A 53,986-nucleotide genomic window follows, 5' to 3' on the forward strand; every position below is an offset into this window, starting at 1 on the left:
CAGGGAAGTTAAGTCCGTCTGCGCCGATGGTACTGCTACACCAAGTGGGAGAGTAGGCCGCCGCCTTCTTCGAACCCTGAAGTAAACTCGTTTTACTTCAGGGTTTTTTTTTGCCTGAAAGTCCCTGCACTTTAGTCGGGGTAGATGTTTTACCTATCTTTAGATGTAAATCATCCGCTATGTCCAGGTATTCATTCCTTATTTGTGTCTTAGGGTTGCTAACCATCAGCAGCTGCAAAAAACAGTCAGCAACAACCCGATCCAAACCCAATATTATATTCATTTTAGTAGATGACCTCGGAATCATGGATCTGGGTTTTTCAGGGAGCCAGTTTTATGAAACCCCCAACATAGATAAATTGGCCAGCCAGGGAATGGTATTTACACAGGGATATGCCGCCAGCAGGGTTTGTAGTCCGTCAAGAGCCAGTATCATGACCGGGAAATTTACAGCAAGGCATGGAATCACCGATTGGATAGGTGCCAAATCCGGAACGGAATGGCGAACACTTAACAGGCATGATAAGTTATTGCCCGCAAATTATGAGCACGAATTGTCTGCGCAGGATACAACGCTGGCAGAAGCGCTGCTGAATGCAGGGTATACTACCTTTTTTGCAGGGAAATGGCATCTGGGTAGTGAAGGTTCGTATCCCCAGCAACATGGTTTTGAAGTGAATAAAGGCGGGTGGGAAAAAGGTAGTCCTATCGGTGGATACTATTCACCCTGGGAAAACCCGAGTCTGCCAAATTTGGAAAAAGGGGAGAACCTCAGCATGCGATTGGCCAGAGAAACATCAAATTTTATAAGTAGTCAGAAGGATGCTCCATTTTTCGCCTTCTTATCTTTTTATGCCGTTCATGGGCCAATACAAACTACTCAGCATAAATGGCAAAAATACCGGGATAAAGCAAATGCGAAAACCCCGGCAAACAGTGGCTATATAATGGAAAGAGTGCTTCCTATCAGACAGGTACAGGACAATCCAATATATGCCGGTTTGGTAGAAAGCATGGATGATGCAGTTGGACATGTATTACAGAGCCTTGTAGAAAATGGATTGGAAGATAACACTATTGTTGTCTTTACATCAGACAATGGAGGAGTAGCCTCCGGGGATTCTTTTTCAACCTCAAACTTGCCATTTAGAGGCGGTAAAGGGTACCAATGGGAGGGCGGAATTCGCGAACCTTACGTAATAAAAGTACCCTGGCTTAGTGACGGAAGGAAAACCAGCAGTTACCCGGTAACCGGAACCGATTTCTACCCCACCTTATTAGATTTTGCCGGTTTGGAGCTCATGCCTAACCAACATCAGGACGGTCTGAGCCTGAGACCGCTGTTGGAAGGGAAGGAAATGGAGGTAGAACGTCCGTTATTCTGGCATTATCCACACTATGGTAATCAGGGAGGAAATCCTTCTTCCATAATCCTGGAAAAGGGTTGGAAATTGATTCATTACTGGGAAGATGGTCATGATGAACTCTACAATTTGATAGCAGACCCGGGGGAACGGGTTGATGTTGCATCGCAGCAGCCGGAAAGAACAGGTGAAATGGCAAATAAATTGTTGAATTGGCTTGCTTCAGTTGGGGCGAATATGCCAGAGAGTGATCCCGAATATGATTTGCTTCTGGCCAAAGAAAGACATGAGAAAATAGTTAAAGAGAAATTACCTTCATTGGAAAAGCAAAGGTTAGAAGTGCTGACTGAAGGGTTTGCTCCCAATGAAGATTGGTGGGGTAGCAAGGTCACAAAAGAATAACTATCAGGTTAAGATAAACCCATTAAAAAAGGCTGCTCTTTATGGGCAGCCTTATTCAATTAAAACAATAACTAGTTAAATTTTTGGAAGATCACCTTCTCCTTTTAGTGGTAGATTAGAACTACCCGTTAAAAAGACGTCAACATGGTGAGCTGCCTGTCTGCCTTCAGATATGGCCCAGACAATAAGAGACTGTCCCCTGCGCTGATCTCCTGCAACAAAAACCCCCGGAACATTAGTGGCATAATCTTTTTCGGTTGCTTTGATATTGGTTCTTGTATCTGCTTCCAATCCCAGTTGCTCTGCTACACTCATTTCAGAACCGGTAAATCCTAAGGCTAACAGGGCTAAATCACAATCCCACTGCTTTTCTGTTCCTTCAACTTCCTTAAGAACAGGGCGTTGTCCTGGAACTTTTTTCCATTCAACCTCAGTGGTAATCAATCCTTTTAAGTTGCCATTTTTGTCTCCAATGAACTCTTTTGTAGAGATGCTAAAAAATCTTTCAGCCCCTTCCTTATGGGAAGAACTTGTCCTTAACCTCATTGGCCAAAAAGGCCAGGGCTGATCTTCTGGCCGCTCTGTGGTTGCCATGGGCATAATTTCAAAATTAACAACAGATTTTGCACCATGCCTGAAGGAAGTGCCAATACAATCAGAACCTGTATCTCCTCCACCAATTACGATGACATTTTTATTTTTAGCCAGTATTTCCTCGCCAAGATCTTTAATCCCATCAACCCGCCTGTTATTTTGTGCAAGAAAATCCATGGCCTGGGTAACCCCTTTAAGGTCGGCCCCTTTTATGGGTAAATTTCTTCTTACTGTGGCGCCACCACAAAGGACTACGGCATCAAATTGGCTCTTTAGATCATCTGCTTTTTTATCAACTCCAATATGCACCCCACATTCAAATAAAATACCTTCTTCTTCTAAAATGGCCAAACGCCTGTCTATGATATGTTTTTCCATTTTAAAATCTGGAATACCATAGCGGAGCAACCCACCGGGTTTCTCATCACGCTCAAAAACGGTTACTGTATGTCCTGCCCGGTTTAATTGCTGAGCAGCAGCTAAACCTGCAGGTCCGGAGCCAATTACTGCAACTGTCTTACCAGTCCGCTCAGTTGGTGGGTTTGCAACCACCCATCCGTTTTTAAACGCGGTTTCAACAATATTTTTCTCAATATTTTCGATAGAAACTGGATCCTCATTTATCCCTAAAACACAGGCTTCTTCACAGGGCGCAGGACATAACCTCCCCGTAAATTCGGGAAAGTTGTTTGTAGCGTGTAAAATATTAGCTGCTTTCGCCCATTTACCTCTGTACACTGCATCGTTGAAATCCGGAATAAGGTTTCCAAGAGGACAACCGCTATGGCAAAACGGGATGCCACAATCCATACAGCGGGCACCTTGATCTTTTATTTCCTTTTCCTTCATTGGAAGGGTAAACTCCTTATAGTTTTTTACCCTGTCCTCCGCGGGGGCATAGGCTTCAACTTTTCTATCAAACTCCAAAAATCCGGTTGTCTTTCCCATCTTCTGATTATGTGGTCTGTAATTTTTCTTCTTCTAATCTAATTAAGGCCTGTCTGTATTCTTCAGGGAATACTTTTACAAACTTCGGCAGGCAGGTATCCCAATTTTCCAAAATTCTTTGTGCCAGAGGACTCATGGTATAATTGTAGTGGCTCTCAATTAATTCCTTTAACTCCTTAATGTCTTCCTCTTTTTCAACAGGCAATAGGTTTAATGCTTCCTTATTACATCTTTTTTCAAAGGTGTTATTCTTATCATATACATAGGCAATTCCTCCGCTCATTCCTGCACCAAAATTTCTGCCTACTTCTCCAAGGATCACTGCTACACCTCCTGTCATATATTCGCACCCATGATCACCAATGCCTTCTACAACAGTTTTGGCTCCTGAATTCCTTACGCAAAATCGTTCTCCGGCTTTTCCATTTATATACGCCCTGCCAGCTGTAGCTCCATAGAGTGAAACGTTACCCGTTATTACATTTTCTTCAGGGACAAATGTTGCTCCATCCGGAACTTTAATAACCAGTTTGGCGCCCGAAAGGCCTTTTCCGAGATAATCATTGGTGTTTCCATTTACCGTCAGTGTCAGCCCTCTGGTTGCAAAAGCGCCAAAACTTTGTCCGGCCGATCCTGTAAAGTTTATTCTCAAGGTATTTATGGGTAAACCTTCCGCGCCATAAGTTTTGGAAATTTCATTACTGATAATTGCCCCAACAGCCCTATCGGTATTATGAATAGGAAAATCTAACTTCAGTTTTTCTTTTCTAAATAAGGATGGGGTGGCTTTTTCTATGATTTCGAATTCTATAGATTTATCCACATCGTGCTTCTGAGCCTCGGTGTTGTAAAACTTAGTCCCCTGAGGTACATCTACCTGATGTAATATAGGGCTGAGATCTATACCAGATGCTTTATAATGGTTTATGGCCTTTTTTCTGTCTAATTTTTGAACCTGACCCACCATTTCATTTACGGTTCTAAAGCCCAATTGCGCCATAATTTCGCGCAATTCCTGTGCTACAAAATACATGTAGTTAACCACATGTTCCGGTTTGCCTTCAAACTTCTTTCTTAGTTCAGGATTTTGAGTTGCGATCCCTACAGGACAGGTATTCAGATGGCATACACGCATCATGATACAGCCTGAGGCAACTAATGGGGCCGTGGCAAAACCAAATTCTTCGGCTCCGAGTAAACAGGCAACAGCAACATCCCTACCAGTTTTTAACTGCCCGTCGCACTCCAGAACAATCCTGTTCCTTAAGTCGTTCATCACCAAAGTTTGTTGTGCTTCGGCTATCCCTAGCTCCCATGGTAAGCCTGCATGTTTTAATGAAGTAAGAGGTGATGCCCCTGTACCCCCGTCGAATCCTGAAACAAGGATAACATCGGCTTTGGCTTTGGCTACCCCGGCGGCAACTGTTCCAACCCCTACCTCTGAAACCAGTTTAACATTAATTCTTGCCTTTCGGTTTGCAGATTTTAAGTCGTAGATCAATTGCGACAGATCTTCAATAGAATATATATCGTGATGTGGTGGAGGCGATATTAAACCTACATAGGGTGTGGAATTCCTGGTTTTGGCAATTGCGGGATTAACTTTTGGCCCTGGCAATTGGCCGCCTTCTCCTGGTTTGGCACCCTGAGCCATTTTAATCTGGATTTCCTTGGCATTTGTCAGATAATTGGAGGTAACTCCGAATCTTCCGGATGCCACCTGTTTAATGGCACTATTACGCCAGTCACCCGTTTCATTTTTGTAAAATCTCTCGGCATCCTCTCCACCTTCACCGGAATTACTTTTACCGCCAATTCTGTTCATGGCAATAGCCAATGTTTCGTGGGCTTCCTTACTTATGGAGCCATAAGACATTGCACCTGTTTTAAAGCGCTTAACAATTTCTGTCCATGGTTCAACCTCTTCAAGTGGAATAGGGTCGTAATTAGAAAACTCGAATAAGCCTCTGATGGTGAGCAGATTTTTGGATTGTTCGTTAACCATTGCTGAGAATTCTTTATAAGTATCAGCTTCGTTTCCGCGAACAGCCTTTTGTAGTTTGGCAATAGACAATGGGTTGAACATATGTTTTTCGCCATCACGACGCCATCGGTATTCCCCGCCCACTTCCAGATCAAGGTTAGCAGCTATTTCTTTCTCTGAATATGCCTTCTTGTGTCTTTTAGCGATCTCTTTTTCAATCTCGTATAATCCTATACCCTGGATTCTGGTTGGCGTTCCGGGGAAATACTTCTCTACCGTTTTGGTATTTATCCCTATACATTCAAACAATTGGGAACCCCGGTAAGAATTAAGGGTAGAGATACCTATTTTATTCATCACTTTTAAAATTCCCTTACCTACAGCCTTGTTGTAATTCTTAATAGCATCTTCAAAGGAGTATTCCGTAATGTCGTTCTGTTCTATTTGCTCCCCAATGATTTCATTTACCAGATATGGGTTAATTGCGCTTGCCCCGAAACCGAAAAGTGTTGTAAAATGATGTACCTCTCTGGGTTCGGCAGACTCTATGATAATGCTCAACTTTGAGCGTTTCCCCAATTTCTGCAATCCACTGTTCACATAGGAACAGGCCAAAACGGCGGGTATAGGTGCCAGGTCCTTACTGACATTCCTGTCTGAAAGAATTATAATATTGGTGGTTTCGTCAATGGCCTTTGAGGCCTTATCCAGGATGGCTTCTAGAGCATCTTCCAGGCCATTGTGCCCCCGCTTAATTTCGTAGAGGATGGGGATAGATACTACTTTATAATCCGGACTGGCATCGTAATTTTTAATCTTATCCAGATCTTCCTTGGAAATTACCGGATTTTGAATTTTAAGTTTCCTGCAATGAAGTTCGGTATAGTCGAAAATGTTGTGGTCTTCCCCAAGGGTCAGGCTGATGTCTGTAATCAGCTCCTCCCTGATACCATCAAGTGGTGGGTTGGTTACCTGAGCGAATAATTGCTTAAAATAGTTGTATATCAGCTGAGGGCGTTCTGACAATACCGCAATTGGGGTATCTGAGCCCATAGATCCTATAGGTTCTTTGGCTGTCTTGCCCATTGGAAGGATGATGGTATTAATATCTTCCTGAGTATATCCAAAAACCGACTTTCTTTTTACGAGAGATTCCTCGTTTAGAAATAAAGGACAATCGTTATAAGGGATATCCTTAAGATAGACGATATTTTTATCCAGCCATTTTTTGTAAGGCCTTAGCTGGGCTATCTCTTCTTTTATTTCTTCATCATTAACAATACGCCCTTCCCCCATGTTTACCAAAAACATTTTTCCGGGTTCTAACCTTCCGTGAAATTCTATGTTCTCAGGTGCTATGTCTATTACCCCTACTTCTGAAGACATAATTACATAACCATCTTTAGTGACAGAATAGCGCGACGGCCGCAGCCCGTTTCTATCTAATACAGCTCCTATATAATTTCCATCAGTAAAAGGAATAGAAGCCGGCCCGTCCCAGGGTTCCATTAAACAGGAGTTGTATTCGTAAAAAGCGCGTTTCGCTTCAGACATATTGGTATTCTTCTCCCAGGCTTCAGGAACCAGCATCATCATCACTTCGGGTAAGGACCTTCCGGTCATAAGGAGCAGCTCAACAACCATATCCATGGTGGCCGAATCCGATTTCCCGGGGAGTATCACCGGGAGGATTTTCTTGATATCCTCTCCAAAAAGTTCACTTTTCAATAACTCCTCTCTTGAGGTCATTCTGGATACATTACCCCTTAATGTATTAATCTCACCATTGTGGCACATATACCTAAATGGTTGCGCAAGATCCCAGGTGGGGAAGGTATTGGTAGAAAAACGCTGGTGAACTAATGCCAATCTGGTCACCACTGCCGGATCCATCAGATCTTTGTAGTACAATTTTATATCATTGGGCATCAACAACCCTTTAAATATGATGATCTTTGTGGATAGACTCGGGACATAAAAGAATTTGTTCTCTGATAATTTGGATCCGCTAACAGTATGTTCCGTAATCTTTCTGGCGATATAAAGTTTTAGGTTGAAGTCGAAATAAGTTTGTTCTTTATTTTCTTTTCCAACGAATAATTGTTTTACAAATGGCTCTGTCTCCATTGCAATCCTTCCTGGGATTGATCTGTTTACCGGCACATCTCGCCAACCCAGTAATTGTAGCCCTTGCTTCTTTATATTTTCCTCGAAAATTTCGATACAGAAATTTCGTTGATTTTCTTTACGGGGAAGGAAGATATTGCCAACGGCATAGGATCCCGGTTCTGGCAATTCAAAATTACATTGTGTTATAAAATATTCATGGGGGATATCTATAAGTATACCCGCGCCATCTCCTGTTTTCCCGTCAGCGCTTACTGCACCGCGATGTTCTAATTTATCTAATATTTCCAGGGCCTTGTGGATGATATCATTAGACTTCCGTCCTTTCAGGCTACAGATAAATCCTGCACCGCAATTATCATGTTCAAATTCTGGAAAGTAAAGTCCTTGTTGCTCCAACTTCATACATTATCATATTTATTCAAAAATATCATTTTAGCTGAATAATATACAGCTTGAAGACGTTAATCAAACAAGAAATTAATTATTTTGAAATAAAGGTTGCATATTATTCAAAATACCTATTTATGGGGAGCTAAATTGTGATTTTGATAATGAAGAATACGCAAAACAGGGAAATTTATTGACCAAATTTCCGAACAACAAGAGAAGTCAATAAGAAGAAAAATCAAGTATTTAAGCCAATAGTGATATGTGGTTGTATTAATCTTTAAGAAGATCTCTGGAAATAACAATTTTTTGTATTTCCGTGGTGCCCTCATAAATCTGTGTAATCTTGGCGTCTCGCATCATTCTTTCCACATGGTATTCCTTTACAAAACCATTGCCGCCATGTATCTGAACTGCCTCTATAGCGGTATCCATTGCTACCTGAGAGGCGTACAACTTGGCCATTGCGCCAGTCACATCATAATTCTTATTATTGTCTTTATCCCAGGCCGCTTTGTAGACTAAATGACGGGCTGCTGCAATTTGAGTGTGCATATCGGCCAGTTTAAAAGCAATCGCCTGGTGTTTGCCTATTTCCTTGCCAAAGGCCTTTCTTTCTTTGGCGTACTTTTTAGAAAGTTCATAGGCTCCTGCGGCTATCCCCAAGGCTTGCGCTGCAATCCCTATACGACCACCGGCCAGGGTTTTCATGGCAAATTTAAAACCAAATCCGTCTTCCCCTATCCTGTTTTCTTTAGGAACTTTAACATCGTTAAAAAGCAGGGAATGGGTATCACTTCCGCGTATACCCAATTTGTTCTCTTTAGGACCAATTTCAAATCCTTCCATTCCTTTTTCAATAATCAGGGCGTTGATACCCTTGTGACCTTTCTCAACATCGGTTTGTGCCATTACAATATATACCTCGGCGGAATTTCCATTAGTGATCCAATTTTTGGTCCCGTTGAGAATATAGTGATCGCCTTTATCTATGGCAGTTGTTTTTTGAGAGGTGGCATCACTTCCAGCTTCCGGTTCGGACAGGCAAAATGCCCCAATGCAGTTTCCAGAGGCTAATTGAGTAAGGTATTTCATCTTCTGTTCTTCGGAACCATAGGTTTCAAGGCCCCAACAAACCAGCGAATTATTTACTGATACCACGACAGATGCAGAAGCATCAACTTTTGATAGTTCTTCCATGGTTAGCACATAAGAAAGGGTATCTAAACCACTTCCTCCGTATTTTGGGTCTACCATCATGCCCATAAACCCCAATTCTCCCATTCTTTTTACCTGCTGTTCAGGAAATTCCTGGGCATCATCTCTTTCAATAACTCCGGGTAATAATTCTGTTTGGGCAAAGTCTCTGGCTGCCTGTTGAATCATTAATTGTTCTTCGGTAAGTGTAAAATCCATTCCTATATGATATTGATAAAAAACCAATGCAAATATAGCTGTATGTTGGATAATATTCAATAAGCAAGACGATAAATTAAGAATTGTTTAAATATTACTTAAAGTGCACCAGCCGTATTTTTGTAGGAGATAAGCGAAGAAACAAGGTGTAACCTGAGCAATATTTTTATATTTGTCACTTATAGCACAGCCTATTTCATTTAATCCTAAAGTTATGAGACAGCACTAACCCCTTTTGGGGATACAAGAGGAAGTTTAAGAGAGAATTAGAAGTGTAATTAGTGCAACATAAAATTAGGAAGTCATGGAAATGAAAGAATTACTTAAGAAGTATGAAAATAAACCCGCTGAAATTGTATTTAATTGGAAAGACCCCGAGACAGAAGCCGAGGGTTGGACGGTTATAAATTCGCTAAGGGGAGGCGCAGCAGGCGGAGGAACCAGAATGCGAATAGGTTTGGATATGAATGAAGTAGTATCACTTGCCAAAACAATGGAAGTAAAATTTACTGTTTCGGGCCCTCCGATTGGAGGAGCTAAATCTGGTATAAATTTCGATCCCAGTGATCCAAGAAAGAAAGGCGTTCTTGAAAGGTGGTATCATGCCGTTTCTCCACTATTGAAAAGTTATTACGGAACGGGTGGAGATTTAAATGTGGATGAAATTCACGAGGTCATCCCGATTACCGAGAATGCTGGGGTTTGGCACCCTCAGGAAGGGGTGTTTAATGGCCATTTTAAACCTACAGAGGCCGATAAAATAAATAGAATTGGTCAGTTAAGGCTTGGGGTAAAAAAAGTGTTAGAGAGCGAAAAATATTCCCCCGATCTACGCAGGAAATATACGGTAGCCGATATGATCACTGGTTTTGGTGTAGCGGAGGCTGTAAAACATTTTTACGATATTTATGGCGATAGCGTTGTTGGCAAGCGGGTAGTTGTTCAGGGCTTTGGAAATGTAGGTTCTGCAGCTGCTTTTTATCTGGCAGGGATGGGCGCCAAAATAGTTGGAATAATAGACCGCGTAGGCGGGGTGGTGAATGAAGAAGGGTTTACTTTTGAGGAGATCAAGGATTTTTTCAGAAATAAAAAAGGCAATGCTTTAATGGCGGAAAATCTGATTCCTTTTGAGGAGATTAATCAAAGTATTTGGAAATTGCCAACAGAGGTATTTGTACCCTGCGCTGCATCCAGGCTGGTTACCAAAGATCAGATATCCACTATGATAGATACGGGTCTTGAGGTAATTTCGTGCGGGGCTAATGTACCTTTTGCAGATGAAGAGATTTTCTTTGGTCCTATTATGGAGTATACAGATGAACGAGTGAGCCTGATCCCGGATTTTATTTCGAACTGTGGAATGGCCCGCGTTTTCGCATATTTTATGGAAAGAAGGGTAGGAATGGACGATGAAAAAATATTTAATGATACTTCAAATACCATTCGAAAGGCAATTTTGAATATCTTTAAGCAGAAGACATATAAAACTAATATAAGTAGAACCGCTTTTGAGATTGCAATTAAGCAGCTCATTTAACTAAAACCAACCAACTATGGAGGCCATTATTATTATTGTATTCCTTGTGGGTTATTTAGCAATAACCCTCGAGCATAACCTTAAAATAGACAAACTAATTCCGGCACTGGCCATGATGGCCATTTTATGGGCAATTATTGCCCTGGCACATTTACCGGTTTTTGAGGTCAATGCAGAAATACAAGAGTTAGAACCTTCGCATCTGGATGAAATGTTATTGCATCATCTGGGGAAAACGGCGGAGATTCTGGTATTCTTATTGGGCGCAATGACCATAGTTGAAATTATTGATTATTTCGATGGTTTTGCAACCATAAAGGGATATATCAGAACCAGAAGCAAGCGCAAGTTGTTATGGCTATTTTCATTACTGGCATTTATCTTATCGGCCATTATAGATAATCTTACCGCAACTATAGTACTTGTTACTATTCTTCAAAAAGTTATAAGAGACAGAGAAACCAGACTTTGGTTTGCCGGTATTATTATAATTGCCGCAAATGCTGGAGGGGCCTGGTCGCCAATTGGAGATGTAACCACTACCATGTTATGGATTGCAGAGAAGGTGACCACCGTCCAATTGGTAATTCATGTACTGATTCCTTCTATAATTTGTATGGTAGTTCCCGGGCTAATAGCATCGAGAAAAAAGGCTTTTAGTGGGATGATAGATGGTGAATTTGAAAAGGAGCCTGCAAAGTCGCCCTTTGGGGCCACCATGCTCTACCTTGGGCTGGGAGCTATAATTTTTGTGCCGGTTTTTAAAACCATAACACATTTACCACCCTATGTTGGGATGATGCTTTCATTAGCTGTGGTAGCTACTTTTGCCGAAATTTACAGTGGTACAAAATTCAGCATTTCAGGGATCGATAGTGAAGAACACGATACGGTGGGTCATCACAGTCCTGTACACAGTTCTTTGTCTAAAATAGAGCTCCCAAGTATCTTATTCTTCCTTGGAATTTTATTAGCCGTTGCCGCTCTGGAATCTCTGGGTTATTTATTTCATTATGCAGCGAGCTTAAATGAGGCAATTCCAAATCTGGATATAGTTGTAATGTTATTTGGGGTAGGCTCTGCCGTAATTGACAATGTACCTTTAGTAGCTGCAAGTATGGGAATGTTCTCAGAACCTGCTGATAGTCCGTTATGGCACTTTATTGCATATTCTGCCGGAACGGGTGGAAGTATGCTTATTATCGGATCTGCCGCTGGGGTTGTTGCCATGGGGATGGAAAAGATAGATTTCTTCTGGTATCTTAAGAAAATTGCCTGGTTGGCCATGGTTGGATTTGTGGCCGGAGCCATTGCATTTATTTTATTGCGCGATTTTGTGCTTCATGCATAATTTTATCGATAAAATACCGTTATAAAGGCAACTTTAATAAGAGAGAATATATGATAATGTTTCAAGACCTTGTGGACGAGACCCAACTAGGTGAAATAGCTTCTGAGGAAAAAACACTTTCAGTAATAGATTTAATATTCAATGGCGGTACAGGTAGTATCGTTATAATTTCTGTGCTTTTCGCCATGCTGGCCGTTGCGCTTTACATTTACTTTGAGCGATTATTAGCTATTAAGGCCGCTTCGCAAATAGATAAGAATTTCATGAATCAGATTCGGGATCATGTAATGAACGGTAAATTGGAAGCCGCAAAAATATTATGTGCGCAGACAGATTCACCGGTAGCAAGATTAACAGAAAAAGGAGTTTCCAGAATAGGGAAACCACTGGATGATATAAATACTGCTATTGAAAACGCAGGTACCCTGGAGGTATATAAACTGGAAAAAAATGTCAATATTCTGGCCACTGTTGCAGGTGCTGCCCCGATGATTGGGTTTCTTGGAACCGTAATTGGTATGATTTTGGCATTCCATCAAATGGCAAGTAGTGGGGGGCAAGCAGAAATGGGCGCTTTGGCTTCAGGAATATATACTGCAATGACCACCACCGTCGCCGGTTTGGTAGTTGGTATTATAGCTTATATGGGGTATAACCACCTGGTAAACAGAACAGATAAGGTAGTACACAAGATGGAAGCTAATGCTGTGGAGTTTTTAGATTTATTGAACGAACCTGTTTAGGAGTCTATTATGAAATTGAAAGGAAGAAATAAAATCAGCCCGGATTTCAGTATGTCATCTATGACAGATATTGTTTTCCTGCTATTGATTTTCTTTATGTTGACGGCAAATTCTCCAAATGCATTGGATCTGTTGCTGCCAAAAGCAAAAGGGAAGTCTACCAATACCCAAAATGTTTCGGTAACCATTAACAAGGACCTGGAATATTTTGTAAATAATGAAAGAATCAACGGAGAATACATTGAAATTGAATTGAAAAAAGCATTGGAAGGCGAGGAGAAGCCTACCATTATCCTTAGAGCGGAAGAGAATGTGGCTATAAAAGAAGCTGTCAACGTCATGGATATTGCCAACAGGAATAGCTATAAGGTGATCTTAGCTGTACGTCCAAACTAGGATGTTATTTAGTTTCCATTCGAACTCAAGATTCCCGGATTTTCTTTTTAAAAACTAGTTGGGCACTATGTCATTTTTAGATACGAGACATAAGAAGAAGTCTTTTACGCTTACTACTTTTCTGCTAAGCGTACTGCTGCTATTGTTGTTCTACATTGGACTTACCTATATGGAACCGCCAATAGAGAATGGGATAACGGTGAATTTTGGCACCATGGAATTTGGCATGGGGAATGAACAGCCAAAAGAAAAGATAAAGGCCCAGCCTACGGAAAAGAAGGAAGTAGTAGAAGAACAGGTAGAAGAGGAGACCGAGGCTGCACCGCCCGAGGAAGTGGCCGAAGAGGATGTAACAGAAAAAGCTACCGAAAAGGTGCTGACCACAGAAGATCCTGAAGCTATTAGAATAAAGCAACAACAGGCGGCCAAACGCAAGGCCGAAGAAGCTGCTAAACTTGCAAAGGCCAAGGCCGAAAGAATTGAGGCCGAGAAAAAGGCTGCTGAGGAGAAGGCCAGGAAGGAAAAGGAGGCCAAAAAGAAAAAGCTCGATGAGCTTATGGGAGGCTTAAACAAGTCTGATGGTGAGGCAACGGGTAGTGAAGGTGACGATAACAGGGCAGGAGATAAAGGCCAACCGGGGGGAGACCCTTATGCTACCAGTTATTACGGTGCCCCGGGTTCGGGAAGTGGTACAGGAGGTTATGGCCTTAGTGGAAGATCTTTGGTGAGCAAGGGAAAAGTGCAACAAGAGTGCAACCAGGAAGGAAGGGTAGTAGTAAAAATTGTTGTAGACAGAAATGGAAAAGTTGTCAGTGCCACCCCTGGAGTAAAAGGCACTACAAATAGTCATCCATGTTTACTGGAACCGGCCAAGAAAACGGCTTTTATGCACAAATGGAATTTAGACTCCAAAGCCCCCAGTCAGCAAATAGGATTTGTAGTAGTGAACTTTAAACTTGGGGAATAGGAAATGACCTATCAGGAAACCGTGAATTGGATGTTTAAGCAACTTCCAATGTACCAGCAGATGGGTGAGACCGCCTTAAACGCTAAACTAGACAATATCCTTTCGCTTTCCAGTCACCTGGGAGACCCTCATAACAAATTTAAGAGCATTCATGTGGCCGGAACCAATGGCAAGGGTTCTAGCACTCATATGCTGGCTTCTGTGCTTCAGGAGGCAGGATATAAAGTAGGGTTGTATACTTCTCCACATTTAAAAGACTATCGTGAGCGTATTAAAATTAATGGGGAGACCATTGATAAGCAGGCTGTGATAAAATTTGTAGCGGACAATAAGCCCTTCTTTGAACAACGGGGTTTGTCATTTTTTGAAATGTCTGTGGGGTTGGCCTTTTATTATTTCGCGTTGAAGGAAGTAGATATCGCCGTTATTGAAGTTGGTCTGGGAGGCAGACTGGATGCCACCAATATAATTAGCCCTGAAGTCGCCCTGATCACTAATATTGGAATGGACCATACCGATATGCTTGGGGAGAGTCTGTTAGAGATAACCAGGGAAAAGGGTGGAATTATTAAGAAAGGAGTCCCTGTGGTGATTAGTGAATATCAGGAAGAACTGGCCGATGAATTTAGAAGTATCGCCAAAAGACAAGATGCCGAAATTGTTTTTGCAGAACACGAAATAGCAGAGGATTATGAGACTTCATTGTTAGGTAATTACCAGGCTAAAAATGTAAAAGGGGTAATTGCATGTTTGAGAATGCTAAAAGGTTTTGAGATCAATAAAGAAGATATAAAGGCGGGATTATTAAATGTGGTGCAGAACACGGGATTAATGGGCAGGTGGCAAATACTGCAAACCCAGCCCAAGGTGATTTGCGATACGGCACACAACAGTGAAGGATTAAGCCTTGTATTAGAGCAATTAAGCCAACAGCAATTTAAATCGCTGCATATAGTCCTGGGTTTGGTTAAGAACAAGGATTTAGATAAGATACTCCCTTTGTTTCCAAAAGGAGCACAGTATTATTTCTCATCCCCGGCGGTTCCCAGGGGCTTGAGTTCGGATACTTTAAAAAACGCAGCTAACAGCTATGGATTAGAAGGTGCGGTTTATGATTCCGTACCCCGGGCTTTAGAAATTGCCCTGAGTAATGCTGGGAAAGAAGACCTTGTATTTGTAGGCGGCAGTACTTTTACGGTTGCTGAGGTGGTATGATGAGATTGCTTCACTGTGTTCGTAATCACGGGTAATTTTTTGCCGGATTTTGTTTTAGGTAACAAAAAACTATTCTATATTTGCACTCCCTTTTGGGGCGCTTAGCTCAGTTGGTTTAGAGCACCTCGTTTACACCGAGGGGGTCGGGGGTTCGAATCCCTCAGCGCCCACATCAAGCAGATAATCCATTAGCTTTCAGCTAATGGATTTTTTTATTCCCGAAAGAAGTGAAAGTTTATTTTCATCTTCTTGAGGAATAAAAAAAATAGCCGCTATTGCGGCTATTGATTATCTATTTGCAGAAGTGGTCTCGCACCAGGGATGAACGAGCATGGCGAGTTAATCCTCCTAAATATGAGTGTTATTATAGTTTGCCAACGCACCACCTGGCTCCTCACTATAATAGGTCCTCAGGACCTATTATCTTCGTTCGGCCCGGTCTCGCACCAGGGATGAACGAGCATGGCGAGTTAATCCTCCTAAATATGAGTGTTATTATAGTTTGCCAACGCACCACCCCCTCGCCTCCGCATAGCCGCTACGGCAGGGCAAGGTGGCTCCTCACTATAAAAGTTCCACCGGAGCTTTTATTCTTGTTCGGCCCGGTTGCGCACCAGGGATGAACGACTGTAAGGAGTTAATCCTCCTTCCATCCATTCTGATAAAAATGGGAGGCCAACGCACCACCCCCTCGCCTTCGCGTAGCCGCTACGGCAGGGCAAGGTGGCTCCTCACTATTAAATTTTCACCGGAGCTTTTATTCTTGTTCGGCCCGGTTGCCCACCAGGGATGAAGGACAGGATGGAAATAATCCTTTTTTAACTCCAGTTCCTCCCATGATTAAAGTGTTTTCTGAATTCATGTTTATTGGTTTTGAAAAAAATATTAATTATGCGTCAAATGTTAGAAGCTTATTGATATTTTTTTTGATAAAACCTTTAATTATTTACCATTCAAATGGTCTTCAAAGAATTGAATTTTCTTGTTCAATTCTTCTTTTAATCCATTATCAGAAATTTCACCATCTGAAAAATTATCATAGAAATTTGGCAATGAAAAATCTGCAGTTACATTACCCCCTAAGTATGGGAAATAGGCCTTAGCAGCTTGTAAAACTGTTCTACCACCTCTGCCGCCCGGTGAAGTCGCCATTAAAAGCATTGGTTTATCTCTCCATATTTTCATATTTACACGAGACAACCAGTCTATAGTATTTTTAAATACCGCGGCATAAGATCCATTATGTTCGGCAAGAGATATAATAAAACCATCGGCCTTGTTAAATGACTCATCTAGCCTTTTAACCGCAGTAGGTATACCATTTTCGGCTTCAAAATCAACTCCATATATGGGTAAGACATAATCGTTTAAGTCGATTGAAATAATCTCTATGTTTTCTAATAAATTACTGGTGTGGGATATTAAACTTTTGTTGATAGATTTTTGACTATTGCTCCCTGATATTGTAATTATTTTTTTCATTGTTATTGTTTTTTAGAGATTAGATTATCTATTGACCATTTTCCACTACCATTTATTACTATGGTTAAGGCAAGACCGATAATTAAAAGAGAATATTCGTAACCTTCACCTGCTTGATTACCAAACCAATTCATAAAAAAGCCATGTTCTAACTGCGTAGTAAAAATGATACCCAGGAACATTCCTGCTAATGATAAGGCCCAAAACCTACTGAAGATTCCTAGAACCAATGAAATAGAGCCGAAAAACTCAATCATTATTACTGAGAAGGCTACAATACCTGGTAAACCCATATGTGTAGTAAATGTTTCCATAGTTGCTGAATAACCATAACCATCGAAGAGGCCTAGTAATTTTTGTGCACCATGCGGAAATAGTACTAGACCAAGTGTTAATCGCGCAATGCTAAATCCGATATTTGGATGAGTTGTTAAAAGTTTTTTGACTAAAATTTTCATGATATTTAAGATTTAAAATTGTTTATAAAGTTTTCCGGTAATACACGCCGAAAGATGATTTTTCTATAGGTTTTGGCCCATACTGGTCAAAGTCCATACCGATACCAAACTGATGTCTATTTAATGACACACCAATACGTAATTGCTGATAACTTCTTGAGTGCGTTTTGAATTCATCCCAAATGGTTAAAAACTGACCATTTAACCAAAGAGATACTTTATCACTTAAAGATTTGTTGAACTGGAACTGTACAAATGCTTCTGCATAGCTCGCATCAGTTTGCTCAGAATGGGCAACTGTAGGAATAATTACAAATAATACTCGTGAAATTTTTAGTGTGAACTTTGCCGACAAACGTTCCGAATACCCGGCAAAACTGTTGTAATATAAAGAGGGACCAATAGCAATATTCTTATTAATATTCCAGAATAGTGTTGGTTGAACACCTATTTCATCAAAGCCTTGGTTTTCTTCATCTTTAAATTTTTGAAAGAAAGCCAGGGTATTAATGCTGAGAGTCTTGCCCTCATTAATAGTATAACTTGAGAATAATGTAAAATCTGTTTTGTCAAAACCAGAAAACAGTTCCACTTGTGTAAATTGTGCTTGCAAATAGTTTGCAAATCCAATTGTTATTAAAAATGTAATGATTATGATTTTTTTCATGCTTCAAAATTCCGACAGGAGCACATGAAAAAAAATGAACTAGTTTAAGACTTTTACATTCTATTGACTTTAGAAATAATCTTACTCATAAATTCTGGCGTAATACCAATATAAGCTGCTAAGTCCTTTTGGGTAATTCTATTGGTAATTTTTGGGTATTTCTTTTTGAACGCGATATATCTTTCCTCCGCGTTTAAGGATATGCCATGATTAGAACGCCTTATGTAACTTACAAGCGACCTCTGATAAAGTATCCGATAAAATCTTTCGAATTTTGGTATTTCTTGAAATAGTAAATCATAATTGGCCCTGGAGATACCTAATAATTCCGAATGCTCCGTAGCCTTAATAAAATAATGTGTTGGTTCTTTGGTCATAAAACTAGCCATGTCTCCTGTCCAATAGTCCTCCACAGCGAACATGGATATGTGAGGTGCACCATCTTCATCTAAGGTATACACCTTTAAGCATCCTTTTGTTATAAAATACTCATATTTGGCAATATCACCTGCCTGCATTAAGAATGCCTTCTTTTTAACTTTTATTTCTGTAAGTAATGAGAGGTATTTTTGTTTTTCTAGCTCAGTTAAATCAATAAACCTTGCTATATTATTAAGTATTAGAGTATGTGATTCTTTGTAGTTCAATTCACGCTTAGTTTCAATGAATTTAATTTAAAGTATTAATATTAAATAACAAAGAGAGTTATATATCAATTGAAATGAGCCCTCTACCTTCTATTTTTGCAACCTTAAGCGCCGCGACTTATAGTTTGCTAACACTTGCTATTTTGAACTTGGAATGGTATTCCTTAAAATAAGCTTGCCTATTTTACGTAAATGATTATTCCAGGATTTAGTTTGAGTTAGTTGCCTTTTTTTATTAGCCATTTTCCAGGATTATTCCTAACATATGGTGCAAAAGAAGCACTAAGATTTATAGCCCATAGGTATTCCACTTTCTGTTATCCAAGGGTTTTATTGGTTTAAAATTTTAGTAACAAAATTTATCCATTCGTATTCAGGGACCTGCTCATCAATATAATAATCTGGTTGAATGCCAATACCATCTATCGCCATATTTGGAATTCTACCGCTTTTAGATAGGGTGTACCAGAGTCTGAAATTATTACATGGGGAGCTTACCCTGTTCATGTTAGAAAAGTCTAACGCCCCCATGGTAGTTCTTCCAAATAGTTTTACCTTCTTACTCTGCATAGCGTCTAACAAAAATTGTTCGTCTGTACTACCGTTCCTATGATTGTGAATAATTCCAACTTGCTTTGGGAAAGGATAAACCTGGTCATATGTTCTGACTGTAACTGCGGTTGTATCAAAACTTACAAATTCACCAATATGCCTGGATAAGGTATCATACTCTTTCCTAAGTCTTACTTTTTCTTCCTGCGAAAACCGCATATCAAATTCCTGAGCCATGCCGGTATATGCTATAAAATCTAACCACCTTTTATTGTTTAAAGGAGTAGAATAAAAATGAAAACTTGGAGTTCTTATCGGGTTGGTATAGATCAAGGGCAAAATTTCATAATAGCCTTCATCAGAACCACCGGTGCCATTTCTTATATCGATTATTAGATTCTCTGTACTTAGAATTTTCTCTTTATTATGTTCTATTACGCTGTCTATCGCCATTTTCTCGGGGGTTCCGGTAAAGGACGGAATTCTAAAATAGAGCGTCGTCTCATTAATTTGCTCCATAAATGGCAAGCGGGTATTTAACGCATTAAATGCAAGCCGATAGGGAGAATTATCCTGGAGTTTCGGATAAATCCTTGAAAGACGTATATCTCCAATTTCAAGATTATTTTTTCCATAAAGGGATACATTATCAGAAGTTACCTCAGAACGGTTCAGCATATAGAAAATAGAAGAAGTTTTACCATCTTGTTCAAATATTTTTAGCTTCACCTGTTCTTTTTTCCATAAGTTGGTTTTTGCATCGATGATGAAGCCGATATAAGTTGCCCCCTCTTTTTTAATCCCTATTTTGTAGCCTCCAAATTGCCATATGCCCTCATAATCATGAACAGATTTTTGTTCTAGATACTCTTTAAATTTGTTCTGATCAATAGAAAAAGTTTCCCAGGCATTTAAATCATCATCAGCCTCCCCAGAAGCAGTATTATTTAAGTTGTTAGCAGACAGGCCAATATATTCCAGACCTATATGCCCGCTTCTGAAGAACCTTAACCATTCATTCAATAATTGCCCGCATTCTTCGGTGTCTTTACTTTCTTTTACTTTATTAATAAAAGACTGGTTGTGCAAAGTATATGCGCGTTGTCCTTTGGTATCTATTATATACTGGTACCCGGCATCATTTTCTTCAAAGGTTTTTTTTGTCCAATTAAAAGTTGCTTCACAATCACATTCCTGACTATACAGCCCCAAAGGGATTAAGATCAAAATTAAAAGTATTTGTTTCATTGGTCTTTTTTAATGGTTACTATCGGTTTATTTTTTTCCCGGTGGTTATAGTTCAGCTTATTTATTTACCGGCCGTATGCCAAAAATTAATAAATAGCCTATCATCCAGAACTCTCCTATTGTAGCGGGTATGGTAAGGCTGCCTACCCATGAGCCTGAAACACCTGCATAGCTGATTGTGGTACTTGCCAAATAACCAATACCGCCAAGTATTAAAGTTCTGCCCAACCAAACAGGCATTCTCCCGGAGCTGGTAATGATGTATCCCAAAGGTATAAGCCAGAGCCCAAAGAAAAGACCGCCAACGCTCCAGGCATTTGATATCAGACTAGTCAATAGATCTATTAGCACTATTTTATCTTCCATTAGCTGGGAAGACTGGGCAATTTTAATGGCGCTCCCCATAGAGATGGCACTCACCATAATGGCAATGGCATTAACTGTCCCCCATATGGCGGTGGCCAGAGCGGCCCACTCATTAATATTCCTGAATAACCTGTAAAACCAGATAGCGGTAAGTGCCTGTGAGACAATTATCATAAATTCTAATAGTAAACGAAGGCGAGCCTTGGTTATACCCTCAACCAAATTGGTCACTGTTTGTTGGGGATCGGCATCGTAAACCTGAGAATGGTATACCATAAATCCTAAAATGCCGGAAACGGCCAAACATAAATACCAGATGCCGGAAGTTCTGGCTATAGTTACTAATCTACTTTGTTCGTCATTTACGGTCATAGTTTTTATTTGTTGGTTCTTTTATTAATCGTTGATAACAGACCTCCTAATACCCTTGCTTTCAATGGCAGGCTTAGCGGGGCCAGTAGCCGAACTTTCGAGCTAAAGATAAGTATTCCTGATGGGTTATTAATTTAGGTCTGTAGTGCGTAAATAATGGGGGCAGGCATTGTAAACGGCAGTTTTTTTGAATTGTTTATGCCCTTCTTACAAATGCAGATTTCAGACCCATTGATCCAAAACCATCCACTTTGCAATCAATGTTATGGTCGCCATCGGTGAGCCGAATATTTTTCACTTTTGTACCTGCCTTAATTGGTTTTGAAGCACCTTTTACCGGAAGGTCTTTGATAACAATTACCGAATCGCCATCATTTAACTGATTCCCGTTAGCATCTAAAATTTTTGGGGTTTCAACTTCTGTATTTTCATTCGGATTCCATTCATGGTAACATTCAGGACAGGCATATATTTCATTCCCTAATGCGTATCCATAAGGGGAGTCACAATTTGGGCAGGGTTTCATTTCGTCAGACATATTATTATTTTAATTGCTACCGCCGATTTGCAAAACTGCGTTTTAATGCAGTTTAGACTTAGTTAGGCGTAGTTTTATTTATTTTAATACCAAAGTAATACGCCCAGATAATAAACAACAGCTGTAGGGGTATTCTAAAATACAGATAGTTTACACCATTCTCCATTCCACCTAATTTTACTTCTCTTATGCTTCCTATGATGTTTGCAGGTAATATGGCAAGAAAGAATAGCACTAACATGATACTGGTTAGTTTTGAGCGCTGTTTGGTTAACAGCCCAATTGAAGCCGTAATTTCAATAATACCCGTTAGATATACAGTTTCTTTTTTAAAAGGAACAAACTCGGGAAGCATCTGAATCATCAGTTCGGCACTAGTGAAATGGGCTATACCTGTAAATAACAGCATGATGGCTAAAGATAATCTCCCAATAAAAGACAAATGCAATCGTCTATTAAGAAGCAATTTGTTTATTGCCAAGGTAATTCCAAAACTGGCTATTAGTAGTATAAGTGGCGCCATTAGATTATTGTTTTTTAATTACACCCAACGGATAGGCCATAATTTGCGTGTGCTGTTCGCTAGACTCGGATTTGAAATTGAGCAGTTTAAAAGTAAGAAATTTAAGGTAGTCCAAGGGGAAAACTGAATTATAGCATTTGTTATCTGCTTTTTAAGATTATTCCGTTCTCGGCCACTTCCAGGCTTGGGATATAATTATTGCAAAGACCAGAATTTCAAGGACGTTAAATATTATAAAGAATGTCTGCCATTCATTGCCAAAACCAGAAACTATAATCAGTATGGAAATACAGGCATAAATGAAGGCAATAACGATGTTCAACCACTTATTGAGTTGTGGTTTTAGAAAAATAGAAAGAAATATCATCAAGGCCGGAATTATTAAAATCACAGAAAAAATCACCAAAAGCCCTGGAGATGTTGGTCCCATTGGAGTTTGTAGCTTCATCATTTTCTCTAATTTCCCAGGGGTCATTAGCCGAAAATAGTCGGCATATATGTATAGAAACATCAGGGAGGTCCAAAGAAATGCCAGTTTAATTTTTACGTTTATTTTGAAATTGGTCAGGGATTTTGGACCGGTCTTTTGGATGCTCATATTTGTTTACTTTATTACTTGGTGTTCAACTAAGACGAACAACGGGCGGAGTCGTTACAGTGGTGCTCAAATTGCAGATAAGTGTTAAGCGTATATTCTGTAGTCAACCAATGGCAGGCTTAGCTGGAAACGCTTTTTTTTCTATATATTTTGGCCGAATGTCAAAAGGTTGCTGTCAGGGTCTAGAAGCGAAAATTCCTTTTGTCCCCAGGGTTTGGTTTCCAATTTTCCATTCGGATGAATTGCTGTCTCTTTTGCCAATAGCGAGTTGTAAAATTCGTCGATATTGTTGGTTCTAATATACACTTGTCCGTAATTCTCTTTGGGTTCAAGAGCTTTAAATTCAAAGAAATGAATTTGAATCTGGTCTTTTTCCATCATCAGGTAACCGTCATAGTCGGCATTTCCAAATACCTTAAATCCTAATCTGGTGGAGTAATACTCCCGGGTAACACTTTTGTCTCGCATTGGTAATTTGGGATGGATGTCTGTGAGCATATAATTCCACATTTTAGTTTTTATTAAACGGTGCCAAGAGCACGCAATTTGAAAAGTAGCGGTTAGTAAGCGCTGTTTTCAAGTTAATATAAAACTACAAAAAAAGCACAAGCCATGATGACATGTGCCGTTCCGCTGGTTTAATGCTGTTTGTTAGCAACTGTTACATTTCTTCCTTTTCTCCATTACTCAAAACTCTATAGTAGCTATCTCCTTCAATAAGCAGGCCTTCGGTTTTTCCGAAAGGCCAATGTTTTTGATAATCCTTTGGATGTTTAACATCAATTCCAATAACTTTTCCGTTGTATTGCCTGTTCACTTTTGATTGAAGTGTATGACCAACTACAATTGTCCTGGCATTAAATTTATTGATCCCAAGCTCTACCTGTTCCTGGCTTAGATCCTCTTTAAAATAGCCTCGATACCAACAAATACCTTTCTTTGTTGATTTTAATAAATTCTCAACCGATTTTTCTGTTTTAGGATAATACGGTTTGTAGTAGGCGCTTCGAATAATCTGATTGACTTTATCCAGGCTTAAGCCAGAATCGGCTACTTCAGGATGAATTCCTCCGTGGGCAAAAAGGTTCCCATTAATGAGTTCTATTGCATTTTTACTTGCGAGCCATTTGCCTAAAAAGGAGTTTCGATTATATAAATCGCTTTGTACTTTTCCTAAAATGTTGGCCACGGCAAGGTACTTGTCAGCTGAAGCCTTATAATCACCTTGCATATTTTTTAGTTCGTGATTTCCGATAATAAAATGTACAACCCCTCCTTGTTTTGCCGCTTCTTGTTCTAATTTATAGATAAACCACAGTACTTGCGTTACAGACCAACCTCTATCTACAAAATCACCAACCAACACTAAATGGCCTTTTCCAAATGTCCAGTTTAGATTGCTATCAATGACTTTATTGCTTATTAGAAAATCTCTGAATGTTTTGTAACTGCCTTCAATATCTGAAATTGCTATAATAGGGTTGCCATCATTATAGGTTACTTGGGGGGTTTTAATATCTGAATCTATTTTAAAATCAAAGCTGGTGGAATCTATTTGAAAATAACTTTTTACCATGATTTCTGAATTAACCGCATATTCCTTTTTATCAACATAAAATCCATCATCTCTGTTTCCTTTCACATAATTTATATTTAAAGTGCTATCATTTTGGTAAAAAACATAAGGGCCTTCTTTGTCTATTTTATACATTAAGGGATGGTCTCCATAATGTGCACTTGCTCCGTGGTAAAGCCCAAATAAAATAGCTGCTGTTCCAATTATTAAAACGGTTGCGATTAGATGTTTTAAGTATCTGAATATCCTTTTTTTCATTTAAATTGATTTTATAAGTGATGTTCGTTTTTTTTGATCGCAGCAAATGTATTTTTAAGATAGTTGACAACTTAATTTTTGTGATGAACCATGAAGTAGTGGTGATGTATCTTCCAAAAAACAGCTAAAGGAATTATTTCGGGCTTTTATTGATTTTCAAACCTAAAAACAGGCCTTTCATCACTTTTTATGAGCTGTTTTTTATATTCTCTTTACTTTGCGGTATGATTTCAATTTTAAAACGTAACAACTGGTTTTTAGCTAAAATTATAGTCTTCATAACTATAGCAATTCCTTTAGGAATAACTATATATGAGTTAGTTATACTTGGTAAAGATTCTGTTCTGTTTCTTGGAGATTTTCATCCGGCTGTTGCAATAATTGTATTGATTTACTATGCTATTCTTCTTCTTGCCGGTGTTATTTGGGTGGTTATTCAACTAAAGGCTGTTTTGAAATTAAAAAATGAAAACAGAAAAAACGAGTTGTTGCATTTGCAAAGTCAGGTAAACCCGCATTTCTTTTTTAACATGCTTAACAATTTGTATGGGATGGTGGATAAGGATATCGAAAAGTCCAAAGATCTTATTTTAAAACTTTCAGATTTAATGCGATATAGTATTTATGAGGGCGAGAAAAGTTCGGTAACACTTGAAGAAGAAATTACTTACCTGAAGAATTATATTGAATTGCATAAAATGCGATATCACAAACAGATTGATATTCTTTTTAATCATGAAGTTGAAGATGAGCATACCAAAGTAATGCCTCTTATGTTTATTATCCTATTAGAGAATGCCTTTAAGCACGGGGTTGAGAATTTAAGAGAAAGTGCTTTTGTCCACATCAATTTAAAAAGTGAGATGAGTGGTATTACATTTGAAATAGAAAATAATTTCGATACAGACGAACTTCCTAAAGTAAAAGGTATAGGATTAAAAAACTTAAAACGAAGATTAGAGCTGGCATATCCAAAAAAGCATAGTCTTATATTTACAAGGGATACATCTATTTTTAAAGCTCAATTAGAATTGCGAAAATGATTAAATATCTTATCGTAGATGATGAGCATATGGCTCATGATATTGTTAAAGGGTATTGTGATATGTTACCTCATATGCAATTAATGAAGCATTGCTATGACGCTCTTGATGCTTTAGATTATTTAAGGGAAAACACTGTGGATTTAATGTTTTTGGACTTAAACATGCCAAAACTTAAAGGCTTTGATTTCTTAAAAACATTACCAAATCCACCTAAAGTTATCGTAACTACGGCTTACAAAGAGCATGCTTTGGAAGGCTATGAATTGGAGATTACAGATTACCTTTTAAAACCATTTAGTTTTGAACGTTTTTTAAGAGCTGTGAATAAAGCCACTCAGCTAGGTGAAAGTATTCCTTCAAATAAGCAGGATAGGGATAATGCAAAAACAGAGCATATTTTTCTTTATAGTGATAAGAAGCATATACAAGTGAATCTTAAGGACATTCAATTTGTAGAGGCAGCAGGAAATTATTCTAAGGTGGTGATGACAGAGAGCAGTGTATTAATCAGAGGGAAAATCTCAGATATGTTAGAGAAACTTTCTTCAGAGTATTTTATCCAGGTTCATAAATCATTTGCAGTTGCTCCCAGACATATTGATAAAATTGAAGGAAACAGGCTATTTATTGCAGACCATATTATTCCGATCGGCAAGTCTTTTAAAACAAATGTTATTCAATTATTGAAGTAGGGTGTAAAGATTAGATTTACTCTGGTTGCGGCAATTATTTTCTGGGAGTAGATACTGTTGTTTGATAAATTTTATATAAAAAAGAGCTATCAGAATTTTTCCAAATGCAATAGAATTTCTTTTTGTACCTCTTCATAAGATTCTTGAATTAGCCAGTGACCTGCATCTAATTCTACAAACCGATAATAATTGCTTACGTAATCTTGCGTCCATTCAACACCCGATCGCCTTAAGGCGCTGTCTTTATTTCCCCAGACGAAAAGAACAGGGACATCAATTGTTCCTGTATTGACCCCTTCAGAAAACATATTATAATTTGCCCTGTACCAGTTTATAGCAGATGTCAATGCATTTGTTTGGCTAAATAAATCTATATAAGAAGTAATTTCTTCTTCTTCATGTTCAGACCAAATAGACCTAAGCACTTCATAGTTGTTTTTGGCTAGCATATATTCTGGAATTCTCTTGGTCTGAAAATTTCTAATATACTCACTTGAATTATACTGTAGACTATCTTCCTGATAGGCACGAGAGAAGGCTTTTAAATGAGGAACTGATAAGGAAGTGAAGCTTCGTAATCTCTCGGGATAATCTGATGCTATTTGCCAGCCTACTCCGCTTCCCCAATCATGTCCAATTAAATGAAACTTATTAATTCCAAGGGCATCTGCTGTTGCAATTACATCTTTAGCTAAATGAGCAATTTGATATTCGGCAATTTCATCAGGTCTTGCCTTATAACTGTATCCTCTTTGATCCGGGGCAATAGTATAATACCCGGTTGTATTTAAATCTGACATCAATTTTTTCCATATTACTGATGATTCAGGAAACCCATGAAGCAGAATAACTGGAATATCTTGTTTGTCCCCACTTATTTTGGTTGAGAATGCATACCCATTTGCTTCAATAAGGCTATATCCTGGAGGTAAGGTTCCGGCATTTGAGCCCTTTACAATTTTGTTCATATAGATAAAACCAAGTAATAGTCCTAAAAGTAACAATAGGGCGGAAACTGCCGAAATTTTGAGAATCTTATTCCGTTTTGATTTTATCATTATTTGATTAATTACAAGGTTTTCTGTGAAATGAGCTTTGATGCATTTTACATATAGTTGTGCCTGCCTGCGGTAGGCAGGCTTCTGTTATTTTTTTCTATCAGTTGTAATCCTGTTTTAGCGAACTGTTAATTTGTTCAATTAAGAATTTGGAATTTTTTAAAGAAAACTCCAATTCTTCTTTAGTTTCTGTAAATAAAATTCTTTTAAAATTACTTATGCCTTGAAATGTGGCTGCAAGGTGGCCGTAATTAATTTTATTCCATACAAGAGAATCAATCAATGGACCCTGGTCGTGTATTTCAGTCACTCCGAAGGTATACGAGTTTACATAAGAAGTGACCTTACCTTGATAGTCATTAGTAGTCTTTTCCACTCGGGTCATAAGCGAGGTTTTCTCATTATAAAAATTCTTTATGTTAGCTTTTAATGGGTCAGACAGATTTTCTATTAATCTTGTTTGAATTAGACTATTATAAGTATTTGTATTGTACGGAATTTGAACAACCCAGTTGGGGTTAAATTCAAATCTCATTATTTGAATTAAAGTATCAACGGTTGCACCAGAACTTGCTACTCTTGCTCTCAAAGATTCATTCAAATCATATTGTTCATTAATGAATGGAAGTCTTGCCCTGATTAAAAGAGTGTCTTGTGTTAAGTCGCTTTTCAACGCAACCAAAGAGTTTTTAATTCTTATGTCGGTTTTTCGATTTTCATTCCAATTGTTAATTGATAGTGCAATCAAAATTCCGATGACCACAAGCACTATTTCCCCAATAGCATAAAGCAGGTACTTGCTGAATTTGTCTTCAGATAGTAGCGACTTTCTTATTCTTCTAAAAAACTTAATCATAGTTTTAATTTTCCACCTCTTCGGAGGGGTAAGAGGTGGGTTTTTGACCAGCGCGGCAGTGTGGCTTGTTCACTTAAAAGGTTTACTTGATAGCGATAACGGCACTTGACGGGCCGGTTAACGGCATTACACTCGTTTGACTAAACCCTGCTTCTTTCGCCCATTGATCGAAGTCGGATGCTGTAAAATCAAATCCCTGATCTGTTTCGATAGCCATGTTTAATGACATCATTAATCCGAAAGCATTCTTATTTCTTTGATCATCAATAATATTTTCAATAACAATAAGTGCTCCTCCTTCCGGTAAGGCATTATAAGCCTTTTTTATTAGCATTAATTTGTCTTCATAACCCCAATCATGAAGAATATTACCCATGGTAAGCACGTCTGCCTGAGGTAGTTCATCTGTAAAAAAATCTCCTGAACCAATCTCTATTCTATCACTTAAACCAAAGGCTTCCACATTTTCCTTTGCAACCGGACCAACGGGCGGAAGATCAAAAGAAATGCATTTCATATGATTGTTGTTTTTTGCAATATGTATAGAAAGATTTGCACCCGAGCCTCCAACATCACAAAGTGTATTATATTTCGAAAAATCAAAATCATGCGCCAGTTTCATAAAGTTCCCGGCTTGTACACCCCCCATGCCGTGTATAAATTCCCTCAGCCTGTCTTCATCTGCATAAATAGCTTCAAATAGTGGCTTACCTCCATTTTTAGTCTCATTTTGTGGTTTGCCAGTTTTCAGACATGCTTCTAAATCATTCCAAAAAGGATACAACCTATTGTTAGACATTTCTAAAATGCCTCCAATGTAGCTTGGTTTGTTTTTGTCTAAAAACAAGTCCGAATCCTCTGAATTGCCATATACCGCATTCTCTTTTAATCCGTTACGCTGCAAAAATCCTAATGCCACTAAGGTGTCCAGAAAATCATATAGGGATCTTGTATTTAGCCCTAGTTTATTTTTAATTTCTTCTCCTGATAATGATCCATTGGCGAGATGGGTAAACAGTCCCATATTAACAGCTGTAAGCAAAGTTTTTGATGCCCAAAACCCCATTCCAATTTGCATTATTTTAGAAGGGTTAATTTGATTTCCATTAGTAGTGTCCATGATGCGGTTGTTTTTGGTTAATTGATAGCTCAAATTACGTTTTTTTCATACATTAACCACAACGTCTTCGTATATGAAGCCTTGTGGCGTTTAGCTGCTATCTTTTTATACACCTTTTCGTACTTCATTATGACTAACCAATAACCATTGATGTTTACTATGAACAATAACCAAATAATTATTATTCTCTTTGGAGTATTGTATTTTGCCTTTATCCTTTATACCAGAAGGAAAGGAGATTTTGAAGAGTATTCTGTAGCTGGAAGAGGTTTAGGCAGGTTTGTGATTTTTGCCTCAATTTGTGCTTCATATTTAGGACCTGGCTGGACAATGGGACTAACGCGAGAAGGCTTTAGCAATGGTATGTTTATGGCATTCATAGCACCAATTATGGGAATTGCTATGATAATTTTTGCCATATATCTCACACCAAAAATTCGCAAGAAATTTACCAGTAGTTACTCTATTGGTGATATTGTTGGAGGGGAACTTTCTCACAATCACCCTGTAGTTATAGTCATGACAGGAACCATTGTATTGTTATCTCTTTCTGCCCTGGTGGTTGCCATGAGTTACGCCGGTGGAGAATTGATCAATAATGTTTTTGGATTTTCAAAATTCTGGTCAATTGTCATTATTACAGTAATAGTTATGTTGTATTCTTTATTTGGAGGGATTAGGGCAACGATTCAAACCGATGTTATCCAGTTTCTTCATTTTGCAATTCTAATTCCCATTTTAGCAATACTTATTGTCATGAGTGATGGTTTTTCATGGGAGCAATACAATCTATTTGCTATTGAGAAAACTGAAATCGCTTTTGAGTCGAGCAGTATTTCGGTGATATTAGGCCTTTTATTAGTTTTCTTTACCATTGCAGGATACGATACGCCAATTGTTAGTCGATATCTGGCCTCAAGAAATGATAAAGTAGCAAAAAGTGCTACAATATGGTCTGGTGCTTTTATAGTGCTATGGACCGTACTTATGATTTTCATAGGTACTACTGGTGCCTACCTGTATCCGGAAATCGCCAATAATGATCAGGTGCTTCTTCACATTGCACAAAATCATTTCCCTGGTATTCTCTATGGCATATTTATTATAGCTATGATTGGAGTTGTAATGTCCTCTCAGGATACGTTTTTGAATAACGCCGGCGTAAGTTTTGCTCAGGACATTATTCCACGTATCATACCAAAGGCATCTAACAAGAAAAAGCTATTTTACTCCAAGGCATTTACGATTTTTATAGGATTAGTAGCCATCGTAGTCGCCAATTTTGTGGATTCTGCTCTGGAAATTGCTTTGATTATTTTAGATTATTACGCCAATGTAATGCTCGCTGTTACAATTTTTGCCATAACGAAAAAGAAGCATTATTGGCAATCTGCAGTCTTATCCATGTCTGCCGGATTTTTATCAAAGTTGAGTTGGGATGTATTAGGAAGTGCGGAAATCCCATCAATTTTTATAGGAATTTCATCTAGTTTCGGTGCTTATTTATTATCAGACTTTTATTTTAAGTTAAAAACTAAAAGGAACGGCAAGGATTAAATACTGCGGAAATACCGGGGTAAAATAACCATAGTACATCAACAAGCGATACACAAAACCGTTATGCTCAGTTTTTTAGTTTTCCAATTCTTTGTCCCTGTTCAACCGTAACTGAATTCAATTTACCTTTTTCGAAAATTAATAAAACAGTAGAGCCTCCATATTTAAAATGTCCTAGCTTTTCTCCCTTGTAGATTTGTTTTGGATTTTCGTTATTAATTTCCTTGTAGTCATCTTCAAATACAACTGAACCAACTGTTTGCAAGCCTATAGGAATCATTGCAATAAAACCATATTTGCTTGTTTCAATAATGAAATACCCATGTTTAAAATCTTCAAAGACACTATAGTCTTTGTTATAGCCTGGGTTGCCATTGTTGATCATATCCAGCATGTCGGGCATTCCAAATAGTCTGTTTCCGACATTTTCATTTGATTCTACTATTTTCCCGCTTATAGGGGAGTGGTAGTGATGATAATTGTCTGGCATAAGGAAAAGGGCCAATGCCGAACCGCCAACAAATTTCTCAGCATATTTAGAATGGTCAAGTAGTGAATTCAAACTCATTGTCATTCTTCCCTTTGTTGGTATTTCTGTTTCTAATTCCAGTTCATTGGCTACCATATTTATAATTCCATCTGCCGGTGATACAAGAATAGCGTCATCTGTGGGATCATGGATTGAACGCGTACCCGGCTTTAAGTCGCGTGTGAAAAATTCATTGAATGAGTTAAAGCCCTCTTCAGGTAAAACAAAGTCCTCATTATGGAGTGAATTATCAGATAACCATTCCTCAATGATTTTTGCAGAGGCGGGGCTATCCATAAATTTTCCGCGTTCTTCAATGAAATAGTTGGCCCAACTAAGACCAGGTTCAGATAGCACGAACTTCATGCCGTCGGGATTCTTATAATAGAGAAAAGTAAATTTTAGAATTCTATCTAAACCATTATGGGTGTTGGGCAGAAAATAGAACCAATCGTTCAGAAAATCATATAAATCATCAATGCTTTTGTCTTTCCAGGGATTTGGAGTACCATTAGGTAGTTCATGCACATTCTTGAGCATTAAATTAATTGTATTCCTTAAGTCTTTGTTGTTCTCATAGAGGCCCTTTAGATTTTTAACAGGCGGACTATCCTCCTGTGCCGATAAATTAAACCCGATTAACAGCATCGTAAAAAGACAAACTAAGTTTTTAAGCATACAGATGGTTTTGTAATTGATAGCGTTTGTTTTTTTTTAGTCAGTACTATTTTCTTTTATATCACTAATAACCCATTCCATTATATTATCTATTCCTTTAGAGTAACTTTCCCATTCATATTCAATTAATTTATCAGGCTGAACTCCTTGTGTAACATCAGCTTGAAATCTAAATAACCTTTTGGAATAGGTAACAACCATTCCGGAATTCGGAAGGCTAAATTGTCCCATATCCTGATAACCAGTTGGGTTAGACCCAGTAGGTTCTCCCACAATTTTTGCATTAAGTATTTGTCTAAATTGTGAAGCATTGCTGGTAGCTGCAGAGAAAGTTACTTTGTCTGTTAAGGCATAAACACCAGATTTCCAATCAACACTGTCGGCTAAATTTAAATAAAAAGCGAGAAAAATTCCGACAAAAAAATCTCCCCCTCCATTATTCCTTAAATCAATGACGACTTGTTTAATCTGATTATCATTAATGTAATTTAGAACTGATTCTCCAAACATTTCCATTTCTTCAAATGAAGGATAACTCTCAAATTTGATATAAATTCCTTTTGTGTTTTTTATAGGACTAAACCAAAGGAAATCGTGTTTGGAATCTATTGGTTTTTGAATTTCAGGAATTACAATGTTATAAGTTTGGAAGTCGGTATGCTCATAATACGCTTTGTTACTTACCCCTTGTAAGACTACTTCAGATTCATTATTACTGTCGTCTAAAAAAGAAAATTTGGCTTTAAATTCATTAGCTGTTAACCCTAATCCAAATAACAATTCGGATATCATCATATATTGGCCGGTTCTGATAACCTCAGATTGTTTGTTTTCAATATACTGTGCAACTTTGCTGACTTCATTTGTGATTTCACCTATTGATTTCCCATCAATTTTCGTTAATATTTTACCCAAAAGGGATTTGTGATCATTGGTTGTTTTTATAACGCGCCATTGTTCGTCTACTTTATATATTTCTATTGGAAATACATGTGTTTCAAAACCTCTTAAGGAAAATGCAGTATGCCCGTCTCCAATTTTACGCGTTAATCGCATTAAATCAATGATAACGCCTAAATCGTTTTTCTTATTTAAAGTTGATTTTATTTGTGATAACTCATCTTCAAATTCATCTTTACTCATTTTAGAATAAAGGTCAATATGGTTCTGTTCAAGATGGGTTTTATAAAAAGCGATATCTTTTATCCAACTTTCAACGTCTATTAATTGTGAATATGTAGTAATGGTAATTAGAAAAATTAGTATAGTTGTGAAAAATCTGTTCATAATACTTTGGTATTGTTATTCCTTTTTTGCTGTGGACTAATTTCACTTTTTATTAGTTGTTCACCTAATCTATTTTGTCCAGAATCACAGGCATTTGTCCTTTCCACTGGTTCCATATGGCATTATTTGTAATTAGTTCTGCCATAAAATGTCCAACATTCATTCTTCATGTTTTTTTGGGTTAGATATGGCAGGTCTGGTGGGTGAAGAATAAACTTCGTATTCAGTTATCTCGACTTCATTTGTTAAAGTATAGGGGCCGTATTGTTACCCACTCAATGCAACTATCCTTTTTGTCCAATTCCGGTCTGTAAATGATCAGCTGCATTTTCATTATCAACATGTGGAGGCAATAGTCATTTATATACGGCTTTACTTAATTGACACCGGTTATCGTTAATTTTAATCAGCAGGCTTCAATAAGTTTTCTTTGACAGCATCAAAACTTATCCAATAAATATCCCCGGATTCATCATTTCCCCTGTGAAAAAACAAATATTTACCATCTGGTGATACGCCAGGGCACATTTCGCAGGCATCGGTATTCACCATAGGGCCTAAATTTACTGCTGGGGTCCATTTACCATTTTTTTTGAAGCTTATATATATATCGCAGTCGCCATATCCCGATGTAGCTTCGCCATCAAACAGCATATAGTTTTCATCAGGATCAACAAAAGAATGCGCAATGTATTTGCCCTTAATGTTGATTTCCTTTGCCATACGCGTAATGGTATCGTATTCCCCGTTTCTTGACAAGGAATTGTAGATAACCCAGTCTTCAGGTTTGTCTCCTTTTTCACCTGTTGTAAAATACAGGTTACCTTTTTTGGACGATGTTAAATACATGATAACGGATCTGTCCAAAAAAGGTTTACCCAGGGGTTTGGGCTGGCTCCAACCAGCAACTGTTTTTTTGCTAAACCATTGATGTAGTCCGGACGATTTTAGCGTATCGTTTAGTGGCCTTGTGCTTCCAAAATAAAGCCGATCGCCTTTTGGGCTAATATGAGGCTCAAAGTCCCAGCCTTTGGCAGCCTTAAAAGAAAACACTTCTGGATCTGTCCATTTACCATTAACCAGTCTCATGCTATAGATTTCATTGTCTAATTCTGGTTTTCTTCTGGTAAAGAACAACTCATCCATTTCCGGAGAAAAGGTGATCGCAAATTCAAAATTCCCTGTTGAAACAATGTCCTTACCAAAAACTACCGCCTTATTAGTTGGAACCTCCTCACCTAACAGGCTTAAGTTAGACGGTACTTTTGGTTGACAACCACTGAATACAATCAGGGAAACGGCTAATGTAAATACTAATTGTTTCATGCAATTACATGTTGTTTTATTAGATTTTCTCCGGAACTTCAATGTTCCATACTCCACTTTTAAAAGTTTTTGTGGCATACGCTTTAAAGCTAATCGGCTTTCGTTTAAGAATTCTTTCAATATCATTGGTGATTTCTGAATTAGCTGGATTTCCCAGAACCTCTGTGAACAAATACTCTATCAGCCAAATAAAATCTGCAGGTAATTGCTGTTCTTTCAATGCAGTTACATAAGTTGCTATACTTATACCGGTAAATTGGATTTCTCTTCCAGTAACATCGGAAATAACCTGTACGGCTTCTTTAAATGTCAGCGTTTCAGATCCGGTGAGTTCATATATCTCACCATTATGTTGGTCCTCTGTTAATGCTTTTACGGCAATTTCGGCAATATCATTGGCATCAACAAATGGAATCTTCATTTCTGCAAAGGGTAAGGCAACCTGCCCTGCTAATACTCCTTCGAGCAAAAAGTTCTCGCTGAAATTCTGATTAAACCAGTTAGCTCTGACAATGGTATGATCTAAACCAGAATGAATCACCACCTGCTCGCATAATTGAGCCTCTCTCTCTCCTTTCCCGGAAAGTAATACCAGTTTTTTCACTTTAGCTCTTTTGGCAACTTTTACCAGTTGTTCAATGGCTTCCAAGGCGCCAGGTACTGCCAAATCTGGTTGGTAGGTGATATATATCCGGTCTATTCCTTCAACGGCTGCTGGCCATCCTTCAGGCTGATGCCAGTCGAATGCCGGACTTCCTCCTCTGGACCCAACCCTAACATTGTGACCTAGGTTGTTTAATAAGTTTACAATTCGTTTTCCGGTTTTCCCGGTTCCTCCAATAACTAAAATGTTTTGTTTCATGATTTAAGTTTTAAATGTTTATGAATATTTATGATGTTAGATTTGTGAATAAAAGTCCAATTAAGAGTAGCACGAAAGATGCAATAGAACTTAATGTTCTAACCAAATGCCAATGCCTCCATGGGTTTTCAAATTTTCGACGAAGGGCCTTAAGTTCTTCTGCAGAGGCTAAAGCCAAATCTGTTTTGTCAAGAATTTCGTTTAAAGGAACATTCCTAAAGACGGTTACCATAGTTACTCCCAGAATAAAGAGTGACGCAGCCGCCACAAAGACCCAAAACGATGTATCTTGCTGTTGATATTTAAGATAAACGATGATCATATTGCTGATAAATGGCCCAAAGAAAACTATCATAAACAGCGGGTTAATGATTGCCCTGTTCATCTGTTGAAAGGCTTGTAGGAATGCCATATCGTTCAATTGTCCTATTCCAGGGGTTACAGCATTTGTCCAGGTAAAGCACAGACCTGCGGTAAGCCCGGTTAAAATAATAGTTATGAGTATCACTATTGTTTCTAAGTTGAATTCCATTGCGATTAGGCTTTTAGCGTTTTTGTATTCGGATAAACCCGGATATAGTAGTAGAGCACGGCTACCCCAACCAATTCAAGAGCGATAACCCAAAATCCTATATCAGTAAAAAAGGTATAATGATTTCCACCGTGTGGAATAATAAAAAGAGGCACGGTAATTACGGCATCTAAAAATGCCGCAATAAGCAAGAATATATTCCCCACCAAAAAGCCATGAGTATTGCGCTCCTTTTTGTAGTATATAAAAGATCCCAGCCATACTAATGGCATGACCATAGTAAACAAAACCATATTTGCTTGTTGTTCTGGATCTTCCAGTATTTGGAATTGAAACGAAAGTGTATAGAAACTTACAGCCAGGACCCAGATTCCAATACCGATTAAAATTGCTCTCATAGTTTTCATGTCTTATATTTTTTTGATTACAAGACAAAACTAGAGGATGCTCCGGAGGGTTATTTATTCAAAAAGAAGCATTATTTGTTTCAAAAGACGAGCTATTTAATTTGGCTGGGCCGGTATCCAAATTTTTTAGCGAAGGCGTTAGAGAAAGAGCTTAAGCTATCGTAGCCTACATGCCAGGCAGCTTCCTGAACGGTGGCTTGTTTTTTACTGATGAGGCCATGAGCCGTTTTTAGTCGTTCATTCTGAAGATATTTAAAAACAGGAAGGCCGAATACCTCTTTGAATTCTTTTTTAAGTTTGGTGGTATTTAAGCCTAACTCTTTGGAAAGTTCAGTTAATGAGGGTGGGTTATCAAGATTATTGGATAAAATCTCTTTTGCCATTTCCAGGCGTTTTTTATCTACTGATTTTAATCCCTGAGCATGATTTAATGCCAATTGCCCAAAGAAGTGAGACAATAAAGTGGTGATCTGACTTCTAAAAAACATCAATTTGGTCTTACCCTCGTATTCAATGTTGAAAAGGCTATCGACCACCTGATGCATTTCAGGAGTCATAAAAAAGCTCGGACCTTCAACATAATGATCTTTGGGGTTAACCAGTTTATCCAGCAGCTCTGAAAATAATTCTCCTTCCTGATTGGGAAGATTTTGCAAGTTTCTGGTAGCTGTAGCAATAACGATGCATTCCAGTGGATTATCCTTTGAAACGGTATGAATACAATCTACATGTTCATCCGCGAAAAAGGAGAGCGCCAGACCTTTGGTATAATTTAATTCCCGTTTCCCGGTGGGATAACTCATTTCCAGATCAACATTGCCAGAACCATAAAAGGCTACGGCAATAACAGGTTCATCAAATTTACAGGTGTCTTTGATGACTTCTTTGGAGATGGCCGTCTCAACTAAAATTGTAAAGTCATTGATATCTATAATATCTCGGGTCATTAGAGGATGTAAATTTTAGCCATTATCGGTTATCGCTTTTTACTTTTTTTATTCACACTAATTTAATATTTATTAAAGAAGTCCTGAATTTCATCAATTTTACTTGTAATAGTGAGAGATAACATCAGTAATATTCTTGCCTTATTTGAAGGTAAATCATTGGCAATAATTATTGGTGTCTCCTGAGGATTAGATCCCATTATTCTGCTCCCTTTGATGCTGGAAGAAATTACAATTGGTTTATGAGTTGCAGGTAAATTGTTTATCTCACTAATAATACCCTGGCTTAGTCGACCCCCGGCAAAAGAGCTTATTACCAACCCCTGGTTTGATCTATTTAAGAAATAAGAAAGGATCTTTGAATCCAATCCGGCAAAATCCTGAACTATATCTACTTTAGGTAAATTGTCTAGGTCATAAACATTAAATTCAGATTCAAAAGTATGAAGTTTGATAGGGGAACGATAAAAAGTTACTTTTTCCGGATCACAAAACCCAATGAACCCAAGTTCGGTAGCGGGAAATGCATCGACTCTTCTATTGTTCATTTTCAATAAGTCTCTAGCTGCGCTGATATTGTCGTTCATTACTACCATAACCCCCCTGCCAATTGCTTCGGGAGAGATACCCACACGGACTGCGTTGATTAAATTCGCTGGGCCATCAGCAGAGATTTCATTGGATGATCTCATTGAGCCCACCAAAACAATCGGTACTTTGCTTTGATGTGTCAGGTTCAGAAAGAAGGCCGTTTCTTCCATTGTATCCGTGCCATGCGTGATAATTATCGAGGTAATTTCCGGGTTAGAATTTATGGCTTCCCTAATATGCTTCACGAGTTGAAGCCAAATTAACGGGGTCATCTTTGAAGATCCTATATTTATAAATTCATCAACTTCAATAGTTGCATAATTGCTTAGTTCAGGGACGGCTTGTATAAGATCATGTCCTTCAATTAAAGGAGCATTTGTTTTGCTGGCTATTGTGCCACCAGTAGTGATAATAAGCACTTGAGGTTTATTAGTGCCTTGGGAATGAGAGGCGGACCAATAAAAAAGTAGAAGGATTATAAATGTAATTTTTTTCATGAGTTACCTATGTTATAGTAATTAACATTGATTGCCAACGATTAGTGTATGGTGTCGAAACATCCCGTATGAGGTAAGCGCTTTACACATTGTTGTACTTATTGATTTCTTAATAGCATATAGCCATTGTCAGCCCTTGTATTGCTACTTTCGGGGCTAATTGAATGATATAGGAGTGCTATTCAGGTTTTGAATATTCAATTAGTTCCTCTACGTAGACAAAATCACCCTGAGTCTGATTAAGCATAATAAAGTTTTTTACTGCAGGAGCATACAACCAAACCTCCTCTTCATTTGCGCTATATCCTCTGGAATTAGTGATTTTACCTGTGTATTTAATCTTGTAGGCCATAAATGTCCCAGCTTCTACAGTTTCTTCCTGATATGATAATACCTCAGCATCCTGACTTTGGTTGCCCGTAGTGCCATCCTGACTTGTCCAATTGTTCTCATATTTCCACTTTTTACCCACTTCCAGAGGCCAGTCGTACTTAGGTGTTTCGCTTTCTTCCGGCTTCACTATGTCAGTAACGGGAATGGTATCATTTCCGATTGTCATGCCCAAAATTCCATCAATACTGATTATTTCTCTTGTATCTTTTCCATCCGAACGTACTTCGCCTGCCGTAGTTACGCCTTTATATTTCCATACCCATTTTTCACCCACCTGATAATCAGCCAGCGTGGGTTGTTGGTTAATATCAGATTTTTTTGGACTATTGCAAGCACCCAGAAGTATAAGTGATAACAATATTACACTTTGAAATTTCATGTGAAAAATATCTTGAATGTACCTACTTCTCTTTAATGTCTTTTTTCGGCTTGTTCAGACCATTCTATTAATTATCAATATTCTGAATGTCTTTCATCATTCTCTCTGAACCCAAAGCAGACATAGCTTTTTGATACATATATGAATTGTTTTTTTTATTTAAAACAAGGTCTGCGGCAAACAGACCATAGGCTAAAGCGCCTTTTGCGCCAATTCCGGACATTCCCCCAACAATTATAAGCCCAGCATCAATTTCTAAATCGCTATCTAGAGCATTACTTACATAAGGCACCTCTGATTGAGTTAATGAGTATACACAAGAATAACCTCTTTCATATTCTAAATCCTCAAATGCTATGGGTAAATCCAGTTTAGTTAAATAATTTAATGTATTTTCTTTACTCCATTGAATTTCCTCTGTAGTTAATTCTAATTTCCAAACTTCATCTAAATCACTAATATCTGTCCGTAAGAAATGTGCTCCGGTTTTTAACAAAGGAATGTCATCTTCATCAAATTTTTCAATCATCGAATAGAAAATTTCAGAATTTAAATAGGCAACCGGATAAGATGCTTTTAATTTTTCTTTTTGGGCAATAGATAAGGCATTGTACTTTGCGGAATTTATTTTTATAAACGACAGAAATAGTCGTTTAGGGGTTATCAAATTGGTTAGATAAGGAGCAATTTCCTTTACCAGAGTTCCATTGTATGGTCCGGCTGCAGCAACTACTTTCTTGCTCAAAACAGTTTTGGATGAACCTGTCTGAGTATTTGTAATTTCAATTTTATAAATGCCATCCACTTTTTTTAAGCCGGTCACTTTTTGATTGTAGTTTATTCTATTACCAGCTTTTCTTATAGCCTTGTGAAGCTTTTGAATTAATACTTTTGGATTTAGTGTACCTGAATAGTCTTTAAATTCACGAATGACCATAGTAGTATCAGGAATTTTCATACCAAATTTTTCCTCTGCTTCCAATACATTTGAGGCATATTCATACCTATCTGTTTGGCCATCTAATAATGCTTCAACTTCTTTTAATTGAGATTTAGAATATATGTAAGTTACAGGTGAAGTGGTATAGATATCCTCCATTGAGTGCAGTTCGTGCTTTTCACCTTTATTTAAGTAATCAATTAAATTTTTGGTTTCACTGACTGAGGTTTGCTGCAGATATGAAAAAATATCTTCATTTGGTCCAAGACTTCTTGAAATTCGGGCTTCTCCAAAACTTGATCCAAAAGTGTAAACAGCGTTTTGTTGTTCAATCAATAAGACATCGTTTCCATATTTTGATAGCTCCCAAGCCGTTGAACTTCCCATTAGTCCGCCACCAATTACAACAATATCTTCTATCTTTCCTTCAGTAGCACATGATGTTATAGTTAGTACAATGGTTAGAAGTACAATAAGATTTTTCATACTCGGGTAGGGGGGTTATTGTTCTTGTTTATCTTTTTCAAAAACACTTTTAGGAATATGCATGGTCACCAACATATTTGGCAAATCTACAACTTCCGCAATCTTTAGATCTCCAATTAAAGAACAAAGCATATATGCTTCTTCCCAGGAAATTTCATAATTCGTTGAAATATGTTCAACCATATACCGTGTCGCTTTTTTAGCAGCTTCATCTATTGTTGTTCCAAACCCTGTAGTTGCGTAATAGTCTTTAGATTCGTACTGTGGTTCTTTGATTTTTTTATCTTTTATGACACTTAATTTAAATCGTATTCTCATATCGCATTCTACCGCTGTCCCCACTACTTCTCCAAGGCCTTGCACAGCATGCGTATCACCTATAGAAAATAATGCACCTTTCACGAAAACAGGAAAATATACGGTTACTCCTTTGACCATATTTGGGTCATCCATATTACCACCGTTTGCTCTTGGCGGAAAAGTAGTTAGCATCTCTTCTGTATTTGGAGCTACGCCCATTACTCCCGCGAATGGTCTCATAGGTATACTTATTTTATCAGAAAAATGAACAAGATTATTTTCATTGTCTAGCTGATAAGTTTTAAAGCCGCTAGCTTCTGTTTCACCTGCCAAAAAGCCAAATTCTGGCCCCATGCCTGTCCAGCCCCATTCTCCGGGTTCCAAATCTAACAGCTCAACTGCGAGGACATCACCAACTTCCGCTCCCTCTATATAAATGGGTCCGGTCAATGTGTGGACTTTATCCATATCTACTTTTCCAAAATCTTCTAGTGTAGAATTTATGTTCAATTGCCCGCCCGTAGCTTCCTGTGTAAATGCTTCAATAATACTGCCGTCCGGAACTTTAATTTGATAAGGAATTGAATTACTGAACTTATTATGATTTTTGTCTACTGTAATTGTGAAATCAGGTTCAGGAATAGATGCTGTAATTATTGAGCTATTAATATCGACCTTTTCTTTACAGCCAAATATTAAAATCAGAATCAGGAAATATAGTACTCTTATCATGGTTGTGTTATTTTAATGCCGCTTATATATTGTTAGCAGGAGTTACTACTTTTTTTCTTCTCGCAAAATTTTCTCCATTTTACGACCTTTTGCCAATTCATCAATAAGCTTTTCCATACGTCTACATTGTTTATACACTTCAAATTCATCTTCTATTTCTTCAATTCGATAACCACAAACAACTCCTTTAATCATGTGTGCGTTGGGATGGATTTTTGCTTTTTCAAAAAACGTTCTATACGTTACTTTCTCTGCAATAAGTGTTTGTAATTTATCCTCATCAAAACCAGTTAACCACTCTATTACTTGATGGAACTCTTCTTTTGTTCTACCATTTTTCTCCAGTCTATTCAGGTAAAGTGGATAAATAGATGCAAATACCATATTGGCAAGCTTTTCATTTTTTTCGGCCGTAACTTTCATTTTTATTTGATTTTGAATTAATTGGTGCTAACGGTTTGTTTATGATGTGTGACAGCAAATAGGCACTTATCAGTTACATAAAAAATCATAGATTGAAGATAGGAATTATTTGTGTATGTCAGCTGGCATACACCATACACGTTGCTAGCTGTTGGCTTGTCCTGATTATATTTGTTTGAATCGGAAATTGTTCTCTTAGTTTATTTTTATCTTATCTTATGACAATTGCAACCTGATATAGTGCTATGTCAGTTTATAAACGAAAAAGTCCTGGCATTTATGGCTTTCAATGCTATTGACTTTAATTTTCACTAATCTTTTTCCCCCTGTTTTTGAATAAAATCTTTCATTAGTATTAAGACTTCGGGCGCAATGGTCATTTCGATACTGTCTATTTCTTCCGGTAATCCTGTTTTTGCAGGTTGTAGCATGTGGTTGAGGTTTGACATTAGTTTAGAAGTGACCTCGGTATTACCAGCTTCTTTAAGAATTTGGTCAATGACACCTACATTAGGAACACCGGGAACATTCAAATCCAATGATCCTCCAATAGATAGCACGGGACATCGAACCTGCTTGAGATAATCTTCTGGAGTTGGTCCTTCCCAAAACTCTCTAAATGCTGGACTGGCATAATATTCTATATAAAGCAACTCGATTACTTCATCGAAATCTTCTCCTGTCAGTCCTTCCAATCCTGAAAGATCATTACGGTTTCGAACGACCATATTATAAATAGAATCCTCTAGTGCTTGCCCAAGGTCCATATCTAAAGCTAGTTTAATTAAAGAATCATTAACTTGAGATTCTAGTAATATCTGCTCTTCTGAAAAACCTCTTGCCTTAGCCATCCCAATAGAGAACAAACTGTCTGCTACGGAATAAGGTATTCCTGATGCGCCCAATAGGATTAAAAAATCCAATTCATGTTCCGCTGCAATCATGGGACCTGTATTACCTCCTTCACTATGTCCTGCAACCCCTATGGTGTTAAAATCAATATCTTTCCTATTTTTCAGGTACTGCACAGCACTCCATCCATCTGAAGCAAAATCATCATAAGTGGCGGCATCAAAATTGCCTTGTGACTCTTTAAAACCCCGTTTGTCATAGCGCAATACGGCTATTCCATTCCTACTTAAATAATCGGCCATAACCAAAAAGGGCTTATGATTATAAACGCTATAATCACGACCATGCTTCCCTGTTCCATGCATGAGTACAACAGCTGGATAAGATTTGGATGCTGTGTTGGGATAAGTAAGGGTGCCTTTTAACACGATACTATCCTTAACGTTTATAAATTCAATGGTTTCACTCTTATATGGAATAGGAGATTCGAGAGGGTTGTTTCGAAAATAAGTAGCAGCAGCATATTTTTCTTTTTTTGACTGATTGATACAAGCCCCTAATAGAATCAAAGCAACAATGCCTAATTTGTATTTCATAAAGTAGCGTTTAAAATCCATTGCATATAGTAAGTGAATATAGCACTTTATGCACTGTATATCGCTAGTAGCTAAGATAGCAAATCATCAATACCTTTAAAGGAATTTTCTGTCCGGCCCATTCATCTTATAATCTTAATCGTAGATCAAATGAGGTTTGTGTACAATGTTGTACCTTAATATGCCTGCTAATAAATCCCTGAAATATGAAATATATTAATTTGCTGTTCTGGTTGTTTGCAATAACCTTTTCTCTGAACCTTAGCGCACAAGAGGAAGACAAAAACGAAGATTCGAATACCCTTTTTTTTCATGCCGATAGCCTGGTTACCCAGTTGAAATCGGCCGACAAAAGATGGAACGCCTTCTTAAAAGGCGAAAATGTGCTTACAGGTATTTACCATTTAAAGTCCGGGGAGACCGATATGCAAAAACCTCACGGTACAGATGAGGTCTATTACATTATAGAAGGGAAGGCGAAATTCACCGCAGATAATCAGGAATCTAACGTTTCCAAAGGCAGTATACTCTTTGTAAAAGCCGAAATACCCCATAAATTCACGGATATAGAGGAAGATTTGGTGATACTGGTGTTTTTTGATCAATAGTGCTAAGTGGTTGCCTGCAAATTAGTTGAATCCTTCACCTTCTATGGTCTTTTTAAATACAGCATATTCCTTGGTTTAACCCAGGTTCCCACATGATTTTTATCATTTCTATCCATTGAGACTAGGGGTATATTTGACAATAAAGCATCCTTAGTTAAAGCACAATATGGGAACCACAAAATCTCTAACAGGCGGTATTAAGGACTTCTTTCTTGAAATTGGTGAACTGGCCTATTTTGCCGGCAGATTCTTTAAAGAGGTATTAAGGCCTCCTTTTGAATATAAAGAGTTAATCAGACAGTGTTATCAGATGGGAAACCGCTCTCTGGTACTTGTATTGGTTACAGGTTTTATAATTGGCCTGGTACTAACATTACAGTCCAGGCCAACACTTATAGAATTTGGGGCGGAAAGCTGGATGCCTAATATGGTAGGTATTTCAATAGTTCGTGAGCTTGGACCTGTAATTACCGCTTTGGTTTGTGCCGGGCGTGTTGCCTCAGGCATCGGTGCCGAACTTGGTTCCATGCGGGTTACAGAGCAGATAGACGCCATGGAAGTGTCTGGTACCAACCCTTTTAAGTATTTGGTAGTTACCCGCATCCTGGCAGCCACCCTAATGCTGCCATTACTGGTGATATTAGGTGATGCCATTGCCCTGTATGGTTCCGCTCTTGTAGAAAATTTTAAAGGGAACGTCTCATTCCAACTCTATTTTAACAAGGTTTTTGACGCCCTTGATTACAGGGATCTTGTACCGGCCACCATAAAATCTTTCTTTTTTGGTTTTGCCATTGGATTAGTGGGTTGTTTTAAAGGGTATTACAGTAAAAAAGGTACCGCAGGAGTTGGCCTGGCAGCAAATACTGCGGTGGTATTTACGTCTATGTTATTATTTGTGATAGATTTTATAGCCGTTTTTATATCCGATATATTCTATGATTTATGAAAGTGGAGAGGAAAAATACTAACGTACAGACTATTAAGGAAGAGCCCGAGCTAATTATGCATATAGAGGGGCTTCATAAAAGTTTTGGGGATAATCATGTGCTCAACGGGTTTAATATGAAGCTCTATAAAGGGGAAAACCTGGTAGTAATGGGAAAGTCCGGTTCAGGAAAATCTGTCATGATCAAATGTCTGGTAGGCCTCATTGCACCTGATAGCGGCTATATCTCTGTTATGGGGAAGGAAATTAAAGATCTGGACAGGCCAACATTAGATGATTTGCGCTCTGATATTGGCTTTTTGTTCCAGGGGAGCGCACTTTACGACTCAATGACCGTCCGCGAGAATTTAGAATTTCCGATGAGAAGGCACAGGGCCAAACTTGGAAAGGGATCAGATTTGGATGCGTTGGTATTAGAGGCTTTGGAAAATGTGGGACTTGCAGAAGCGATAGATCTGATGCCCGAGGAGCTTTCAGGGGGTATGAAACGCCGGGTGGCCCTCGCCAGAACCCTGATACTCCGGCCGAAAATAATCTTGTATGACGAACCTACAAGTGGCCTGGATCCTATAACGGCCAAAGAGATAATAGAACTAATGCGCAGTATACAGAAGAAATATGGTACATCATCACTGATCATTACTCATGATGTGGACTGCGCACGGGTGATATCAGAACGGATGATTTTGCTGGTAGACGGCATAAATTATGTGGAAGGTACTTACGAAGAGCTTGTAAAATCCGCAGATCCTAAAGTAGAAGCATTCTTTAAAAAATAAGACCGTGGAAAAAACAACAGTAGAAAAAATAAGATTAGGCGTTTTTGTAGTATTAAGTACAATCTTGCTTGTGGTGGCTGCTTACATTATTGGTAACAGGCAAAACATGTTTGGCAACACCTTTGTGATCAACGCAGTATTTAAAAATGTCAATGGGCTTCAAAAAGGGAATAATGTGCGCTATTCCGGGATTGATATCGGTACGGTAAACAAGGTTGAAATGGAGAATGATACCACAATCATAGTGGGCATGCTGATTTCAGAAAAAATGCTGAAGCACATTAAGAAAGACGCTATTGCCACCATTGGGTCCGACGGTCTTGTGGGGAGTATGATTGTGAATATTGTTCCCGGAGCTACTCTGGCATCTCCTATACAATCCGGGGATACTATTACCTCCTATAGTAGAATAGGAGCAGAAGATATGCTGAGTACGTTAAATGTAACCAATCAGAATGCCGCCTTACTTACTGCCGACCTGCTTAAGGTGACCTCAGCCCTTACAAATGGCAGAGGTACTTTTGGGTTGTTGCTGAATGATACTATTATGGCACATAATTTAGAAGAGACCATTAAGAACTTAAGGGTGGCAAGTGTTCAAACCAATGCCACAATCAAGGATCTGAACCTATTTATCAGTGCCTTAAATAATGAAGAAAGTGTGGCCCAGTTACTTTTAAGTGATTCGGTGGCAGCACAGAAAATGAAAAGCATATTCAACAACCTTGAAACATCAGGAGAAAGAATTAGTTCTCTGACCACTTCGCTAGACAGTGTAATAAACGGCATGACCAAAGAGGGCGGAGCTATAAACTATTTGGCGACAGATACAACACTTGCCGTCAGATTAGATACCATAATGATAAATATAGAAGAAGGAACTGCTCGATTCAATCAGAATATGGAAGCATTAAAACACAATTTTTTAACCCGGGGGTACTTTAGGAAGCAAGAAAAACAGCGAAAAAAAGAAGAAAAAAACCACTAATCTCCGAACAATGACATTGCTCATTCTGAGGGTTTTTTTAAAAGACTAACTTTTCATGCCAGATGCTATAATGGCCTTTGTACGGCACATTTAACCTTCTAAAAATAGATCGGCAGATGAGTATTAATCAACATAAAAGCTATACAAAACTTGAGGTTGAACATCCAATATGGGAGCATACTTTTACCGTTGCCCCATTGGTAATTATAGGTAGTAAAGAAAATTCTGGATTCGACCTTGCCCCAAAGCATATGGCATGTCCGATGGGATTTGGAAATTACTTTGGCTTTGTTTGTACCCCGGAACATAACACTTATGGTAATATTAAGGAAAATGGGGAGTTTACGGTTAGTTTCCCAAGGCCAGAGCAGATATTAGCAACTTCTATTAGTGCCAGTCCACGCAATGATGCTATTTCCAAATCTGAAGGCATCGTAGCCGCTTTACCCACCATAAAAGCATCAATTGTAGACGCTCCCCTTGTTGCCGGGGCTTATCTCTATCTGGAATGCGAGTTGTTTAAGATCATCGACGGCTTTGATAAGAATAGTCTGATTACAGGCAAAATTAAGGCCGCCTATACCCATAATGATTATATGAGAGTTTCTGATAGCGATGAGGGCGAACAACTATTAAAAAATCATTTACTGGCATATATCGCTCCCGGCAGATTTGCAGAGATTTCAGCAACAAACAATTTTCCTTATCCTAAAGATTTTAAAAGATGAGGCAATCTCAAAATACCGGCACCAGGGCTTTAGAATATCTGACAGCTCACCGCGAGCAAATGATTCTTTTCTTAAAAGAGCTTGTTGCCATGGAAACCCCCTCAAAAAAAAGAAATGCGCAATTCAAAATCATCGACTTTTTAAAAGAGCAGTTAGAAAGCATGGGGTTCATGGCTATTCATGTTCCCGGTCATAAAACCGGAGGTTATTTGTATGCAAGACCTAAAAACAGAAAAAGGGACTTACCCATTCAACTTTTGGTAGGACATTGCGATACCGTATGGCCTTTTGGTACCCTGGAACAGATGCCTATAAAGCATAAAAACGGCAAGATTAAAGGTCCCGGGGTATATGACATGAAAGCCGGCCTTACCCAAATGGTTTTTTCCATATTGACCATTCAGGCGTTGTCTTTGGAGATGAAAGTAGTGCCTGTCATACTAATTAATTCAGATGAGGAGATAGGTAGCAGGGAATCCACGGCCACCATCAGAAGATTGGCAAAAATAGCTAACCGGGCCTATATTTTGGAACCTCCTCTGGGCCTGGATGGAAAGCTTAAGACCGCAAGAAAAGGTTTGGGAAGGTTTACCATTACGGTAAAAGGAAAAGCTGCCCATGCAGGGCTAGATCCGGCCAAGGGAATTAACGCCATTGTAGAACTCTCACATCAGGTGCAAAAGCTTTATGCAATGAACGATCTGGATAGGGGGATCAGCGTAAATATAGGCATGATAGAAGGTGGCATTTCCCCTAATGTAATAGCCCCCTTAAGTAAGGCTATAGTTGATGTTCGGGTACTTCGAAAAGAAGATGGCGATGATATTACTGAAAAAATTAAAAAGCTTAAACCCTATCTAAAAGATGTTGAACTGCATATTGAAGGCGGAATTGGCAGGCCTCCGATGGAGAAAACCATTCGCAACGAGGAATTGTGGAAACTTGCAAAGGCCCAGGGGAAGCAGTTGGGTGTAGATCTGCAAGAGGCAACGGCAGGCGGTGGCTCGGATGCAAATACCACTAGTTTGTTTACGGCAACTCTTGACGGCTTAGGAACCCCGGGTGACGGAGCACACGCTGCTCATGAATACATATTACACAACAAGCTAATAGAAAGAACAGCTTTATTAGCGCTACTACTATTAACAGAACCCTTAAACGGAAAGCCATGAATCATAATTATATATACACATCATTGACCAGGATTTCTGACCTCGCGGAACATGAATTCGAAGTGGTCGCGATAGATAAAGAAGCATGGGCAACTGGCGATTATGTTGTCTGTAAAATTGTTAATGCCGGGAGCGACCGCCTAAGGCTAGAATTACCCAATGGAAGAATGAGGGGAGTAATTGGCGGGGAATCGCTTGTAGGGGCATTGGGTGAGCGATTTGCCACTTTAGAAGCTACCGGCAGCTGGAGAAATGTAGAGGATGACCTGAAAATGTCTGTGCTCACCGGGGCCGGACTTCTTGGCAAACTAACTTCTAAATCCGCGTTTATCCCTAAGATGATGAAAGTGAAATATACAGGGCATGCCTTTAGAGATGGAAAAAAGCTGACCATGGAAAGTTTTGTAGAGTCGGTTAAGGACCAAGAGTTCAATACTCCAGTTATCCTCTTTGTAGGGACTTCTATGTCTGCCGGGAAAACTACCTCAGCCAGAATTGTCACTAATTTGTTTAAACAGGCGGGCTACAAGGTAGTGGGGGCCAAACTTAGCGGAGCTGGCCGGTATAAAGACATACTGGCCATAAAGGATGTTGGTGCTGATGCTATAATAGATTTTGTTGATGTTGGTTTGCCTTCTTCTATTTGTACAAAGGATGACTATGAAGATAAGCTGCATAAAATGCTGAACAGAATAGCCGCTGTGAATGCCGACATTGCAGTAATTGAAATAGGTGCTTCACCCCTGGAGCCTTATAACGGGGATATCGCCATAGAGAAAATAAGAAAACATATAAAGTGTATTATTCTTAGTGCATCGGACCCTTATGCGGTATATGGACTTATGGAGGCATTTAATATTAAACCCGATATTGTAAGTGGCGTAGCTTCCAATACGCTGGCAGGGGTAAGAATGATAAAGAGACTTTGCGGGGTGCCGGCCATCAACTTAATCGACTTCACCAATATCAAGAAATTAAAGAAAATCCTGGAAAACAAAACCGGCTGTTCACTGATACATTAAAATTCCCCTTTTTCGTCGAATATGAATTGGTCATATAACAATTAAAAAGATGAACTAAAGAAGAGTACCCTGCAAAAAACACTGAGTAGATGTCCACGAATTCAGATGTGGAAATCTACTCAGCTTGGTACTCAGAGTTATACCAGAAATGTTATGCCATTTCTTTTTCTTTGCGTCTGTTCTCAGCAAGTTTTTCTATAAGGTCCGGTACTTTTTCGAAAGCGGCAGCCAAGCCATGTGTTTTACCTGCTTCCAGAAAGGAAATTTCATCCTCTTTGGTCACTAAAAAACCAATGGGTTCTATACCTACACCGGCACCGGCACCCATGCCTTCGCCTCTGCGGCCTTTAGCTTCGGTACCTTCACCTCCTCCAGAACCAAAGCCCATACCTACTTTAATTACAGGGACACATTTAAATTCTCCCAGTTCAAATGGTTCACCAACAACAGTATCTGTTTTGGCTTCAGATTTTATAAAATCTGTTATCTTCATAATTAATTCTTCCAAGTGTAAATCCATAATCCAATTTTTTAAAAGTTAATAAATGATTTAATGATTCTAATAGGCCTGTTCTGCAAATGAATGGCCAGCCTGTTTCTTCCTTCAAAGTTGATATAGAACTCGCCAACATGATAATCCAGGAAGGCAAATACCGGATATAATTTTGCATTTGAAATACAATCTCCCGTATCCATTTCTATCAGCAGGCGTTTCACCTTAAAGGAGCGCAGCAATCTAAGACCCTTCTTCAGGTCTAAATACTTTCTCTTCTTCTTTGCAATTTCCTTTTTCTGACCTTTCTTTTTAGTAGTGTTCCATTTCCTAAGGGGATAGAAATAAAACCTCATAAAAAAAGCCATCAGTTTAATTCTTAGAACCTCATCCTGATGTCCTTCTATTTGAACCTTTGCGAGTCCCTTTAACTGGAGGTAGTAATTGTTACCCCGGGTATCTATAAACAGCTCTATAGGCACAAAGAGAATGTACAGAACAAAGAAAAATAGCAGAATAAAAACAACAGAAAGTAGCATTGTTAATATTTTCAGCAAAGGAAATTAAACCTTTACGACGCAGCAATGACCTTGGTCATGAATAGCGAAAAATTGTGAGCTTAAAGCATAAATATTCAACAAAGGAATTGGGGTTGTGCTAATTGAAGTCGACCTATTAAAAGGCAGTTTTTGTTTACACTTCTGCAAAGAGAACCATAAAATTATGCCCTGTTTTTTTTGCGCAACCAGGACAATAGGCATAGTGTACAAAAAACCTTTTAGCAGTTTCGTTTAAGTTCATTAAATAAATATCCATTTCTTTTATGAACTTGGGAATATCATTATAAGCCCCATCAAAAACCTTTGTAATGAACCTGCCGCTAAGGACGGTGTTCCGGGCTTTAGGCACTCTGTCTGTTACCGCCAGATAAATCTCAGACATAAAGGCATTTGGATCAGTAAATAGTACCAGAATATCTTCCTTGTCAGCTTCGAGCTTTTTTGCATCACCGGCTAACTTCATCAATCTGGTAATTCTATTTCCGATCATTGGAGGCAATGGGATATGAAAAAAAGTAGGTACCCAGGCCCTGATGAATTTTTTGTTCTCCCAGTTGAATGTTTTTTCAGACCATTTTGCCGGCCGAAATGTGGGGCAGCATTCGTTGTTTTCTGGCTTCATGATTATGGGTGTTGTGAGTTTATTATTATCAGTGCTTTGCCATTTTGAGTTCTTTTTTGAGGATATTTTTAAAGCGGGTAGCACTTATGTAATGGTCTTCAAGCAACTTACCGTTATGCAAAAGATTAAATACCCCAAATCCGGAGGGGGCATTCCTTGCCGCATATGCCGTTTTAATCTTTTCAATTTGCAGGTTGATGTTGAAATCCATGGCTACATTGCATAAGGCTTCTGCAGATTTTTCGTGCCAGGGGCATTGATCTGAATAGAGTAAATGCCAGCCTCTGTATTTTTTTTGCTTTAAGGTCCAATCCAGAAGTTTAGGATTTAGTCCATTTTCATCCCACTTTTTCGAGAGCAGGTTAAAACGGCCTCTTTGATCTACCGCTTTGAAGTTGTTTTTTTCAAAGATGCGTTTGTCTGTCATCCACGATCCCTTGCTGGTCATTACACATATGCCCTGCATATTACTTTCCCGCGCTTCTTTTTCTGCTTCGTTTATAAGCAGTGATCCATATCCTTTGTTCTTATTGCTATTAGGATAAACATACATGCAATGAGTAAACATAAAATTTGGAGCCTCCACCGGCCGCCATGCGTTTACCGCTGGCACATATTCTATAAATCCGATCATTTTAGAATTGGAGTCTTTTAAGATTTTCATCCTCAATCCTTCTGCGTATCGTTTTTGAAACCATTTCTTTTTGCTGTGAAAACCCGGATTTTTTAAATCCTTTATACAGAATAAACCCTCTTCCAGGATATTGTCAGGTGTTACGTTAATAATATTTATTGATTTCATTTTCTTATGGTCTAAGGTAGTTTTGGTAGTTCTCCAAACCCTGATGTAGCATATCTATCACCCCTTTACTAGTAGCAGTTGCCCCCGCAATCCCATCAATCTTGTATATGCCTTCTCCAATCACTTTTCCGTCCTGAATAAGACTTAGGGTGTTTGGTTCCATATAGGCAGGCATGCCAATGAATTGATCTTCAAATGATTTTCTGGTGATGCCGGACCCATAGCCCTCAGATTCTGCAATATGGTCGAACTGAATTTTTTGAACTTTTCCAGATGCCCGATCTATTAAAATTTTAGCCCAGATACCTCCGGCAAATCCTTTTCCTTTAGTAACCAGGATGACCAGGGTTGTATTTTTAATTTCAACCACAGGGAAACTTGCCAACGGTTTTACTTTGGTTAAGGCTTTAAAAAGTTGCTCGGTTTTTTGTGCATCGCTTTCTGTCAGCATACCATTTTCGTCAATTTCCTTAAAGGACATCAGGGTGGTGATATCTGTGGTATCTGTTAAAGAGAGGTCTGCAAATATTGCTATCTCCTTAATTGTTTTTGAAATGGTTTGTACCATTTCCGCTTTTTCAACTGTTGCTTTAGGAACGGGTTTTTCTTTGCAATTCCAAAGGGTTAAAAACAACATTCCAAAAGCTAAAATGTACATATTCAAATGTGGTACCTGCCTCATATTCTTTGCGTTTGTTTGTTTGGACCGACTAATGTAATTACTGAGAATCAATTTTAAAATGACCGATGTCAGCTAGCAGGAACTTAAATGAAGTGTGCCCATTTTAAGACGCTGGGCAATTGTATTCTGGGCGCAAAAAAGAAGAGTTGAGAATTACGAAGGATACATTTAAAAATATCTGCAATTTCACCTTATCGGGTTAGTGGAACTTTGAATAAATTTCCGATATTGCACGCCCTGATCGATATTAAGAATGGTAGTCAGCTCCTGGCTTGCTAAATAATATAAAAAGGAGTGTTAGCTCAGTTGGTTTAGAGCACCGCCTTGACAGGGCGGGGGTCGTTGGTTCGAATCCAATACACTCCACATCACTCAGAAAATCCACACAGTATTGTGTGGATTTTTTTATCCCCGAAAGTCGCCAAACTTGTTTGAGCGGCTACAGGGGATAAAAAAATTACATCCTGCGTTTAAAGATGAACTGCAAAAAAGAGCGAACTTTTAATTGATTCACGAAATTGGGATTTATCGCCATCGCACCGCCCGGCCCCTCACTATCAAAGGTCTGCCAGACCTTTGCTTTGCGTTCGGCCCTAATTGCAGTCGGGGATTGACTTTGGATCAGGAGTGTAGCGAGTAATCCAATGGGAGAGGGGGATAAAAAAATTACATCCTGCGTTTAAGGATGAACTGCAAAAAAGAGCGAACTTTTAATTGATTCACGAAATTGGGATTTATCGCCATCGCACCGCCTGGCTCCTCACTATCAAAGGTCT

The 53,986-nt window shown here is 38.6% G+C and carries 52 protein-coding genes and 2 tRNA genes; 19 read left to right on the forward strand and 35 right to left on the reverse strand.

The window, feature by feature from the left end:
• Positions 1–179 precede the first annotated feature (179 nt).
• Positions 180–1,766 (forward strand): sulfatase, encoded by a 1,587-nt coding sequence (locus tag J1G40_RS16945; RefSeq protein ID WP_265243851.1) that lies wholly within the window; start codon positions 180–182, stop codon positions 1,764–1,766.
• Between the two features lie 75 nt (positions 1,767–1,841).
• Here the strand turns inward: J1G40_RS16945 and J1G40_RS16950 are convergent, their stop codons facing one another.
• The 3 genes from J1G40_RS16950 to J1G40_RS16960 form a co-directional block, all read right to left on the reverse strand.
• The gene (locus J1G40_RS16950; RefSeq protein WP_265243852.1) at positions 1,842–3,308 is read right to left on the reverse strand and encodes a glutamate synthase subunit beta; all 1,467 of its coding nucleotides are present in this window, start codon (positions 3,306–3,308) and stop codon (positions 1,842–1,844) included.
• 7 nt (positions 3,309–3,315) lie between these two features.
• Positions 3,316–7,824 carry a glutamate synthase large subunit gene (gltB, locus tag J1G40_RS16955; RefSeq protein WP_265243853.1) on the reverse strand — a complete coding sequence of 1,503 codons (4,509 nt, stop codon included), beginning with the start codon at positions 7,822–7,824 and terminating at the stop codon, positions 3,316–3,318.
• A 258-nt stretch (positions 7,825–8,082) separates the two neighbouring features.
• Positions 8,083–9,225, reverse strand: a complete 1,143-nt coding sequence (locus J1G40_RS16960; protein ID WP_265243854.1) for an acyl-CoA dehydrogenase family protein — start codon at positions 9,223–9,225, stop codon at positions 8,083–8,085.
• A gap of 310 nt (positions 9,226–9,535) precedes the next feature.
• Here J1G40_RS16960 and J1G40_RS16965 point away from each other — a divergent pair, with 310 nt between their 5' ends.
• From J1G40_RS16965 to J1G40_RS16995, 7 genes are all read left to right on the forward strand, one after another.
• A complete protein-coding gene (locus J1G40_RS16965; protein ID WP_265243855.1) occupies positions 9,536–10,762 on the forward strand; it encodes a Glu/Leu/Phe/Val dehydrogenase dimerization domain-containing protein in 1,227 nt (408 codons plus the stop codon).
• Between the two features lie 16 nt (positions 10,763–10,778).
• Entirely contained in the window at positions 10,779–12,113 is a 1,335-nt protein-coding gene (nhaD, locus tag J1G40_RS16970) for a sodium:proton antiporter NhaD (RefSeq protein ID WP_265243856.1), read from the forward strand.
• Between the two features lie 50 nt (positions 12,114–12,163).
• Positions 12,164–12,856 carry a MotA/TolQ/ExbB proton channel family protein gene (locus J1G40_RS16975; RefSeq protein ID WP_265243857.1) on the forward strand — a complete coding sequence of 231 codons (693 nt, stop codon included), beginning with the start codon at positions 12,164–12,166 and terminating at the stop codon, positions 12,854–12,856.
• Between the two features lie 9 nt (positions 12,857–12,865).
• A complete protein-coding gene (locus J1G40_RS16980; RefSeq protein ID WP_265243858.1) occupies positions 12,866–13,252 on the forward strand; it encodes an ExbD/TolR family protein in 387 nt (128 codons plus the stop codon).
• Between the two features lie 67 nt (positions 13,253–13,319).
• Positions 13,320–14,219: an energy transducer TonB gene (locus tag J1G40_RS16985; RefSeq protein WP_265243859.1), complete on the forward strand. Its 900-nt coding sequence runs from the start codon at positions 13,320–13,322 to the stop codon at positions 14,217–14,219.
• Between the two features lie 3 nt (positions 14,220–14,222).
• Positions 14,223–15,434, forward strand: a complete 1,212-nt coding sequence (locus J1G40_RS16990) for a bifunctional folylpolyglutamate synthase/dihydrofolate synthase (RefSeq protein ID WP_265243860.1) — start codon at positions 14,223–14,225, stop codon at positions 15,432–15,434.
• Between the two features lie 95 nt (positions 15,435–15,529).
• A tRNA-Val gene (locus tag J1G40_RS16995) sits at positions 15,530–15,604 on the forward strand.
• A gap of 772 nt (positions 15,605–16,376) precedes the next feature.
• Here the strand turns inward: J1G40_RS16995 and J1G40_RS17000 are convergent.
• From J1G40_RS17000 to J1G40_RS17050, 11 genes are all read right to left on the reverse strand, one after another.
• Positions 16,377–16,916, reverse strand: coding sequence for an NADPH-dependent FMN reductase (locus tag J1G40_RS17000; RefSeq protein ID WP_265243861.1), 540 nt, complete (start codon positions 16,914–16,916; stop codon positions 16,377–16,379).
• Positions 16,917–16,918: 2 nt separating this feature from the next.
• Positions 16,919–17,374 carry a DoxX family protein gene (locus J1G40_RS17005; protein WP_265243862.1) on the reverse strand — a complete coding sequence of 152 codons (456 nt, stop codon included), beginning with the start codon at positions 17,372–17,374 and terminating at the stop codon, positions 16,919–16,921.
• A 22-nt stretch (positions 17,375–17,396) separates the two neighbouring features.
• The gene (locus tag J1G40_RS17010) at positions 17,397–18,041 is read right to left on the reverse strand and encodes a hypothetical protein (RefSeq protein WP_265243863.1); all 645 of its coding nucleotides are present in this window, start codon (positions 18,039–18,041) and stop codon (positions 17,397–17,399) included.
• Positions 18,042–18,094: 53 nt separating this feature from the next.
• Positions 18,095–18,688, reverse strand: a complete 594-nt coding sequence (locus tag J1G40_RS17015) for a Crp/Fnr family transcriptional regulator (protein WP_265243864.1) — start codon at positions 18,686–18,688, stop codon at positions 18,095–18,097.
• Between the two features lie 330 nt (positions 18,689–19,018).
• On the reverse strand, positions 19,019–20,488 hold the full coding sequence (locus tag J1G40_RS17020) for a S41 family peptidase (RefSeq protein ID WP_265243865.1): 1,470 nt from the start codon (positions 20,486–20,488) through the stop codon (positions 19,019–19,021).
• A 57-nt stretch (positions 20,489–20,545) separates the two neighbouring features.
• A complete protein-coding gene (locus J1G40_RS17025) occupies positions 20,546–21,226 on the reverse strand; it encodes a DUF4386 domain-containing protein (RefSeq protein WP_265243866.1) in 681 nt (226 codons plus the stop codon).
• 196 nt (positions 21,227–21,422) lie between these two features.
• The gene (locus J1G40_RS17030) at positions 21,423–21,764 is read right to left on the reverse strand and encodes a zinc ribbon domain-containing protein YjdM (RefSeq protein ID WP_265243867.1); all 342 of its coding nucleotides are present in this window, start codon (positions 21,762–21,764) and stop codon (positions 21,423–21,425) included.
• A 58-nt stretch (positions 21,765–21,822) separates the two neighbouring features.
• Positions 21,823–22,287 carry a hypothetical protein gene (locus tag J1G40_RS17035; protein ID WP_265243868.1) on the reverse strand — a complete coding sequence of 155 codons (465 nt, stop codon included), beginning with the start codon at positions 22,285–22,287 and terminating at the stop codon, positions 21,823–21,825.
• 157 nt (positions 22,288–22,444) lie between these two features.
• The gene (locus J1G40_RS17040; protein WP_265243869.1) at positions 22,445–22,885 is read right to left on the reverse strand and encodes a DUF6326 family protein; all 441 of its coding nucleotides are present in this window, start codon (positions 22,883–22,885) and stop codon (positions 22,445–22,447) included.
• Positions 22,886–23,026: 141 nt separating this feature from the next.
• Positions 23,027–23,383: a bleomycin resistance protein gene (locus J1G40_RS17045; protein WP_265243870.1), complete on the reverse strand. Its 357-nt coding sequence runs from the start codon at positions 23,381–23,383 to the stop codon at positions 23,027–23,029.
• Between the two features lie 163 nt (positions 23,384–23,546).
• Complete coding sequence (locus J1G40_RS17050) at positions 23,547–24,719, reverse strand: metallophosphoesterase (RefSeq protein ID WP_265243871.1); 1,173 nt, start codon at positions 24,717–24,719, stop codon at positions 23,547–23,549.
• Positions 24,720–24,943: 224 nt separating this feature from the next.
• On the opposite strand from J1G40_RS17050, the gene J1G40_RS17055 reads away from it, so the two are divergent.
• Positions 24,944–25,762 (forward strand): sensor histidine kinase, encoded by an 819-nt coding sequence (locus J1G40_RS17055; protein WP_265243872.1) that lies wholly within the window; start codon positions 24,944–24,946, stop codon positions 25,760–25,762.
• Entirely contained in the window at positions 25,759–26,457 is a 699-nt protein-coding gene (locus tag J1G40_RS17060; protein WP_265243873.1) for a LytR/AlgR family response regulator transcription factor, read from the forward strand. Before J1G40_RS17055 ends, J1G40_RS17060 begins: the two co-directional genes overlap by 4 nt.
• An 89-nt stretch (positions 26,458–26,546) precedes the next feature.
• On the opposite strand, the gene J1G40_RS17065 is transcribed toward J1G40_RS17060, so the two are convergent.
• The 3 genes from J1G40_RS17065 to J1G40_RS17075 form a co-directional block, all read right to left on the reverse strand.
• Positions 26,547–27,515, reverse strand: a complete 969-nt coding sequence (locus J1G40_RS17065; protein WP_265243874.1) for an alpha/beta fold hydrolase — start codon at positions 27,513–27,515, stop codon at positions 26,547–26,549.
• Between the two features lie 100 nt (positions 27,516–27,615).
• The gene (locus tag J1G40_RS17070; protein ID WP_265243875.1) at positions 27,616–28,371 is read right to left on the reverse strand and encodes a DUF6090 family protein; all 756 of its coding nucleotides are present in this window, start codon (positions 28,369–28,371) and stop codon (positions 27,616–27,618) included.
• An 82-nt stretch (positions 28,372–28,453) separates the two neighbouring features.
• Positions 28,454–29,491 (reverse strand): acetylserotonin O-methyltransferase, encoded by a 1,038-nt coding sequence (locus tag J1G40_RS17075; RefSeq protein WP_265243876.1) that lies wholly within the window; start codon positions 29,489–29,491, stop codon positions 28,454–28,456.
• A 159-nt stretch (positions 29,492–29,650) separates the two neighbouring features.
• On the opposite strand from J1G40_RS17075, the gene J1G40_RS17080 reads away from it, so the two are divergent.
• Positions 29,651–31,048 (forward strand): sodium:solute symporter family protein, encoded by a 1,398-nt coding sequence (locus J1G40_RS17080; protein WP_265243877.1) that lies wholly within the window; start codon positions 29,651–29,653, stop codon positions 31,046–31,048.
• A gap of 67 nt (positions 31,049–31,115) precedes the next feature.
• On the opposite strand, the gene J1G40_RS17085 is transcribed toward J1G40_RS17080, so the two are convergent.
• The 13 genes from J1G40_RS17085 to J1G40_RS17145 all read right to left on the reverse strand — a co-directional run bounded on the left by J1G40_RS17085 (position 31,116) and on the right by J1G40_RS17145 (position 43,805).
• Positions 31,116–32,255, reverse strand: a complete 1,140-nt coding sequence (locus tag J1G40_RS17085; protein WP_265243878.1) for a phosphatidylserine decarboxylase — start codon at positions 32,253–32,255, stop codon at positions 31,116–31,118.
• Positions 32,256–32,291: 36 nt separating this feature from the next.
• Entirely contained in the window at positions 32,292–33,542 is a 1,251-nt protein-coding gene (locus tag J1G40_RS17090; RefSeq protein WP_265243879.1) for a S41 family peptidase, read from the reverse strand.
• A 402-nt stretch (positions 33,543–33,944) separates the two neighbouring features.
• Positions 33,945–34,868 carry a hypothetical protein gene (locus J1G40_RS17095; RefSeq protein WP_265243880.1) on the reverse strand — a complete coding sequence of 308 codons (924 nt, stop codon included), beginning with the start codon at positions 34,866–34,868 and terminating at the stop codon, positions 33,945–33,947.
• 19 nt (positions 34,869–34,887) lie between these two features.
• On the reverse strand, positions 34,888–35,730 hold the full coding sequence (locus tag J1G40_RS17100; protein ID WP_265243881.1) for an NmrA family NAD(P)-binding protein: 843 nt from the start codon (positions 35,728–35,730) through the stop codon (positions 34,888–34,890).
• A gap of 28 nt (positions 35,731–35,758) precedes the next feature.
• Positions 35,759–36,262 (reverse strand): DUF1772 domain-containing protein, encoded by a 504-nt coding sequence (locus tag J1G40_RS17105; RefSeq protein ID WP_265243882.1) that lies wholly within the window; start codon positions 36,260–36,262, stop codon positions 35,759–35,761.
• A gap of 5 nt (positions 36,263–36,267) precedes the next feature.
• Complete coding sequence (locus J1G40_RS17110) at positions 36,268–36,660, reverse strand: DUF5367 domain-containing protein (RefSeq protein WP_265243883.1); 393 nt, start codon at positions 36,658–36,660, stop codon at positions 36,268–36,270.
• A 101-nt stretch (positions 36,661–36,761) separates the two neighbouring features.
• A complete protein-coding gene (locus tag J1G40_RS17115; RefSeq protein ID WP_265243884.1) occupies positions 36,762–37,616 on the reverse strand; it encodes a helix-turn-helix transcriptional regulator in 855 nt (284 codons plus the stop codon).
• Between the two features lie 62 nt (positions 37,617–37,678).
• The gene (locus J1G40_RS17120) at positions 37,679–38,704 is read right to left on the reverse strand and encodes an asparaginase (RefSeq protein ID WP_265243885.1); all 1,026 of its coding nucleotides are present in this window, start codon (positions 38,702–38,704) and stop codon (positions 37,679–37,681) included.
• Between the two features lie 178 nt (positions 38,705–38,882).
• Positions 38,883–39,476, reverse strand: a complete 594-nt coding sequence (locus tag J1G40_RS17125) for a hypothetical protein (protein ID WP_265243886.1) — start codon at positions 39,474–39,476, stop codon at positions 38,883–38,885.
• A 67-nt stretch (positions 39,477–39,543) separates the two neighbouring features.
• Positions 39,544–40,902 (reverse strand): NAD(P)/FAD-dependent oxidoreductase, encoded by a 1,359-nt coding sequence (locus J1G40_RS17130; protein WP_265243887.1) that lies wholly within the window; start codon positions 40,900–40,902, stop codon positions 39,544–39,546.
• A gap of 15 nt (positions 40,903–40,917) precedes the next feature.
• Entirely contained in the window at positions 40,918–41,934 is a 1,017-nt protein-coding gene (locus tag J1G40_RS17135; protein WP_265243888.1) for an acetamidase/formamidase family protein, read from the reverse strand.
• A gap of 45 nt (positions 41,935–41,979) precedes the next feature.
• Positions 41,980–42,357, reverse strand: a complete 378-nt coding sequence (locus J1G40_RS17140; RefSeq protein ID WP_265243889.1) for a DUF2200 domain-containing protein — start codon at positions 42,355–42,357, stop codon at positions 41,980–41,982.
• A 311-nt stretch (positions 42,358–42,668) separates the two neighbouring features.
• Complete coding sequence (locus tag J1G40_RS17145) at positions 42,669–43,805, reverse strand: alpha/beta hydrolase (protein WP_265243890.1); 1,137 nt, start codon at positions 43,803–43,805, stop codon at positions 42,669–42,671.
• A 206-nt stretch (positions 43,806–44,011) separates the two neighbouring features.
• Between J1G40_RS17145 and J1G40_RS17150 the strand changes: the two genes are divergently transcribed.
• The 7 genes from J1G40_RS17150 (at position 44,012) to J1G40_RS17180 (ending at position 50,051) form a co-directional block, all read left to right on the forward strand.
• The gene (locus tag J1G40_RS17150) at positions 44,012–44,413 is read left to right on the forward strand and encodes a cupin domain-containing protein (protein ID WP_265243891.1); all 402 of its coding nucleotides are present in this window, start codon (positions 44,012–44,014) and stop codon (positions 44,411–44,413) included.
• Positions 44,414–44,579: 166 nt separating this feature from the next.
• Positions 44,580–45,362 carry an MlaE family ABC transporter permease gene (locus tag J1G40_RS17155; protein WP_265243892.1) on the forward strand — a complete coding sequence of 261 codons (783 nt, stop codon included), beginning with the start codon at positions 44,580–44,582 and terminating at the stop codon, positions 45,360–45,362.
• A 56-nt stretch (positions 45,363–45,418) separates the two neighbouring features.
• Positions 45,419–46,141 carry an ABC transporter ATP-binding protein gene (locus J1G40_RS17160; protein WP_414855672.1) on the forward strand — a complete coding sequence of 241 codons (723 nt, stop codon included), beginning with the start codon at positions 45,419–45,421 and terminating at the stop codon, positions 46,139–46,141.
• 4 nt (positions 46,142–46,145) lie between these two features.
• Positions 46,146–47,129 carry an MlaD family protein gene (locus tag J1G40_RS17165; protein WP_265243894.1) on the forward strand — a complete coding sequence of 328 codons (984 nt, stop codon included), beginning with the start codon at positions 46,146–46,148 and terminating at the stop codon, positions 47,127–47,129.
• 116 nt (positions 47,130–47,245) lie between these two features.
• Positions 47,246–47,857 (forward strand): flavin reductase family protein, encoded by a 612-nt coding sequence (locus tag J1G40_RS17170; protein ID WP_265243895.1) that lies wholly within the window; start codon positions 47,246–47,248, stop codon positions 47,855–47,857.
• Complete coding sequence (locus J1G40_RS17175; RefSeq protein ID WP_265243896.1) at positions 47,854–49,029, forward strand: M20 family metallopeptidase; 1,176 nt, start codon at positions 47,854–47,856, stop codon at positions 49,027–49,029. The genes J1G40_RS17170 and J1G40_RS17175 overlap by 4 nt, the downstream gene beginning before the upstream one ends.
• Positions 49,026–50,051 (forward strand): NAD-dependent epimerase/dehydratase family protein, encoded by a 1,026-nt coding sequence (locus J1G40_RS17180; RefSeq protein WP_265243897.1) that lies wholly within the window; start codon positions 49,026–49,028, stop codon positions 50,049–50,051. Before J1G40_RS17175 ends, J1G40_RS17180 begins: the two co-directional genes overlap by 4 nt.
• 151 nt (positions 50,052–50,202) lie before the next feature.
• Here the strand turns inward: J1G40_RS17180 and J1G40_RS17185 are convergent, their stop codons facing one another.
• The 5 genes from J1G40_RS17185 to J1G40_RS17205 all read right to left on the reverse strand — a co-directional run bounded on the left by J1G40_RS17185 (position 50,203) and on the right by J1G40_RS17205 (position 53,210).
• Positions 50,203–50,571, reverse strand: a complete 369-nt coding sequence (locus tag J1G40_RS17185; protein ID WP_265243898.1) for a GerW family sporulation protein — start codon at positions 50,569–50,571, stop codon at positions 50,203–50,205.
• Between the two features lie 11 nt (positions 50,572–50,582).
• Entirely contained in the window at positions 50,583–51,083 is a 501-nt protein-coding gene (locus J1G40_RS17190) for a hypothetical protein (protein ID WP_265243899.1), read from the reverse strand.
• Between the two features lie 154 nt (positions 51,084–51,237).
• On the reverse strand, positions 51,238–51,726 hold the full coding sequence (locus J1G40_RS17195) for a hydrolase (RefSeq protein ID WP_265243900.1): 489 nt from the start codon (positions 51,724–51,726) through the stop codon (positions 51,238–51,240).
• A gap of 28 nt (positions 51,727–51,754) precedes the next feature.
• Complete coding sequence (locus J1G40_RS17200) at positions 51,755–52,528, reverse strand: GNAT family N-acetyltransferase (RefSeq protein WP_265243901.1); 774 nt, start codon at positions 52,526–52,528, stop codon at positions 51,755–51,757.
• A gap of 4 nt (positions 52,529–52,532) precedes the next feature.
• Positions 52,533–53,210, reverse strand: a complete 678-nt coding sequence (locus J1G40_RS17205; RefSeq protein WP_265243902.1) for an FMN-binding protein — start codon at positions 53,208–53,210, stop codon at positions 52,533–52,535.
• 291 nt (positions 53,211–53,501) lie between these two features.
• Between J1G40_RS17205 and J1G40_RS17210 the strand changes: the two genes are divergently transcribed.
• Positions 53,502–53,576: transfer RNA gene (locus J1G40_RS17210), tRNA-Val, on the forward strand.
• Positions 53,577–53,986 lie beyond the last annotated feature (410 nt).

Origin of the sequence: Muriicola sp. Z0-33 (genome assembly GCF_026126425.1) — a bacterium.
In the GTDB taxonomy this organism is placed as follows: domain Bacteria; phylum Bacteroidota; class Bacteroidia; order Flavobacteriales; family Flavobacteriaceae; genus JAFMPW01.

Coding starts and splice junctions, on each gene's coding strand:
- J1G40_RS16945 (WP_265243851.1), top strand. CDS start 180: ATGTCCAGGTATTCATTCCTTATTTGTGTCTTAGGGTTGCTAACCATC.
- J1G40_RS16950 (WP_265243852.1), bottom strand. CDS start 3,308: ATGGGAAAGACAACCGGATTTTTGGAGTTTGATAGAAAAGTTGAAGCC.
- gltB (WP_265243853.1), bottom strand. CDS start 7,824: ATGAAGTTGGAGCAACAAGGACTTTACTTTCCAGAATTTGAACATGAT.
- J1G40_RS16960 (WP_265243854.1), bottom strand. CDS start 9,225: ATGGATTTTACACTTACCGAAGAACAATTAATGATTCAACAGGCAGCC.
- J1G40_RS16965 (WP_265243855.1), top strand. CDS start 9,536: ATGAAAGAATTACTTAAGAAGTATGAAAATAAACCCGCTGAAATTGTA.
- nhaD (WP_265243856.1), top strand. CDS start 10,779: ATGGAGGCCATTATTATTATTGTATTCCTTGTGGGTTATTTAGCAATA.
- J1G40_RS16975 (WP_265243857.1), top strand. CDS start 12,164: ATGATAATGTTTCAAGACCTTGTGGACGAGACCCAACTAGGTGAAATA.
- J1G40_RS16980 (WP_265243858.1), top strand. CDS start 12,866: ATGAAATTGAAAGGAAGAAATAAAATCAGCCCGGATTTCAGTATGTCA.
- J1G40_RS16985 (WP_265243859.1), top strand. CDS start 13,320: ATGTCATTTTTAGATACGAGACATAAGAAGAAGTCTTTTACGCTTACT.
- J1G40_RS16990 (WP_265243860.1), top strand. CDS start 14,223: ATGACCTATCAGGAAACCGTGAATTGGATGTTTAAGCAACTTCCAATG.
- J1G40_RS17000 (WP_265243861.1), bottom strand. CDS start 16,916: ATGAAAAAAATAATTACAATATCAGGGAGCAATAGTCAAAAATCTATC.
- J1G40_RS17005 (WP_265243862.1), bottom strand. CDS start 17,374: ATGAAAATTTTAGTCAAAAAACTTTTAACAACTCATCCAAATATCGGA.
- J1G40_RS17010 (WP_265243863.1), bottom strand. CDS start 18,041: ATGAAAAAAATCATAATCATTACATTTTTAATAACAATTGGATTTGCA.
- J1G40_RS17020 (WP_265243865.1), bottom strand. CDS start 20,488: ATGAAACAAATACTTTTAATTTTGATCTTAATCCCTTTGGGGCTGTAT.
- J1G40_RS17025 (WP_265243866.1), bottom strand. CDS start 21,226: ATGACCGTAAATGACGAACAAAGTAGATTAGTAACTATAGCCAGAACT.
- J1G40_RS17030 (WP_265243867.1), bottom strand. CDS start 21,764: ATGTCTGACGAAATGAAACCCTGCCCAAATTGTGACTCCCCTTATGGA.
- J1G40_RS17035 (WP_265243868.1), bottom strand. CDS start 22,287: ATGGCGCCACTTATACTACTAATAGCCAGTTTTGGAATTACCTTGGCA.
- J1G40_RS17040 (WP_265243869.1), bottom strand. CDS start 22,885: ATGAGCATCCAAAAGACCGGTCCAAAATCCCTGACCAATTTCAAAATA.
- J1G40_RS17045 (WP_265243870.1), bottom strand. CDS start 23,383: ATGCTCACAGACATCCATCCCAAATTACCAATGCGAGACAAAAGTGTT.
- J1G40_RS17050 (WP_265243871.1), bottom strand. CDS start 24,719: ATGAAAAAAAGGATATTCAGATACTTAAAACATCTAATCGCAACCGTT.
- J1G40_RS17055 (WP_265243872.1), top strand. CDS start 24,944: ATGATTTCAATTTTAAAACGTAACAACTGGTTTTTAGCTAAAATTATA.
- J1G40_RS17060 (WP_265243873.1), top strand. CDS start 25,759: ATGATTAAATATCTTATCGTAGATGATGAGCATATGGCTCATGATATT.
- J1G40_RS17065 (WP_265243874.1), bottom strand. CDS start 27,515: ATGATAAAATCAAAACGGAATAAGATTCTCAAAATTTCGGCAGTTTCC.
- J1G40_RS17070 (WP_265243875.1), bottom strand. CDS start 28,371: ATGATTAAGTTTTTTAGAAGAATAAGAAAGTCGCTACTATCTGAAGAC.
- J1G40_RS17075 (WP_265243876.1), bottom strand. CDS start 29,491: ATGGACACTACTAATGGAAATCAAATTAACCCTTCTAAAATAATGCAA.
- J1G40_RS17080 (WP_265243877.1), top strand. CDS start 29,651: ATGAACAATAACCAAATAATTATTATTCTCTTTGGAGTATTGTATTTT.
- J1G40_RS17085 (WP_265243878.1), bottom strand. CDS start 32,255: ATGCTTAAAAACTTAGTTTGTCTTTTTACGATGCTGTTAATCGGGTTT.
- J1G40_RS17090 (WP_265243879.1), bottom strand. CDS start 33,542: ATGAACAGATTTTTCACAACTATACTAATTTTTCTAATTACCATTACT.
- J1G40_RS17095 (WP_265243880.1), bottom strand. CDS start 34,868: ATGAAACAATTAGTATTTACATTAGCCGTTTCCCTGATTGTATTCAGT.
- J1G40_RS17100 (WP_265243881.1), bottom strand. CDS start 35,730: ATGAAACAAAACATTTTAGTTATTGGAGGAACCGGGAAAACCGGAAAA.
- J1G40_RS17105 (WP_265243882.1), bottom strand. CDS start 36,262: ATGGAATTCAACTTAGAAACAATAGTGATACTCATAACTATTATTTTA.
- J1G40_RS17110 (WP_265243883.1), bottom strand. CDS start 36,660: ATGAGAGCAATTTTAATCGGTATTGGAATCTGGGTCCTGGCTGTAAGT.
- J1G40_RS17115 (WP_265243884.1), bottom strand. CDS start 37,616: ATGACCCGAGATATTATAGATATCAATGACTTTACAATTTTAGTTGAG.
- J1G40_RS17120 (WP_265243885.1), bottom strand. CDS start 38,704: ATGAAAAAAATTACATTTATAATCCTTCTACTTTTTTATTGGTCCGCC.
- J1G40_RS17125 (WP_265243886.1), bottom strand. CDS start 39,476: ATGAAATTTCAAAGTGTAATATTGTTATCACTTATACTTCTGGGTGCT.
- J1G40_RS17130 (WP_265243887.1), bottom strand. CDS start 40,902: ATGAAAAATCTTATTGTACTTCTAACCATTGTACTAACTATAACATCA.
- J1G40_RS17135 (WP_265243888.1), bottom strand. CDS start 41,934: ATGATAAGAGTACTATATTTCCTGATTCTGATTTTAATATTTGGCTGT.
- J1G40_RS17140 (WP_265243889.1), bottom strand. CDS start 42,357: ATGAAAGTTACGGCCGAAAAAAATGAAAAGCTTGCCAATATGGTATTT.
- J1G40_RS17145 (WP_265243890.1), bottom strand. CDS start 43,805: ATGAAATACAAATTAGGCATTGTTGCTTTGATTCTATTAGGGGCTTGT.
- J1G40_RS17150 (WP_265243891.1), top strand. CDS start 44,012: ATGAAATATATTAATTTGCTGTTCTGGTTGTTTGCAATAACCTTTTCT.
- J1G40_RS17155 (WP_265243892.1), top strand. CDS start 44,580: ATGGGAACCACAAAATCTCTAACAGGCGGTATTAAGGACTTCTTTCTT.
- J1G40_RS17160 (WP_414855672.1), top strand. CDS start 45,419: ATGCATATAGAGGGGCTTCATAAAAGTTTTGGGGATAATCATGTGCTC.
- J1G40_RS17170 (WP_265243895.1), top strand. CDS start 47,246: ATGAGTATTAATCAACATAAAAGCTATACAAAACTTGAGGTTGAACAT.
- J1G40_RS17175 (WP_265243896.1), top strand. CDS start 47,854: ATGAGGCAATCTCAAAATACCGGCACCAGGGCTTTAGAATATCTGACA.
- J1G40_RS17180 (WP_265243897.1), top strand. CDS start 49,026: ATGAATCATAATTATATATACACATCATTGACCAGGATTTCTGACCTC.
- J1G40_RS17185 (WP_265243898.1), bottom strand. CDS start 50,571: ATGGATTTACACTTGGAAGAATTAATTATGAAGATAACAGATTTTATA.
- J1G40_RS17190 (WP_265243899.1), bottom strand. CDS start 51,083: ATGCTACTTTCTGTTGTTTTTATTCTGCTATTTTTCTTTGTTCTGTAC.
- J1G40_RS17195 (WP_265243900.1), bottom strand. CDS start 51,726: ATGAAGCCAGAAAACAACGAATGCTGCCCCACATTTCGGCCGGCAAAA.
- J1G40_RS17200 (WP_265243901.1), bottom strand. CDS start 52,528: ATGAAATCAATAAATATTATTAACGTAACACCTGACAATATCCTGGAA.
- J1G40_RS17205 (WP_265243902.1), bottom strand. CDS start 53,210: ATGAGGCAGGTACCACATTTGAATATGTACATTTTAGCTTTTGGAATG.